Source organism: Rhodobacter flavimaris, from assembly GCF_021378075.1.
Lineage (GTDB): Bacteria > Pseudomonadota > Alphaproteobacteria > Rhodobacterales > Rhodobacteraceae > Rhodobacter > Rhodobacter flavimaris.
Genome location: NZ_JAJUOS010000018.1, coordinates 1 through 48,283 on the forward strand (window position 1 = coordinate 1; position 48,283 = coordinate 48,283).

General features: G+C 62.8%; 41 protein-coding genes, 1 tRNA gene and 3 pseudogenes. 27 read left to right on the plus strand and 18 right to left on the minus strand.

Annotated features, from left to right (window positions below; genetic code table 11):
- Nucleotides 1–89: 89 nt before the first annotated feature.
- Both LZA78_RS16650 and LZA78_RS16655 read right to left on the minus strand, forming a co-directional pair.
- A complete protein-coding gene (locus tag LZA78_RS16650; protein ID WP_233678027.1) occupies nt 90–710 on the minus strand; it encodes a DUF6538 domain-containing protein in 621 nt (206 codons plus the stop codon).
- 87 nt (nt 711–797) lie between these two features.
- Nucleotides 798–871 (minus strand) — tRNA-Gly (locus tag LZA78_RS16655).
- Nucleotides 872–1,053: 182 nt separating this feature from the next.
- Here LZA78_RS16655 and LZA78_RS16660 point away from each other — a divergent pair.
- Nucleotides 1,054–3,450, plus strand: a complete 2,397-nt coding sequence (locus LZA78_RS16660) for a sulfatase-like hydrolase/transferase (RefSeq protein ID WP_233678028.1) — start codon at nt 1,054–1,056, stop codon at nt 3,448–3,450.
- Here the strand turns inward: LZA78_RS16660 and ppsA are convergent.
- Nucleotides 3,447–5,837, minus strand: coding sequence for a phosphoenolpyruvate synthase (ppsA, locus tag LZA78_RS16665; RefSeq protein ID WP_233678029.1), 2,391 nt, complete (start codon nt 5,835–5,837; stop codon nt 3,447–3,449). The genes LZA78_RS16660 and ppsA overlap by 4 nt on opposite strands.
- Nucleotides 5,838–6,142: 305 nt before the next feature.
- Here ppsA and LZA78_RS16670 point away from each other — a divergent pair, with 305 nt between their 5' ends.
- The 11 genes from LZA78_RS16670 to LZA78_RS16720 all read left to right on the plus strand — a co-directional run bounded on the left by LZA78_RS16670 (nt 6,143) and on the right by LZA78_RS16720 (nt 17,516).
- A complete protein-coding gene (locus tag LZA78_RS16670; protein WP_233678030.1) occupies nt 6,143–7,465 on the plus strand; it encodes a serine/threonine-protein kinase in 1,323 nt (440 codons plus the stop codon).
- 24 nt (nt 7,466–7,489) lie between these two features.
- Nucleotides 7,490–8,689: an FHA domain-containing protein gene (locus LZA78_RS16675; RefSeq protein WP_233678031.1), complete on the plus strand. Its 1,200-nt coding sequence runs from the start codon at nt 7,490–7,492 to the stop codon at nt 8,687–8,689.
- Nucleotides 8,679–9,611 carry a PP2C family protein-serine/threonine phosphatase gene (locus tag LZA78_RS16680; RefSeq protein WP_233678032.1) on the plus strand — a complete coding sequence of 311 codons (933 nt, stop codon included), beginning with the start codon at nt 8,679–8,681 and terminating at the stop codon, nt 9,609–9,611. Before LZA78_RS16675 ends, LZA78_RS16680 begins: the two co-directional genes overlap by 11 nt.
- A gap of 5 nt (nt 9,612–9,616) precedes the next feature.
- Nucleotides 9,617–10,900 carry a P-loop NTPase family protein gene (locus LZA78_RS16685; protein WP_233678033.1) on the plus strand — a complete coding sequence of 428 codons (1,284 nt, stop codon included), beginning with the start codon at nt 9,617–9,619 and terminating at the stop codon, nt 10,898–10,900.
- A 148-nt stretch (nt 10,901–11,048) separates the two neighbouring features.
- The gene (locus LZA78_RS16690) at nt 11,049–13,139 is read left to right on the plus strand and encodes a dynamin family protein (RefSeq protein WP_233678034.1); all 2,091 of its coding nucleotides are present in this window, start codon (nt 11,049–11,051) and stop codon (nt 13,137–13,139) included.
- Nucleotides 13,136–14,014 (plus strand): dynamin family protein, encoded by an 879-nt coding sequence (locus LZA78_RS16695; RefSeq protein WP_233678035.1) that lies wholly within the window; start codon nt 13,136–13,138, stop codon nt 14,012–14,014. Before LZA78_RS16690 ends, LZA78_RS16695 begins: the two co-directional genes overlap by 4 nt.
- 25 nt (nt 14,015–14,039) lie before the next feature.
- Nucleotides 14,040–14,420 (plus strand): hypothetical protein, encoded by a 381-nt coding sequence (locus tag LZA78_RS16700; RefSeq protein WP_233678036.1) that lies wholly within the window; start codon nt 14,040–14,042, stop codon nt 14,418–14,420.
- The gene (locus LZA78_RS16705; RefSeq protein WP_233678037.1) at nt 14,417–15,190 is read left to right on the plus strand and encodes a hypothetical protein; all 774 of its coding nucleotides are present in this window, start codon (nt 14,417–14,419) and stop codon (nt 15,188–15,190) included. Before LZA78_RS16700 ends, LZA78_RS16705 begins: the two co-directional genes overlap by 4 nt.
- A 74-nt stretch (nt 15,191–15,264) precedes the next feature.
- Nucleotides 15,265–15,897 (plus strand): acrylate utilization transcriptional regulator AcuR, encoded by a 633-nt coding sequence (gene acuR, locus LZA78_RS16710; protein ID WP_233678038.1) that lies wholly within the window; start codon nt 15,265–15,267, stop codon nt 15,895–15,897.
- Between the two features lie 24 nt (nt 15,898–15,921).
- A complete protein-coding gene (acuI, locus tag LZA78_RS16715; protein ID WP_233678039.1) occupies nt 15,922–16,914 on the plus strand; it encodes an acrylyl-CoA reductase (NADPH) in 993 nt (330 codons plus the stop codon).
- Nucleotides 16,915–16,940: 26 nt separating this feature from the next.
- Complete coding sequence (locus LZA78_RS16720; RefSeq protein WP_233678040.1) at nt 16,941–17,516, plus strand: peroxidase-related enzyme; 576 nt, start codon at nt 16,941–16,943, stop codon at nt 17,514–17,516.
- 44 nt (nt 17,517–17,560) lie between these two features.
- Here LZA78_RS16720 and LZA78_RS16725 read toward each other — a convergent pair whose 3' ends face one another.
- Complete coding sequence (locus LZA78_RS16725) at nt 17,561–18,259, minus strand: GntR family transcriptional regulator (RefSeq protein ID WP_233678041.1); 699 nt, start codon at nt 18,257–18,259, stop codon at nt 17,561–17,563.
- A 98-nt stretch (nt 18,260–18,357) separates the two neighbouring features.
- Between LZA78_RS16725 and uxaC the strand changes: the two genes are divergently transcribed.
- The 11 genes from uxaC (at nt 18,358) to LZA78_RS16780 (ending at nt 29,541) form a co-directional block, all read left to right on the plus strand.
- On the plus strand, nt 18,358–19,764 hold the full coding sequence (gene uxaC, locus LZA78_RS16730) for a glucuronate isomerase (RefSeq protein ID WP_233678042.1): 1,407 nt from the start codon (nt 18,358–18,360) through the stop codon (nt 19,762–19,764).
- Nucleotides 19,765–19,788: 24 nt separating this feature from the next.
- Nucleotides 19,789–20,769 (plus strand): TRAP transporter substrate-binding protein, encoded by a 981-nt coding sequence (locus LZA78_RS16735; protein WP_233678043.1) that lies wholly within the window; start codon nt 19,789–19,791, stop codon nt 20,767–20,769.
- Nucleotides 20,770–20,846: 77 nt separating this feature from the next.
- Entirely contained in the window at nt 20,847–21,356 is a 510-nt protein-coding gene (locus tag LZA78_RS16740; protein WP_233678044.1) for a TRAP transporter small permease, read from the plus strand.
- Nucleotides 21,357–21,359: 3 nt separating this feature from the next.
- Nucleotides 21,360–22,640: a TRAP transporter large permease gene (locus LZA78_RS16745; protein ID WP_233678045.1), complete on the plus strand. Its 1,281-nt coding sequence runs from the start codon at nt 21,360–21,362 to the stop codon at nt 22,638–22,640.
- Between the two features lie 9 nt (nt 22,641–22,649).
- Nucleotides 22,650–22,964 carry a cupin domain-containing protein gene (locus LZA78_RS16750; protein ID WP_233678067.1) on the plus strand — a complete coding sequence of 105 codons (315 nt, stop codon included), beginning with the start codon at nt 22,650–22,652 and terminating at the stop codon, nt 22,962–22,964.
- Between the two features lie 12 nt (nt 22,965–22,976).
- On the plus strand, nt 22,977–23,801 hold the full coding sequence (gene kduI, locus LZA78_RS16755) for a 5-dehydro-4-deoxy-D-glucuronate isomerase (RefSeq protein ID WP_233678046.1): 825 nt from the start codon (nt 22,977–22,979) through the stop codon (nt 23,799–23,801).
- The gene (gene kduD / locus LZA78_RS16760) at nt 23,798–24,538 is read left to right on the plus strand and encodes a 2-dehydro-3-deoxy-D-gluconate 5-dehydrogenase KduD (RefSeq protein ID WP_233678047.1); all 741 of its coding nucleotides are present in this window, start codon (nt 23,798–23,800) and stop codon (nt 24,536–24,538) included. The genes kduI and kduD overlap by 4 nt, the downstream gene beginning before the upstream one ends.
- The gene (locus LZA78_RS16765) at nt 24,516–25,955 is read left to right on the plus strand and encodes a mannitol dehydrogenase family protein (protein WP_233678048.1); all 1,440 of its coding nucleotides are present in this window, start codon (nt 24,516–24,518) and stop codon (nt 25,953–25,955) included. The genes kduD and LZA78_RS16765 overlap by 23 nt, the downstream gene beginning before the upstream one ends.
- Nucleotides 25,952–27,139 (plus strand): mannonate dehydratase, encoded by a 1,188-nt coding sequence (gene uxuA, locus LZA78_RS16770; protein ID WP_233678049.1) that lies wholly within the window; start codon nt 25,952–25,954, stop codon nt 27,137–27,139. Before LZA78_RS16765 ends, uxuA begins: the two co-directional genes overlap by 4 nt.
- Nucleotides 27,132–28,649, plus strand: coding sequence for a UxaA family hydrolase (locus LZA78_RS16775; RefSeq protein ID WP_233678050.1), 1,518 nt, complete (start codon nt 27,132–27,134; stop codon nt 28,647–28,649). Before uxuA ends, LZA78_RS16775 begins: the two co-directional genes overlap by 8 nt.
- A 7-nt stretch (nt 28,650–28,656) precedes the next feature.
- The gene (locus LZA78_RS16780; protein ID WP_233678051.1) at nt 28,657–29,541 is read left to right on the plus strand and encodes a sugar kinase; all 885 of its coding nucleotides are present in this window, start codon (nt 28,657–28,659) and stop codon (nt 29,539–29,541) included.
- Nucleotides 29,542–29,865: 324 nt separating this feature from the next.
- Here LZA78_RS16780 and LZA78_RS16785 read toward each other — a convergent pair whose 3' ends face one another.
- The 10 genes from LZA78_RS16785 to rpoN form a co-directional block, all read right to left on the minus strand.
- Nucleotides 29,866–30,195, minus strand: coding sequence for a DUF4387 domain-containing protein (locus LZA78_RS16785; protein ID WP_233678052.1), 330 nt, complete (start codon nt 30,193–30,195; stop codon nt 29,866–29,868).
- An 11-nt stretch (nt 30,196–30,206) separates the two neighbouring features.
- Nucleotides 30,207–31,565, minus strand: a complete 1,359-nt coding sequence (locus tag LZA78_RS16790; protein WP_233678053.1) for an acyclic terpene utilization AtuA family protein — start codon at nt 31,563–31,565, stop codon at nt 30,207–30,209.
- Between the two features lie 160 nt (nt 31,566–31,725).
- Nucleotides 31,726–32,721 (minus strand): sigma-54 interaction domain-containing protein, encoded by a 996-nt coding sequence (locus tag LZA78_RS16795; RefSeq protein WP_233678054.1) that lies wholly within the window; start codon nt 32,719–32,721, stop codon nt 31,726–31,728.
- Between the two features lie 12 nt (nt 32,722–32,733).
- Nucleotides 32,734–33,798 carry a C45 family autoproteolytic acyltransferase/hydrolase gene (locus LZA78_RS16800; RefSeq protein WP_233678055.1) on the minus strand — a complete coding sequence of 355 codons (1,065 nt, stop codon included), beginning with the start codon at nt 33,796–33,798 and terminating at the stop codon, nt 32,734–32,736.
- Nucleotides 33,795–34,805: an ABC transporter ATP-binding protein gene (locus LZA78_RS16805; RefSeq protein WP_233678056.1), complete on the minus strand. Its 1,011-nt coding sequence runs from the start codon at nt 34,803–34,805 to the stop codon at nt 33,795–33,797. Before LZA78_RS16805 ends, LZA78_RS16800 begins: the two co-directional genes overlap by 4 nt.
- Nucleotides 34,802–35,797 (minus strand): ABC transporter ATP-binding protein, encoded by a 996-nt coding sequence (locus LZA78_RS16810; RefSeq protein ID WP_233678057.1) that lies wholly within the window; start codon nt 35,795–35,797, stop codon nt 34,802–34,804. Before LZA78_RS16810 ends, LZA78_RS16805 begins: the two co-directional genes overlap by 4 nt.
- On the minus strand, nt 35,794–36,678 hold the full coding sequence (locus LZA78_RS16815; RefSeq protein WP_233678058.1) for an ABC transporter permease: 885 nt from the start codon (nt 36,676–36,678) through the stop codon (nt 35,794–35,796). Before LZA78_RS16815 ends, LZA78_RS16810 begins: the two co-directional genes overlap by 4 nt.
- Before the next feature lie 2 nt (nt 36,679–36,680).
- A complete protein-coding gene (locus LZA78_RS16820) occupies nt 36,681–37,688 on the minus strand; it encodes an ABC transporter permease (protein WP_233678059.1) in 1,008 nt (335 codons plus the stop codon).
- A 21-nt stretch (nt 37,689–37,709) separates the two neighbouring features.
- On the minus strand, nt 37,710–39,245 hold the full coding sequence (locus LZA78_RS16825) for an ABC transporter substrate-binding protein (RefSeq protein WP_233678060.1): 1,536 nt from the start codon (nt 39,243–39,245) through the stop codon (nt 37,710–37,712).
- Between the two features lie 202 nt (nt 39,246–39,447).
- Nucleotides 39,448–40,755: an RNA polymerase factor sigma-54 gene (rpoN, locus tag LZA78_RS16830; RefSeq protein ID WP_255697587.1), complete on the minus strand. Its 1,308-nt coding sequence runs from the start codon at nt 40,753–40,755 to the stop codon at nt 39,448–39,450.
- 695 nt (nt 40,756–41,450) lie between these two features.
- On the opposite strand from rpoN, the gene LZA78_RS16835 reads away from it, so the two are divergent.
- Together LZA78_RS16835 and LZA78_RS16840 are read left to right on the plus strand one after the other, a co-directional pair.
- Nucleotides 41,451–42,383 carry a sulfurtransferase gene (locus tag LZA78_RS16835; RefSeq protein WP_233678062.1) on the plus strand — a complete coding sequence of 311 codons (933 nt, stop codon included), beginning with the start codon at nt 41,451–41,453 and terminating at the stop codon, nt 42,381–42,383.
- Entirely contained in the window at nt 42,383–43,513 is a 1,131-nt protein-coding gene (locus tag LZA78_RS16840) for a YeeE/YedE family protein (RefSeq protein ID WP_233678063.1), read from the plus strand. Before LZA78_RS16835 ends, LZA78_RS16840 begins: the two co-directional genes overlap by 1 nt.
- Before the next feature lie 164 nt (nt 43,514–43,677).
- Here the strand turns inward: LZA78_RS16840 and LZA78_RS16845 are convergent.
- The 4 genes and pseudogenes from LZA78_RS16845 to LZA78_RS16860 all read right to left on the minus strand — a co-directional run.
- Nucleotides 43,678–44,337 (minus strand): annotated as a pseudogene (locus tag LZA78_RS16845) (IS6 family transposase); the annotation flags it as partial.
- Nucleotides 44,338–44,388: 51 nt separating this feature from the next.
- Nucleotides 44,389–44,550 (minus strand): annotated as a pseudogene (locus tag LZA78_RS16850) (transposase); the annotation flags it as partial.
- A gap of 102 nt (nt 44,551–44,652) precedes the next feature.
- Nucleotides 44,653–45,573 carry a capsular polysaccharide synthesis protein gene (locus tag LZA78_RS16855; RefSeq protein WP_233678064.1) on the minus strand — a complete coding sequence of 307 codons (921 nt, stop codon included), beginning with the start codon at nt 45,571–45,573 and terminating at the stop codon, nt 44,653–44,655.
- 4 nt (nt 45,574–45,577) lie between these two features.
- Complete coding sequence (locus LZA78_RS16860; protein WP_233678065.1) at nt 45,578–46,693, minus strand: hypothetical protein; 1,116 nt, start codon at nt 46,691–46,693, stop codon at nt 45,578–45,580.
- Between the two features lie 142 nt (nt 46,694–46,835).
- On the opposite strand from LZA78_RS16860, the gene LZA78_RS16865 reads away from it, so the two are divergent.
- Both LZA78_RS16865 and LZA78_RS16870 read left to right on the plus strand, forming a co-directional pair.
- Entirely contained in the window at nt 46,836–47,663 is an 828-nt protein-coding gene (locus LZA78_RS16865) for a hypothetical protein (RefSeq protein ID WP_233678066.1), read from the plus strand.
- Nucleotides 47,664–47,812: 149 nt separating this feature from the next.
- Nucleotides 47,813–48,283, plus strand: a pseudogene (locus LZA78_RS16870) (IS5 family transposase); the annotation flags it as partial.

The following is a 48,283-nucleotide window of genomic DNA, read 5'->3' on the forward strand; positions in this document are numbered from 1 at the left end:
TTGGGAAAGAACGGCTTCAGGCGCTCCATTTGGGCGTCCGTTAGCCAGTAAAGATTGCTCATCGATCAGGTCTCCTTGCGGAGCCTGAATCACGCCAAATGACTGAAATCAATGGGTCTGGAGCCTAGGACAGGGTCGCGCCCCAGTGCTTCAATGGTGGCGGCGATTACCCTGTTCGTAAGCGCGACCGAACGGCTGTCAGTCGCGGGGTCATCTTCTCGCAAGTGCTCTTTGCGATAGAGCCTTAAGGCATCCCCCAAAGTGGGTTCCGGCGCTTTGTAGCGGTCAGGCCCTAGCCGCATGAGATTAATCGTGTGGCGATCCACGGCTGGAACACCCTGCGGCTCATATTCGTCCTGCGGGAAGCTATATGCGAGGCTGTCAGCGGCCAGAGCCAGCCCATCGTCGGTCACCCCGGCGGCAATCAAATCGGCCCTGCGACGCAGCGCCTCGGCATAGGCTTCGCGATCTGAGGCATTGGGCCGCGAAGCGCCCTGCGCCGAGGCCAGCCTACGTTTCGCGGTCGCAATCTCGCGCTCGACCTCAGCATGATACCGGGGATAGGCGGCGATGGCTTCCCGCTCAGACGCGCCCAACTTCCGCTTGAACTCGCGCTTGTGAATGATTCCCGAGACCTCTTTAGGAACTCTCCGGCGATACTGAAAGCTGCCTGACTTAGTGCGCTCAACGTGCTTCAAAACTAGACCCATGTGTGCCCCGAGTGTGCCTATATGTGCACCGGGATGAGACGCATGTCACGGAAGTTATTGAGAAAATTGACCACCAAAGGGGTCAAATGGAGCGGGCGGCGGGAATCGAACCCGCGTCATTAGCTTGGAAGGCTAAGGTCTTACCATTACACAACGCCCGCGACGCCCCTCTGATATCGCCCCACGCAGGGGGCTGCAAGTGGACTGCGCCCCGAGCGGCGCATTTTTCCTGCGCCATGCCTGCCGTTGGCACGGCAATTGACCACACCCGCTATCCGCGCCCAGCCATTGCGAGACCCGCGACGATCCCGATAGGTTAACGGAAAGGGGGACGGAGAGAGCGATGGCGTCTCAGATCAAACAGCCAGCACGCAGCCTCGGCCAAATGTCCAAGCCGTCGCTTGGACGCGCTTTTGTGTTGTGGTGCGGTGTCTTTCTGGGCTTGATCCTGATTGGCGCGCGCGCATTGATCCTGGCCGCGCCCATGATAAACGCGCGGCCCATCGAGGCGCTCGAGATGCTGGCGCGCGGTCTGTGGCAGGATCTGGGGCTGACGCTTCTACTGACACTTGCAGCCTTATCGGTGCTTCGATCCCTACCCCGATGGCGCCGACCGAACCTTGTGATCAGCCTGTATTCCCTGCTTGCCCTGACCCTGATGTGCTGGGGGCTGGGAAATATCGTCGCGCTCAGGATGCTCGGATCGCCCATCACGGCGGACTGGCTTGCCTTCTCGGATCTCGAGAAGGCCGGCACAATTACCGATGCGTTCCGCCGGATCCTGGGACTGCCCGAGATCTCGCTGGCCCTGCTTTCGCTGGCTGTCCTTATTGGCGGCGCGAAGGCAATGGCCCGGCGTCCGACCAAGCGCCCGTTCGCGGCCGCAATCCTTGGTCTCTACGGCGGTATCACGATCATCGGGCTCGCGCTAAGCGACGGCCCGCCCCCGACCTCCCGCGCCCGCCTCGTCAACCCCGTCATCGCCTTCCTAATGTCTCTCTCCGGCGACAGCGGGCTAAGCGGGCTTGAAAGCCTGAGCGAGGGCCCATCCCCCGCTCAGTTGCCATTCGGCCCGGCCACGCCCCTTCTTCGACCCGCGATCCCGCAAACGCCGCTGCGCAATGTCATCCTTTTCGCGATGGAGTCCGTGCCGGCACGGCAAACGCAGGGATGGGAGGGCGAGTTCCCGGTAACGCCAAACATTGCAGCACGGTTGGATTGGGCGCTGGCCTTCGACCGGGCCTACGCCCATGTGCCAGCATCGAACTACTATCTCGTTTCCGCCTTCGGGTCCGTGATCCCTGAACTCTCCACTGACCTGATGACCGCCAGCCATCCCGACCTCGATCTGTTCACACTGGCCGAGGTGCTCGATGCAGCCGGGTTGCGAACCGGTTACTTTGAATCCTCGGACAATCGCTTCCAGGACGCCGAGCTATTCCTTAAAAGCGAAGGGTTCGGCACGGTGCGCGACTATCGCGATTGGGAGTGTCCACTTGGCGTCTATGATGTCGAAAGCGTCACCGACCGCTTCCTGACAACCTCGAACGACCTGTGCACGGTCAACGAGGTCGTACGCTGGATCGCGCAGGAGCCCGACCAGCCCTTCTTTCTGGCGATGCGCACCGGGATGACGCATTACCCCTATTTCCCCGGCGCCGAGCCGCAGACTTATGTCGTGGACAAGACGCATAACGACTATCTCAATGCGCTGCGCGTGGGCGATCAGGCCTTCGGTGCGCTGATGGAATATCTCGACCGCTCGGGGCTGAGCGCGCAGACGCTGGTCGTCGTTCTGGGCGATCACGGCGAGGCCTTTGGCGAGCACGGCACCTATGTCCACGCCGCCGCGGTGCATGAGGAAAACATCCACGTCCCCCTCGCACTGATCAACCCGCAACTATTCTCGGGGCAGCGCAGCGATTTGTTGGTGGGCATGATGGATGTGGCACCGACGATCACCGATCTGCTTGGCGTGACGGCCCCGCCAAGCTGGCAGGGCCGCTCGGTATTCGCAGAGGACCGGCAGGACGGGGTGTTTTTCTACGCGCCGTGGAACGGGTTTCAGGTCGGCTACCGCGAGGGCGACCGCAAATACATCTACAACGGCAACACCGGGGAAGCGCAGCTATACGACCTGCGCGCCGACCCGGACGAGCAGCACAACCTCGCCCCGGATAACCCGGCTATCGCCGCCGCTGCGCGCGACAAGCTGGGCGATGCAATCGCGGCGCAGAATGCCTTCACCGACCGGCTTTTGTCGGCAGGCGCAGTGGCGCCCCTTGCGCCCTCCCGCGCCGATGAGATCATCCTTGAGGTCAGCGGCACCCGGTATCAAAGCGCCCCGCGCGCCTGGATCACGCTTGATGGAGAGCATGTCGCCGTGATCAAGGTGACCGACGCCCCAAGCAACGCGGAACGCGAAGCCCGGCAGGATGAGATCGACCGCGCCCTGATGACCTTCCGCCTGCCGGTGACCGCGCCGCCCTGCCCACACCAGATCGGGGTCTATTTCCTCAATGACGAATGGGCTGGCGACGGGAAGACCGGCGACACGGACCTGCTGGTCCGCTCGGTCCAGTTCGCCGGGCGCAGCTATTATTTCAACAGCTTCACCCTGCTGACCGAGGGCGCGGGCAAGAACGCGGGCGAGTATTTCCGCATGTCGCGCAGCGGAGAGTTGCGGGTCGAACTCGCACTCGACAAGGCTTGCCTCAGCGCGGGACTTGCGCAGCCCTAGCTGCCCTCCCCCTCGGCCGCCGCGACGTGCTGCTTGACCGCAAGGAAGCTGTCGGGCGTGACCGAGACCGCATGGATCCCCGCCTTCACCAGCAGCCGCGCGAAATCGGGATCGTTGCTGGGCGCCTGACCGCAGAGACCAATATGCCGCTTGTTAGCGCGGGCGCGTGCGATCACCGTCTCGATCATCCACAGCACCGCCGGGTCGCGCTCGCGGAACAGGCCCGCCAGCTGGGCAGAGTCGCGGTCCACCCCCAAGGTCAGCTGCGTCAGGTCGTTCGACCCGATCGAGAACCCGTCGAAACGCTTGGCGAATTCATCGGCCAGGATCACGTTCGAGGGGATCTCGCACATCACATAGACCTGCAATCTGGCCTCGCCGCGCGTCAACCCATTGTTGGCCATGACCTCCAGCACCCGGTCGGCCTCTTCGGGCGACCGGCAGAAGGGGATCATCACGACGACATTGTCAAAACCCATCTCCTCGCGCAGCCGCTTGATCGCGCGGCATTCCAGCGCGAACCCGTCTCGGTAGGCGTCCGAGTAGTAGCGCGAGGCGCCGCGAAAGCCGATCATCGGGTTTTCCTCGGCGGGTTCGAACTGGCTCCCGCCCAGAAGGTCGGCATATTCATTGGTCTTGAAGTCGCTCATCCGCACGATGGCCGGGTGCGGATACCAGGTCGCCGCAATGCGCGAGAGCCCCATCGCCAGCTTGTCCACGAAGTAATCCGCCTTGTCGGCATAGCCCCGCGTCATCCGGGCGATCTGATCGCGTGCCTCGGGGTCGGTCAGCTTATCGAAGCGCGTCAGCGCCAGCGGGTGCACCTTGACGACGTTCGAGATCACGAACTCCATCCGGGCCAAGCCCACACCATCGGCCGGCAACCGCCACCAGCGCGCCGCCGCCGCCGGGTTGGCAAGGTTCAGCATCACCTCGGTGCGGGTCTTTGGCACGGCATCCAGATGCAGCTCCTCGACCTCGTAATCCGCGATCCCGGCATAGACGAAGCCATGATCGCCCTCGGCGCAGGAGACGGTGACCTCTTGCCCGTCATGCAGCAGATGGGTGGCATTGCCGGTGCCGACAATGGCGGGCAGCCCAAGCTCGCGGCTGACGATGGCGGCGTGGCTGGTGCGCCCGCCGTGATCGGTGATGATGGCTCGAGCGCGTTTCATCACCGGCACCCAGTCGGGGTCGGTCGTCGAGGTCACCAGCACCGCGCCATCGACGAAGCAGTCGATGTCGGCGGCGCTCTCGATCATACAGACCTCGCCCGCAGCAATCGCATCGCCTACGCTCAGGCCAGTCAGCAACTTCGCGCCCTTGTCCTTGATCTTGTAGGAGCGCAGCGCCCCCACATCGGCGCGCGACTGCACGGTTTCGGGACGGGCCTGAACGATATAAAGTTCGCCGCTCTCGCCGTCGCGGGCCCATTCCATGTCCATCGGCTGGCCGTAATGGCGCTCGATCGCGCAGGCCTGCCGCGCGAGGCTCAGGATCTCGGCATCACTCAGCACGAAAGCCTCGCGCTCGGCCTTCGAAGTGGGCACGTTGCGGGTCGAGCCACCGGCCTCGGCGGCATAGATCAGCTTGCGCTCTTTCTCGCCCAGCGATTTTTCAAGGATCGGGCACAGGGCCGGGTTGTCGAGGAACGGTTTGTAGACCTGGTATTCATCGGGGTTGACCGTGCCCTGCACCACGTTTTCCCCCAACCCCCAGGCCGCGTTGATCAGCACGACCTTGTCGAAGCCCGACTCGGTGTCGATGCTGAACATGACGCCCGAGCCGCCGATATCCGAGCGCACCATCAGCTGGATGCCGATGGAAAGCGCGACCTTCTGATGTTCGAACCCCTTGAGCTGGCGGTAGGAAATCGCGCGGTCGGTAAACAGCGAGGCATAGCATTTGCGGCACGCGGCCAGCAGCGCGGCCTCTCCGCGCACGTTCAGGAAGGTTTCCTGCTGGCCTGCGAAACTGGCATCCGGCAGATCTTCGGCGGTCGCGCTGGAGCGCACGGCCACCGCCGGATCGGCGCGCCCGACGCGCGCGCCGAGCGCCCGATAGGCCGCCACGATCTCGTCTCGGATCGCCTCGGGCCATGTGCCGCCCACAATCGCCGCGCGAATACTGGCGCCGGTTTGCTGCAGGCTTGACCGCCCGTCGGCCAATTCCGCGAGCCGCGCGCCAAGCCCCTCGTCGAGCCCGTTTTCACTCAGGTAGCTGCGATAGGCATCCGCCGTTGTGGCAAAGCCGGGCGGCACCTTGATGCCCTGCGCGTCCATCGCGCGCACCATCTCCCCCAGCGAGGCATTCTTGCCGCCGACAACGCCGACATCGGCGCGCGTGATCTCTTCGAACCACGCCAGATAACGTGATTTTTCCACCATGGCTTCCTCCTCCCGATGCGGCGGATCAGCCCTTTGGGGCCGGTCTGCGCACCCTCCGGGGCAATCCTGCACCCACCCGCGCGCAAGACAAAGCCATTTTCGCCAATCTGCGGCGGGACATTAACGCGCACCGCATCACGGCGGCGATCAGCCGCTACGTGCGCAAGGGAAAATCGGCACACCGCCATCTGCTGGTCCCAGCCTTGCCATGATCTGATCACAATTCGGGAGGACGATGGAATCGTATCTATTTCGCTTGTTGTGTGTACCACCCACCCTCTCTCGAACCCTGACCGGTAAAAATGATGAACCAGATGGTTGCAGTCCCGAGCGAAACCCACGTTGAGTTGCCCGTCGGCACTCAGCTGTTGAACGGGCAGTATCAGCTGTTGAACCACCTCCAGCAGGGCGGGTTCGGGATCACCTATGTCGCGCGCGACAGTCTTGATCGGCAGGTCGTCATCAAGGAATGCTTCCCCGCGGGCTACTGCAAACGCGAAGGCAACGAGGTTCACGCCAATTCCGAGCAGGCCGACAAGCAGTTCCAGTCGCTCAAGCGTCAGTTCCTGCGCGAGGCGCGCCGGATGGCCAAGCTGCGCCATCCCCATATCGTCGCCATCCACCAGGTCTTCGAGGAGAACAACAGCGCCTATATGGCCCTTGATTACGTCGAGGGCACCGACCTGATCACCGTGCTTGAAGAAAACCCCGAGCGTCTGTCGCCCCGTTTCCTGGAATCGGCGCTGATGCAGACGCTGGAGGCAGTGCAGTACATCCACTCGCACGGGCTTTTGCACCGCGACATCGCCCCAGACAACATCCGCGTCAATGATCAGGACCAGATCACCCTGATCGACTTCGGCGCCGCACGTGAACACCAGCCGACCGGCGGCGCCCCGATGGTGACGACGCTGGTCGCGGTGAAGGACGGCTATTCGCCGCACGAGTTCTATCTCGCCAGCAACATGCACGACTTCTCGAGCGATCTTTATTCGCTCGGCGCCACCTTCTATCACCTGATCACCGGGATCGTTCCGCCCAACTGCCAGCAACGCCTTTCGGCTGTGTCCTCGGGCATGACCGACCCCTATGTGCCGCTTGCGGATGGCGACTGGGATATCGGCTACAACCTGCTGGCCACCATCGACCGCTCGCTTGAGGTGCTTCGCGAGAACCGCTTCCTCAACACCAAGCAATGGGTCAAAGCGCTGGAAGAAACGCCCAAGGTGCGCCCTGCGCGCCCCAAGCCGGTCGTGTTCGACACCAAGCTGGATGCCGCCGTGTCGATGCTGGTGCAAGAAACCAACATGACGCTGCCTTCGAAGGCGGCCAGGCAGATGGCCGCCCCCGCGCCGGAGGCACGCCAGGAGGTGGAGTACGAAGACGCGTCGGATCTGCCCAGCAAGCAGTGGGTCGATATTCTCGGGAACCCGATCGACGACCTCTCGGCCTGGCATGACGAACAAAACGACGACCTGCGGGCCGATGAGCACTGGGGCAACATGCACGACAGACACCACGACAGCGCCGCGCGCGGTAAAGGCCGGGCCGGCTATGAAGGAAAATCGGTCATCGTCGGCCTGCTTATGCGCTGTCTCGCCCGCAACCCCGCCTCGCGCGCGGCCTGATTCCGAAAACACGGAGCCCCTGTTATGAAATTTATTCGCGATCTGATTTCTGAAAAGCGTAGCGCCAAGCAGTCGGATGTTTCCATTCCGCCGACCGTCTGGGACGAGGAAACCTCGGTTGTGCCCGAGCCGGTCGAGATCCTTCCAGCCGAAGCCCCCGATGTGCTGGCGCTGACGCCGCAGGATGAGGTCGCACAGGATGTCGCCGCGCTTGACGAGGGCTTTGACAGCGAAGAGGCACTCGCCGACGATGCCGTGCTGGACGATGAGATCGATGAGGACTTCGAGCAGGATCTCGAAGATGCCGCCTTCGCCGAGGATGAAGACGGCTACGAACTGCCCTCCCCCGAGTTCGACGCTACTGAAGACGAGGCGATGAGCGACGAGGCCGAGTTCGAGGCCTTCTCCGAGGAGGAGCCCTTTGAGGAAGCACTGGATGAGGCCGAGGGAATGGTCGAGGCCGAGATGCCGGAGGAAGACGCCGTCGAGCCGTTCGAGCGCCGCAAGCTCTGGACCAGCCTGCGTGACGAGAATTACGCGGCCGAGGCCGAAGAACCCTTCATCGTCCCCGCAGAACCGGTGGACGAGACCGCGCAGGCAATCGCCGCGCTGGACCTGTCCAAACCCGCGCCCGTTGCTCAGGCCGATGACTCACTCGACCTCAGCGGCCTGCCCTTCATCAATGTCGCAAGCGCGGAGCCTGCAGCCGATGCTGGCCTTGAGGTTCCGACCCCTTCGGCGGGTCGCGGCTCTGGCCGTTCGGGCCGCGTCAAGACTCGCCTTCTCGGCTTCAACCCCGGCGGCCTTGCCCCCGCGAGCCCCTTCGAGAAAGCGGCCGCCCCGGTCGATACCAGCTTCCCCGTGGGCTGGATGGTCGTCGTGTCGGGCCCCGGCCGCGGCGCCTCCTTCCCGCTTTACGATGGCGTCGCCAAGATCGGCCGCGGCGAAGATCAGGCGATCGCGCTGAACTTCGGCGACAGTGCAATCTCGCGTGAGAACCACGCCGCAGTGGCATACGATTCCGAAGCGAACGCCTTCTTTATCGGCCAAAGCGGCAAGGCGAACCTTGTGCGCCTCAACAACAAGCCGCTGCTGAGCACCGAGCAGATCCGCTCGGGCGATCAGGTCCGGCTGGGCGAGACCACCCTGCGCTTTGTCGCACTGTGCGGAGAGGATTTCTCCTGGGATGCAGCCTCGCAAAAAGATGTGAAACATGCTGGATGAGTTCGAGTTTCATTATGACGCCGCCACTGCGCTGGCACTGGGACAGCGCGACCAGCAGGAAGATACGGTCGCGACGAACTTCCCCGATGGCTCGGGGCACGGGTTCATAGTCCTCGCCGACGGCATGGGCGGCTACGCGGCAGGCGAGCTTGCCAGCCAGATCGTCGTGGCCGAATTGTGCGACCATCTGCGCGCACATTCGACCGATCCGACGAACCTCGAAAGCAACATCGGCCCGATCCTGCGAAATGCGCTGGAACGCGCCAATGATCTGGTCGCCCGCTACACGACCATGCGCCCCGATCTCTATGGCATGGGGGCCACGGTGGTCGCGCCGATCATCTTCAAGAACCGCCTCTATTGGATCTCGGTGGGCGACTCGCCGCTCTATCTGCTGCGCGGCAACCGCATGTTCCGCCTAAACCAGGAACACTCGATGGCGCGCCAGATGGAAATGATGGTGGCCACGGGCGAGCTGACGCAGCTTGAGGCCGATCAGAACCCCGACCGGTTCTGCCTGACCTCGGTGCTGATCGGCGAGAGCATCCCCGAGGTCGACTGCCGCGACATCCCGGTCGAGCTACAGGACGGCGATATCGTCATTGCGGCAAGCGACGGGCTGCAGTTCCTTGATGAGGCGCATATCGCCAAGCTTGTGCATGAGCATCGCGACCTGCCCAGCGCCGAGATCAACGCGCGCCTGATGCAGGAGATCGGCGATCTGAACGATCCCGATCAGGACAATGTCTCGATCTGCGTGCTGAAGATCAGCAAGCAGGCAAAGGCGGCCATGCCGCCGCGCAACCCGCCGCCCGACCATCGCACCTCGCGCTGGTCGACCCTGCGCAAGACCGTCCTGCTTCGGGTGCATCGCCCCGAGAAGCGGGTCGCCTTCAGCGCAACGGCGGCTTACGAAGGCTGAACGCCATGGCACCGTTCGAACAAATCGCAACCCGCCTCCAGCAAGCGCTGGAGCGGGGCGCCCTTCCGCCCGAAGGGCAGTCGATCGGCCAGCGCCTGCTGACCCATCTGAGCAGCCCGACCCGGATCACCGTGATCGGCCATCCCGGATCGGGAAAGTCGAGCCTCGTGAACATGCTTCTGGGTGAGCAGTTAATGCCCGACCTTGGCCAGATCGCGGCGGTCGAGCTGTGGTATGGCCCATCCGCGCGCGCGCTGTTCGAGCTGCCCGATGGAAGCGTGCGCGCCAAGGATGGGCTGGTCGATCCCGCCCATATCCCCGCTGGCACCTTCCGCATCCGGCAGGAGCTGCCCGACGAGCGGCTGCGCAAACGCCGCTTTCTGGAATTGACGCTGCGCGATGGAGGGCCTGACCAGCCTGCCCTGCTGGAGTGGATGGCCAAGCGCACTGATATCGCGATCTGGTGCACGCAGCAGTTCAACGACCTTGAGCGCGCCGCCTGGGCCGGAGTGCCCGACCACCTCAAGGATCACAGCTTCCTTGCGCTGACCATGGCCGACCGCCTTCACATGCGCGGCGAGCTTGGCGGCCGGATTTCCGCGCTGCAACCCGTCGTCGCCGAGGAGTTCCTGCGTCTCTACCCCGTGGCCACGCGTCAGGCGATTGCCGCGCGGGAGGCCGCCGAGCAGACCAATGACAAGCTCTGGTCGGCCAGCGGCGGCAAGGCGCTGTTCGACGGCATCCAGCAACAGATCGACGCGGCGCGCACGGCAGACCTTGATCACGTCCACATTCTGCTCGACCGCTACAAGGTTTCGCTTGAGGAACCCGAACCGCAAGCGGCCCCGAAGGCCGAGGTTGCGCCCCCGCCCAAGGCGCAGCCCGCCCCCGAGCCGGTCGCCGCCCCGCCCAAGCCCCGCATCGACATCGCCGATGTGGTCCGCCGCGCCACGCAGCACGACCCGAAGCCCGAACCCGCCCGCGTCATCGACCGCGCACTGGAACTGCTGCAAGGCTGCGCCGAGGAACTGATCGAAACGCCAAATGGCCCGACTGCTGCGAGCGATGTGGTGCTTGAGCGGTGCTCTCGGGCGGCGGAAGAACTGGTCACGCTGCTGACGTCTTCCGACGACCGTTCGGAAGAGATCGAGGCCTTCCGCGAGGATGCCATCGAGGGGGAGCAGATGCTGATGCTGCTGCGCCTCGAACGCTCGGAAAACGCGGCGGCGGATGCGCTGACGGTGCTGGTGCAGATGAAAAAGGAGATGTCCGAACGCCGCGCGCGATGAAATGCGCCGATACCGCCGCCTGACACAGCCGCGTCAAGCTTTGACCACATTCCGATTCAAGAATGCGGAGAAGTCAGAAACGTATTTTCATGAATGCCATGCTCAAGTTCATTCCGAAGACCCAGCAAACCGCCAAGACAGGTGAGGCATGACGATAGTGCCGCAGATCACAACGGGTGACCGACTCACGTCGATTGCGCCACGCGAATGCCTGAATGCCGGGCTGGAGCCGCTGGCCGATTTCGCCGCGCGCGTGAAAGAGGTCGAGGCGACGCTGGAAACGCTTGAGCATGTCGCGGGCGATGCCGCGGCTCGGTCTGTCGCGCGCTTGCGCCACGAACTGGCCGAGTTCGAACCCGCAATCACCTTCCTCGGGCAGGTCAAGGCGGGCAAGACCACGCTGGTCAACGCGCTTGCCGGCTGGTCCGACCTGCTGCCCGCCGACGTGAACCCCTGGACCTCGGTCGTCACCTCGCTGCACCTGATGCCCGGCACGCACCGCAAGGAGGTGGGCGCCCGCTTCCAGCTGATGAAGGAAGACGAGTGGGATCGCCTGCTCAACAAGGGCGGCCGTCTGGGTGAGCTGGCGCAGCGCGCCGATGCCGAGGGCGAACTGGCCAAGATCCGCGAACAGATCGAGGCGCTGCGCGAGAAATCCCGCCGCCGCCTGGGCAAGAAGTTCGAACTGCTGCTGGGGCAGGAACACGAATACGGCTATTTCGACAAGAACCTGCTGGAACGCTACATCTGCTTGGGCGACGACTTCCTGGATGAAGACGCGCCCGAGGAAGAGGAACATCAGGGCCGCTTCGCCGATATCACGCGCGCGGCCGACCTCTATCTGCATTGCCAGACCATGCCGATGCAGATGTGTCTGCGCGACACGCCCGGCGTGAACGACACCTTCCTGATGCGCGAGCAGGTCACCATCAACGCCGTGCGCGAAAGCCGTATCTGCGTCGTGGTCCTTTCGGCCCATCAGGCGCTGACCTCGGTCGACATGGGCCTGATCCGGCTGATCTCGAACCTGCACTCGCGCGACGTGGTGATCTTCGTCAACCGCATCGACGAGCTGCGCGACCCAGCGCAGCAGGTGCCCGAGATCGAGCAGAGCATCCGCGACACGCTGGCGCGTCACAACGGCCCGCAGGACGCCGAGATCATCTTTGGCAGCGGCTACTGGGCCAACAAGGTGCTGTCCGAAAGCCTCGACGAGATGTCGAAGGCCAGCTCGGACGCGCTGGTGAACTGGGCGCAGCGCGAGCTGGTGGATTCCGAGCTGGACCTGTCGCCCGCCGAGATGGTCTGGCACCTGTCGGGCCTGCCCAAGCTCAACCGCGCAATTGCCGATCAGATCGTCACGACCCTCGGCAACCCGAAGCTGCGCAAGATCGCCAGCGCCGCCGTCACTATCGCCAGCGGTCTGCAAGCCGCAAATATCGTGCGGATCGAGGGCGCGAGCGCCGATACCTCGGTCAGCTTCAACCAGGTGACGGGCGAGTTCGACGCGCTGGTCGCCACCCACATGAAGGCCCTGCATGACCAGCTGGCCAACGTGACCGGCGCCTATCACGACCGCGCCGACCGGGCGCACGCGAACTTCGTCGAACGCGCGACCCATTCGCTGATCGAGCATCTGGAGCGCAACGGCGATCACGACGTTTGGGAATACGACCCGACCGGCCTGCGCGTGCTGCTCAAATCGGCCTACTCGGTCTATAGCTCGCGCGCGCAGACCGCCGCGAACACCTGCTACAAGGCCGCGGTGATCGACGTTGCCGAACTGCTTTACAAGTCCTTTGGCAATGCGATCGAGGGCATTCAGCTGTCGATCCCCGAAGCGCCCGATCCGCCCGCGCCGGTGATGCTGGCCCAGACCATCGTGCTGGATTTCAACGATGGCTGGTGGGTTTCGTGGTGGCGTCGGACGCGCGGCTACAAGGCCTTTGCCACGCGTTTCTACGGGATGATCTCTGCCGAGACCGCGGATTTCATGGCCCAATTCAAGACCATCCCACCACAGGATTTCAACGCCCAGATGGAGGCCGTGCTGAAGGGGCTGCTCGATCAGTGCCATGACCTACTGTTCGAGATCGGCAGCAGCCGTGGGAACAAGGAGCACCTGCAAAGCCTGCTTCTTAACGGCGAAGAGCGCGACCGCCGCGAAGTGATCGACAGCCTGCTCGAGACTCTTCAGGTCCATGTGGCGCGCAGCAGCGAAGAGGCGCTAGCGATATGACCGACACAAGCCAGACCGGCGCACGCCGAAAACCGCGCCTTGTGCTTATGGGCGAATTCAGCGCGGGCAAGAGCACGCTGTCGAACATCCTGCTGGAGGGCGAGGCCCTGCCCATGCGCGTGACCGCGACGCGCCTGCCGCCGGTGCATATCTCCTACGGCGCGCCCTCGGCCATCGCCGAGCATCGCGACGGCACCCGGACCGAGATCGACCCCGCCGATCTGGGCGCGGTCAATCTGGATGAGACGCGCTGGATCCACCTGACGATGGAGGCCGACACGCTTGAGCTGTGCGACCTGATCGACATGCCCGGCATCTCGGACCCGAACATGCCCTCGGACATCTGGGACGCGGTGATGGAAAAGGCCGATCACGTCATCTGGTGCACCCATGCGACGCAGGCCTGGCGGCAATCGGAGGCGGCTACCTGGGGCCGGATGCTGCCCTACACGCGCGGCAAGAACCTGCTGCTTATCACCCAGTTCGACAAGCTACGCAACCCGCGCGACAAGGGCCGCGTGCTGAACCGCGTGCGCAACGAGGTCGATGGGCTGTTCACCAAGATCTACCCGGTCTCGCTGCTTGAGGCGCTTGAGGCGGGCGACAATTATGACGCCTGGCAGGCGAGCGGCGCGGCTGAATTCCTCGAGCACCTCGTCGAGATCTTGATGGAGTCTGGCAGCGCGTTGCAGCAGCCAGTCCCGGCCAAGCCGGTGGCCGAGCGCCCCGCCCTGCCCCCGACGATGGAGGCCGCACCGCCCTGCGCCGAGGCTCCGGCCACCACGCCCATCGTGCCCCGCCGTGTTCACGTCAAGACGACCACAACTGCGCGCCCTCGACCTGAGGACGCCCCTGATCTAAAACTGGAAACATAAGGACCCTGCCCAAGGAAGGACGGAGATGCAGATTCAGGACCATCTCGACCAGCTGCTCAGCGACGCGCCCGGCTGCAGCCTCGCGACGTTTGGTGATTTGTCGTCTGGCCTGATCCTGAAATGGAGCGCCCCGTCGCCCTGCCCGCGTGAGGTTCTTGACCAGCTTTCCGAGCAATCGTCGGGCTGTTTTGCACTGCTCGACCCCGCGCTGCTGCCAGAAGGCGTCCCGGCGCCCGAGTACGGGCAGGCCGTGATGGCATTCACCGACCGCGCGACCCGCGTTTTCGCACGCAGCGCCGAGGCGCCTGACGACATTGTGGGCGCAATGTTCGCCCCGCAGACCGACGCGAATGCCCTGCTGGAACTGACCAGGGAGGCGGCTGAAAAGCTCGCGAGCCCGCAATGAGCGCCTCGAAACGCAAGACACAGGGCAGTGCCATGGCGACCGAGGATCGGTTGGGCCGCCTGCTCGACCGCCTGTCGAGCAACCCCGAGGCGTTGGCTATGGAACTTCAGTCGCTGCCGCAATCGCCCGAGGCGCGCCTGCAATTCCTGCTGCGCGAGATTGACGAGACCGTCCTGCCGCGCCACCTCGACCTGCTTGCGGGTGGGCAGCAGCTCGCGCGGCTGACCGTGTCCAACCGGCGCCTGATTGATATCGACACGCCCGGTCACACCGCACCCTCGGACGATCCGCAGGCTATGGCCGAGCTTCTCGCCGAGACCCTGACCAAGCTTGCGCGCATCGCCGGGGATCTCTCGCTTCAGGTGACGCGCCGCACCGCCCTGCCCTCGCATCCCGAAGCCGCCTGTTCGGTCCATACGCTCGAACAGCTTCTGGGGATCGAGCCGAGCCATATCCCGTTCGAACGGCTTTGCCGCCAGATCGAGGCGAAAGCCCTGTCGCAATTGGTCTGGGCCAATGGCTCGGATAGGCTCACCGGCGCGCCGGAATGGGTGCCTGCGTTGCGCGACATCGCCACGCGCTACCGCGCGATGCATTACAAACCGCGCAAGGCGCCCCGCATCCGCCCGATGCGCACCGAGGGCATTGCCGTCCCCCTCTCAGACAAGCTGATCATCGTGATCGTCTCGCTTGCCGAAAATGGCCTTGCCGCCGTCATGCCGCGCGCCGAGGGGCTGGCCCTGATCGCGGCCTGGCAACACCCCGCCTGACCCATCGCACCGAAGGCGCATTTAGCCCCTGAATAAGCGTTGCAATTTTTTAGACGATCAGTCTATAAATATTCATGAGCAGCGCAGCCCCCCTTTCCCGCCCGCGTGGCCGGCCCAGAAAATCGGTCGAAGAGATGGCGCATCTGCATGATGCGCTGATCCGGGCGGGGCTTGTGGTGCTGACCGAGAAGGGCTTTTCCGCGGTTGGCATTGACGAAATCCTGCGTCTTGCCGGCGTGCCAAAGGGCTCGTTCTACGCCTATTACGACAGCAAGGAAGCCTTCGGGCGCGCGCTGATTACGGCCTATGCCGGGTATTTCGCAGAGAAGCTCGACCGCTGGTTCCTTGACGAAACGCTGCCCCCCCTCGCGCGCCTGAGCGCCTTCATCGAGGACGCCAAGGCGGGCATGGCGCGGCACGGGTTTACGCGCGGCTGCCTTGTGGGGAACCTTGGACAAGAGATGGGCACCCTGCCCCCGTCGTTCCGCACCCAGCTTACGGAAGTCCTGCTCGACTGGCAGGCCCGCACCGCGATCTGCCTGCGCGCAGCGCAGGCGGCGGGCGAGATCGGCCCCAAGGCCGACTGCGATCAGCTGGCGGCAATCTTCTGGATCGGATGGGAGGGCGCGGTGTTGCGTGCCAAGCTCGAACTCTCGCCCACACCGCTTGACACTTTTGCAGCAGGCTTTCTGGCCATGCTGCGCTGACCGATCACCCAAGGGAGGACAACCATGTTTCGCGCAATCCTGCTCGAGAAGAACGAGAACGGCACCCAGGCCCGCGTGGCCGAGCTTGACGAAAGCCAGCTTCCCGAGGGGGATGTGACTGTCCGCGTCGCCTACTCGACGCTGAACTACAAGGACGCGCTGGCGATCACCGGCAAGGGGCCTGTGGTGCGTAGCTGGCCGATGGTGCCGGGAATCGACTTTGCCGGCGTGGTCGAGGCATCGGCCCACCCCGATTACAAGCCGGGCGACCGGGTGGTTCTGAATGGCTGGGGCGTGGGCGAAGGCCATTGGGGCGGTCTGGCCGAGAAAGCCCGCGTGAAGGGCGACTGGCTTGTGCCGCTGCAAGCGCCCTTCACCGCGCGCGACGCGATGGCGATCGGCACGGCGGGTTATACGGCGATGCTCTGCGTCATGGCGCTTGAGCGATATGGCATCACCCCCAATCAGGGCGATATTCTTGTCACCGGTGCCGCGGGCGGCGTGGGCAGCGTGGCGGTCGCGCTACTGGCCAAGCTTGGCTATCGCGTCGTGGCGATGACGGGCCGCCCAGAAGAGGCGGGCTATCTGCAAGAGCTTGGCGCGGCCGAGGTGATCCCGCGCGGCGATTATTCGGAGCCCGGCCGCCCGCTGGCCCGCGAGCGTTGGGCCGGTGCAGTCGATGTCGTGGGCGGACAGGTTCTGGCTAATGTCTGCGCATCGCTGAAATATCGTGGCGCGGTCGCGGCCTGCGGTCTGGCGGGTGGGATGTCCCTCCCCGCGACCGTCGCGCCCTTCATCCTGCGCGGCGTGGCGCTTTTGGGTGTGGACAGCGTGATGTGTCCGCGCGCCGAGCGGCTGGAGGCATGGCGCCGCCTCGCACAAGACCTCGACCCCGGCAAGCTCGCGGGCCTGACCGAGGAGGTCGCCTTTGACGACGTCATCCCCACCGCCGGAAAGCTGATCGCAGGCAGCCAGCGCGGCCGCGTCGTCGTGCCGATCGCCCCCGATCTGGCCTGACAAGCGTTTCAAGACAGGAGAATTTCATGACCGCAGCGCCGATCAGCCGCTTCGCCGTTCCCGAACTGGACGCCCTGCCCGAGGACATCCGCGTGCGCATCCTTGCCGTGCAGGAAAAAGCCGGGTTCATCCCCAATATCTTCCTTGCTCTCGCGCACCGCGCCGACGAGTTTCGCGCCTTCTTCTCCTATCACGACGCGCTGATGGAAAAGCCCGGCAACCTGAGCAAGGCCGAGCGTGAGATGATCGTCGTGGCGACCTCGAACGCCAACCAGTGCCAGTATTGCGTGGTGGCGCACGGGGCTATCCTGCGCATCCGCGCCAAGAACCCGCTGATCGCCGACCAGGTGGCGATCAACTACCGCAAGGCCGACCTGACGCCGCGCCAGAAAGCGATGCTCGACTTCGCGATGAAGGTCTCGGGGCCCGCCTATGAGGTCGGCGAGGCCGATTTCGAAACCCTCGCGCAGCACGGGTTCGACAAGGAAGACATCTGGGACATCGCCGGCATCGCCGCCTTCTTCGGCCTGTCGAACCGGATGGCGAATGTCAGCAACCTGCGGCCCAATGACGAGTTCTTCGCGATGGGACGCCAGATCTGAACCCAAAAGCCGGGGCGATCGGCGACTGACGCCGGTCGCCGTGCCTATTCTTCCTTTGCGAACCACGCGAAGTTTTCCGAACGGATCCGCTCGATCTGCGTCTTGATACGCGAGAGGTGCGCGCGCATGGCCTCGGCCGAAGCCTCTGGGTTGCGGCTTTTCAGGGCGTCGAGAATGCGCAGGTGATCCTCCCACGCGGCGCGCGATGCGAAGATCAGCGAGAGCATCCGCACCCGGTCCATGTGACCCTTGTTTTCAGCGATCAACTCCCAGGTAAAGCCAAGCCCCGAACGCATGCAGATCTCTCGGTGGAACTGGTCGTCGAGCCTGTGAAAGCCCGGCTTGTCCTCGGCCTTGATGGCCTTGTCCTGAGCGTCGATGATCCGCTCAAGCGCCTCGATATCGGCATTGCCCAAAGCCTCGGCGGCGACACGCACGGTTTCGACCTCAAGCGCGGTGCGGATGAACCGCGCCTGCATCACTGCTTCCGACGAGATAAGCGTGACGGTCGTCGCGCGCTGCGGCCGGATCAGCAGGAAACCCATCTTCGACAGCCGATAGAACGCATCGCGCACAGGTTGGCGCGACACGCCCATCTGCTTGGCGACATCCACCTCGGAAATCTTCGCGCCAGGCTGCAATTCCAGCGAAAGAACCTGACGCTGCAACTCGGCGAAAACCAGATCGGCCACCGAGGGGCGGTTGGTCAGATCGAGTTGCGGCAGTTGGACAGGATCGGTCATTCGGCTTCCTCATTGACGAGCGCGCTATACTAGCATATTAGTTTATTAGACCATCAGAAGTCTACTGGAATGATTAGCAGCGAAAAGGGATGGATGTCATGGCCTTGCTAGATGAGAATCGCCTTTTCCCGGTTGAGGGCAGTGCGCGCTCGCTGGCGCGCGACCTCTATGACACCGTGAAAAGCGCTCCGATCGTCTCGCCCCATGGCCATACCGATCCGCGCTGGTTCGCCCAGAACGAGGCCTTCCCCGACCCGGCGCAGCTATTCGTCACCCCCGATCACTATGTCTTCCGCATGCTGCATTCGCAGGGCGTGCCGCTTGAGGCGCTCGGCGTGCCGCGCGTCGATGGCGGCCCGACCGAGACCGACGGGCGCACGATCTGGCGGCTGTTCGCCAAGCACTATCACCTTCTACGGGCGACGCCCTCGCGCATCTGGCTCGACCACGCCTTCCAGGAGGTCTTCGGCCTGACCGAACGCTTGTCCGACGCCACCGCCGACGACTATTACGACCATATCGCGCAGTGCCTTGCGCAACCGGCGTTCCGCCCGCGGGCCCTGTTCGAGCGGTTCAATATCGAGGTCATCGCCACCACCGAAAGCCCGCTCGACGATCTGAAATGGCACCGGATGATCCGCGAAAGCGGCTGGGGCGGACGCGTAATTACCGCCTACCGCCCCGATCCGGTCGTCGATCCCGATTTCCAGGACTTTGCCCGAAACGTCGAAACCTTCTGCGCCCTTGGTGGCCAAAGCGGCACGGGCTGGCAGGCCTATCTGGACGCACACCGCGCGCGGCGTGCCTATTTCAAGGAATTCGGCGCCACCTCGACCGACCACGGCCATCCCACCGCCCGAACCGAGAACCTCTCGTCCGCCGAGGTCGAGGCCCTTTACAACAAGGTTCTGTCGGGCAAGGCCGACGCGGCGGAGCGCGAGGCCTTCCGCGGTCAGATGCTGACCGAGATGGCCCGGCTTTCACTGGAGGACGGGCTGGTAATGCAAATCCACCCCGGCGCAATGCGCAACCACTCGGACCCCGTTCTGGGGCGTTTCGGGCGCGACAAGGGCTACGACATCCCGACCCGGACCGATTACGTCCACGCGCTGAAACCGCTGCTGGATGCGGTGGGCGAGGAGCCCGATCTGCGTGTGATCCTCTTCACTCTCGACGAAACCTCTTATGCGCGCGAACTGGCGCCGCTTGCGGGGGTCTATCCCTGCCTGCGGCTTGGTCCGGCATGGTGGTTTCACGACAGCTACGAAGGCATGACCCGTTTCCGCCAGATGACGACTGAAACGGCAGGGTTCTACAACACCGTCGGCTTCAATGACGACACCCGCGCCTTCTGTTCGATCCCCGCACGCCATGACGTTGCGCGCCGGGTCGATGCGGCATTCCTCGCCAATCTGGTCGCCACCGGGCGGCTGCAAGAGGACGAGGCATATGAGGTCATCCAAGACCTTGCACACCGGCTTGCACGGCAAGCCTACCGGCTCTGACGAGCCACCAACGGGAGGAGAAACATGAAAAAGCAAACCCTGATCGCGGCGCTTCTTGCCACCGTCGCATCGACCGGCATGGCCTTCGCGGAATGCGAAGTCACGCTTAAGTCCTCGGACACCCACCCCGACGGCTATCCGACCGTCGAAGCCGTCAAGTTCATGGGGGATGAGCTGAAGGCGGGAACCGGCGGGCGCATGTGCGTCGAGGTCTTCCACTCGGCCCAGCTGGGCGAAGAGAAGGACACGATCGAACAGACCCAGTTCGGCGTGATCGACCTGAACCGCGTCTCGCTCGGGCCGTTCAACAACATCATCCCGGAAACGCAGATCCCCTCCCTGCCCTATATCTTCCGCTCGGTCGAGCACATGCACAACGTCATGGATGGCCCGATCGGCGAGGAAATCCTGGCGGCCTTCGAGGCGCATGACCTGGTGGGCCTTGCCTTCTACGACGGCGGTTCGCGCAGCTTCTACAATAGCCAAAAGCCGATCCGCTCGATGGAAGACCTCAAGGGCATGAAATTCCGCGTCATGCAGTCGGACCTCTTCGTCGACATGGTCTCGGCCGTGGGCGCCAACGCCACCCCGATGCCCTATGGCGAGGTCTATTCCTCGATCCAGACCGGCGTCATCGACGGGGCCGAGAACAACTGGCCGTCCTATGACAGCTCGGGCCATTTCGAGGTCGCGAAATATTACACGCTCGACCAGCACCTGATCGTGCCCGAAGTCCTCGTGATGTCGAAGAAAACCTGGGATGGCCTGTCGGCCGAGGATCAGGCCGCCGTGCGCAAGGCCGCTAAAGACTCTGTCCCCGTGATGCGCGACCTCTGGGCCGCCCGCGAGAAGGAATCCGAGGCCAAGGTCATCGCCGCCGGTGCCGAGGTGATCACCGACATCGACAAGACCCCCTTCATCGAGGCGATGGTGCCGGTCTACGAGAAATACGTCACCTCCGACAAGCTCAAGGACATGGTCGCCCGCATCCAGGCGACCGAGTAACGACCGGCTGCGGTGCGCGACAAGTTTCGCGCACCGCTTCATCCAGGCCAATTGGGGGGCTGGCAGTGAAGGACTTCATGGAACGGGTCGCGCGGGTGACCGGCGCCTTGGCGCAGCTTGGGCTGATGCTTGCGGGAACGGGCGTGGTGGTGATGACGGTGTTCATCGCTGCGCAGGTGTTCTGGCGTTACGTACTAAACGACTCGCTGCAATGGACCGAGCCGGCGGCCGTGATGATCATGGGCTGGTTCATCTTTCTGGGCGCAGCTGTCGGCATTCGCGAGGGCTACCACCTCAGCTTCGACGTGCTGCTTTACGTGCTGCCCGAGCGTGCGCGTCTTACGCTTCACACGGTTTCCGACGTGGTCGTCGCGGCCTTCGGCTGCGGCATGATCTGGTACGGCGCGCAACTTGCCGAGAATACCGCGGGGAACAAGGTTCCGGGCCTCGGCATCTCGGGTGCGTTCGATTTCCTGCCCATCGTCGTCGGTGGCGTCCTGCTTGTGCTGTTCAGCATCGAGCGGATCGCGCGCCGCGCCGCCGGGCTTCCGACCCTGCGCTTCGGCGACGATCACGAGGAGGCGTGAGCGATGGAACTCTGGATCCTGTTTGGAACATTCATCACCCTTCTGCTGATCGGCACACCGGTTGCCTTCTGCCTCGGGGCAGCCTCGCTGGCGACGGTGCTTTATCTGGACCTGCCGCCAGTGGTGGTGTTCCAGCGCTTGAACTCGGGCGTCTCGGTCTATGCGCTGATGGCGATCCCCTTCTTCATCTATGCCGGTGACCTGATGGTGCGCGGCGATATCGCGCGCAGGCTGGTGGCACTGGCGGGTGCCCTTGTCGGGCATATGCGCGGCGGGCTTGGCCAGGTGAACATCATGGCCTCGGTCATGTTCGGCGGCGTGTCAGGCTCGGCGGCGGCCGATGCCTCGGCGGTCGGCGGCCTGATGGTGCCGCAGATGAAAGAGCGCGGCTACGGCGTTGATTACGCTGTAAATATCACCGTCGTCGCCTCGATCATCGCGCTGATGATTCCGCCGTCGCACAACATGATCATCTATTCGATCTCGGCCGGCGGGAAGATCTCGATCGCCGACCTCTTCACCGCGGGCATCCTGCCGGGCTTGCTGCTGGCGCTGTCGCTGATGGTCGCCGCCTGGTTCGTGGCCCGCAAGCGCGGCTACCCGACCGAGCCCTTCCCCGGGCTGCGCGTCCTTGGCCAGCTGTTTGTCAGCGCCGTGCCGGGCATCATACTGATCCTGATCATCTTCGGCGGCGTGCGCTCGGGCATCTTCACGGCCTCGGAAAGCTCTAACATCGCGGTGGTCTATGCGCTGCTGGTGACACTGCTCGTCTATCGCTCGCTCAGCTGGGTCGATTTCCTGGCCGCGACCAAGGCGGCGGTGCGCACGACGGCCATGGTGCTGATGGTGATCGGCTGTGCGGCCTCGTTCGGCTGGCTTCTGGCCTTCCTGAAGGTTCCGGCCTCGCTGGTCATGGCGCTGCAGGGCTTCTCCGACAACCCGATCGTGATCTTGCTGCTGATCAACGTGGTCCTGCTGATCCTGGGCACCTTCATGGACATGTCGCCGCTGATCGTCATCACTACGCCGATCTTCCTGCCCGTGGCTCAGGCTTTCGGAGTGGACCCGGTGCATTTCGGCGTGATCCTTGTGCTCAACCTCGGCATCGGCCTGTGCACCCCGCCTGTCGGCGCCGTGCTCTTCGTCGGCTGCGCGGTCGGCAAGGTGCCGATCTGGACGGTGATGCGCTCGATCTGGCCGTTCTATGGCGCCGCCTTCGCAACCCTGATGGCAGTGACCTATGTCCCCGCGCTGTCGCTCTGGCTGCCGTCCGTCTTTCGCTGAGGTATGACCATGATCAAGACCTTCCCCATCGTCACCACCGACCCCCGCATCACCCGGCAGGTGCTTGCGGACGCCCCGGAACTGATGGTCGTGTCCTTCAACTTTGGCGAGGCGGGCGCCGAGGGGAAACTGCACAGCCACCCGCATGTGCAGTCGACCTACTGCGCCTCGGGCCGGTTTCGCTTCACCGTCGCCGGCGAGGCGTTCGAGGTCGGCCCCGGCGACAGCTTCGTCATCCCCTCCGGCGCGGTGCATGGCTGCCTGTGCCTTGAACCCGGGGAGCTGATCGACAGCTTCACCCCGCGCCGCGACGATTTTCTGTGAAAGGATAGTTCCATGCTGCATGTCGAAACCCGCCACGCCGTCCATCAGGACCACGCCCGCACCATGGATACCACCGCGCTGCGCAAGCACTTCCTTGGCGAGGGCATGTTTCAGGATGGCCAGATCCGGCTGATCTACACCCATTACGATCGCTTCGTGATCGGCGGGGCCGTGCCTGCGGGCAACAGCCTGACACTCGACAAAGTCGAAGAGACGCGCACCGCGACCTTCCTTGAACGGCGCGAGATGGGCATCGTCAATATCGGCGATACCGGGACCGTTACCACTGGCAGCGATAGCTGGACGCTCGAGCGCGGCGACGTGCTTTACCTTGGGATGGGCGCGGGCCCGGTTACCTTCGAGGGCGCGGGGCGGTTCTATATTACTTCGGCCCCTGCACACCGCGCCTTCCCCAGCCGCTTGATCCGAATTGGCGACAGCAAGGAAATGCGGCTTGGCGACAGTGCGACCTCGAACAAGCGGGTGATCAACCAGTTCATCCATCCGCTGGTGATGGAAAGCTGCCAGCTTGTTCTGGGCTACACCACGCTGCTTGACGGGTCGGTCTGGAACACCATGCCCGCGCATGTCCACGACCGCCGGATGGAGGCCTATCTTTACTGGGGCATGGACGAGGCCGCGCGCGTGCTGCACCTGATGGGCGAACCGCAAGAGACCCGCCATCTGGTCATCGCGAATGAAGAGGCGGCGATCTCTCCTCCCTGGTCGATCCATGCGGGCGCGGGCATCGGTGCCTATACGTTCATCTGGGCGATGGCGGGCGACAATATCGACTACACCGACATGGACTTCGTGCAACCGGGAGAGCTGAGATGAGCGTCTTCTCCCTTGCAGGCCGCAAGGCGCTGGTCACGGGTGCAAATACCGGCATCGGGCAGGCGATTGCCATGGCGCTGGCGGCACAGGGCGCCGCCGTCACCTGTGCGGGCCGCTCCCCCGCCCGCGAAACCGTTGACGCGATCAAGGCGGAGGTAGGTATCGCCGACGACCTGGCGCTCGACCTGTCCGACCCGCTCGCCGCGCGCGACATCTTCGCCGGTCAGGGATATTCGATCCTGGTGAACAACGCCGGGATCATCCGCCGCGAGGACAGCATCGCCTTTTCCGAAAGCGACTGGGACGATGTCATGGACATCAACCTCAAGGCGGTCTTCTTCACCTCGCAGGCCTTCGCCAAGGCCTGCCTCAAGGCGGGCGAAACCGGTGCCATCGTCAACATTGCCTCTCTGCTATCGTTTCAGGGGGGCATTCGTGTGCCCTCCTACACCGCTTCGAAGCACGGCGTGGCGGGGCTGACCAAGATCCTGGCCAACGAATGGGCGGCCAAGGGCCTCAACGTCAACGCCATCGCACCGGGCTATATCGCCACGAACAACACCGAGGCCCTGCGCGCCGACCCGACCCGCAACAGCGCAATCCTCGAACGCATCCCCGCAGGCCGCTGGGGCGTTCCAGCTGATATCGGTGGGACGGCGGCTTTCCTGTGTTCTCCCGCCGCGCGCTACATCAATGGCGCGGTGCTCAACGTCGATGGAGGTTGGCTTGCCCGCTGAACGCCTTTCCCGCACCCGATCCGCCCCTGTGGCGGGGATCGTCCATCTGGGGCTTGGAGCCTTCTTTCGGGCGCATGGCGCGATCTACACCGAAGAGGCCGTGACGGCCTCCGGCGGGAACTGGGGCATTGTCGGGGTGTCGCTGCAATCGGGAACCATGCGCGATGCCCTCAAACCGCAAGGCGGCACCTATATCGCGCTCGAACTGGCGCCCGAGGGCCGCAAGCCGCGCCATGTGCAGATCGTTTCGGATGTGCTGGTTGCGCCCGAAGACCCGCAGGCGGTGCTGGAACTGATGGCCGACCCCGCGATCCGTATCGTCACCCTGACGGTCACGGAAAAGGGCTATTGCCATCAGCCCTCGACCGGTGCGCTGAACCTGTCGCATCCCGATATCGCGCATGATTTGTCCAGCGACCTGCCCGTTTCCGCCCCCGGCTTTCTGGTACGCGCACTTGGGCTGCGCCGCGCGCGGGGTCTGCGCCCGTTCACCGTTCTGACCTGCGACAACCTCCCCGAAAACGGGCGTGTCGTCCGTGGCGTTGTTCTTGAACTTGCCCGCCGGATCGACCCCGCACTGGCCGACTGGATCGCGGCCGAGGCCCGCTTCCCCGCCACGATGGTTGACCGCATCGTTCCCGCGACCAAGCCCGAGGATATCGCCGAAGTCGCGGCGCTGGTTGGCGCACAGGACATGGCGCCGGTGATGCACGAACCCTTCCGCCAATGGGTGATCGAGGACGATTTCGTCGATCATGCCCGCCCGGACTGGGGCGCTGTGGGCGCGCAGCTTGTCAAGGATGTCACGCCATTCGAGCATATGAAGCTGCGGATGCTGAACGGTACGCATTCCTCGCTCGCCTATCTGGGTTACCTGGGCGGCCACGAGACGATCAGCGACACCGTTGCTGACCCGGCCTATGCGCGCTTCGTCAAGGCGCTCTGGCAAGACGAGATCATCCCGAACCTTGCCGCGCCCGAAGGCGTCTCGCTGAGCGATTACGCCGAGGCGCTGTTCGCGCGCTATGCCAACCCGGCCATCCGGCACCGCACATGGCAGATCGCAATGGACGGCAGCCAGAAACTGCCGCAGCGCATTCTTGGCACGCTGGCCGAAGCCATCGCCGCCGGGCGCCCCTGCCCGGGCCTGATCCTCGCCGTGGCCGCCTGGATGCGCTATGTCGGCGGCGTCGACGAGGCGGGCCAACCGATCGACGTCAAAGACCCGCTGGCCGAACGGCTGCGCGCCCTGTCGGACAGTGCTGAGGGCGGGGCCGACAAGGTGCGCGCGCTCCTGACCCTGCGCGAGGTCTTCCCACCAGAACTGGCCGCGCAGATCGAGGCCCCGCTTGTCGCCGCCTATGAGACGCTTGTGGCCAAGGGCGCCCGCGCCGCAGTCGAGGAGTTCGGGCAATGATCGAAACCTGGCGCTGGTATGGACCCGAGCTGGACCGCATTCCCCTGTCCGAGATCGCGCAGACTGGCGCCTCGGGCATCGTGAACGCGCTGCATGAAATCCCCTATGGCGAGGTCTGGCCCCGCCCCGCCATCGCCGCCCGCAAGCGCATGATCGAGGACGCGGGCTTCGTGTGGTCTGTTGTCGAAAGCCTGCCGATCCATGAGCGCATCAAGCGCGCCGATGGCGATCTGAGCACGCTTTTCGCCAATTACCGCCAGTCGATGGCCAATCTGGCGGCAGAGGGCGTGACGACCATCTGCTACAACTTCATGCCGGTGCTGGACTGGACCCGCACGGATCTGGCTGCGCCCGTCGCGCGGGGCGGCACCTGCCTGCGCTTCGAGGCCTATCGCATGGCCGCCTTCGAGGTGCATATGCTCGGGCGCGAGGCCGCGCGCGAGGACTACCCGCAAGAGGTGCTCGAGCGCGCCGCGATCTGGTTTCAAGCCGCAAGCGAGGCGGACCGCGACAGCCTCCTGCACGCCATCATGTCGGGCCTGCCCGGCGCCTTCGACCGATACGACATCGCAGGCCTGCGCGCGCAGCTAAGCCTTTACGACGGGATCGGGCGCGAGGAGCTGCGCGCGAATTACCGCCGCTTCCTGCAAGAGGTCATCCCGGCGGCCGAAGACCTTGGCATCCGCATGTGCGTTCATCCGGACGATCCGCCGCGCAACATCCTCGGTCTGCCGCGTATCGTGTCGAGCGAGGAGGACATCGCCTGGATCCTAGGCGCGGTGGACAGCCCCGCGAACGGGTTGACGCTCTGCACCGGCTCGCTTGGGGCAAACCCCGCGAACGACCTGCCGCGGATAGCAGATCGCTTCGCCGAACGCATCCACTTCGCCCATCTGCGCAATGTGCGCAAAGACCCGGACGGGTCATTTGACGAAGCCGCGCATCTCGATGGCGATACCGACATGGTCGCGGTGATCCGCGCCTTGTTGGACGAAGAGGCCCGCCGTCGCGCCACTGGCCGCGCCGATCACGCCATCCCGTTCCGTCCCGACCATGGGCATGAACTCGGCCCCGACATCGGGCGCGGCACTTTCCCCGGCTATCCGTTGGTGGGGCGGTTGCGCGGGCTGGCGGAATTGCGCGGTGTCATGCGCGCGCTAGCGCATCCGGTGCACCATGGCTGATCCGATCATCCTAAACCCGGCGGATTCGGTTGCGGTGCTGGCCACCAGCGCCCGAAAAGGCGACGACCCGCTTGGCCTTGGCGCAGCTCTGCCAGCCCCCCTGCCCGCGGGTCACAAGCTTGCCCGGATCGCGATGGCCAAGGGCGCGCCCGTGATCAAGTTCGGGCAGTTCATCGGCTCGGCCACCGAGGATATCCCGGTGGGCGCCCATGTTCATTCGCACAACTGCACCTTTGCCCCGCATGACGAAAGCCACGCTATCGGCGCCGACCTCGCGCAGGCAGAGGCCGCCGTTTCGGCCCTTTCGCGCAGCTTCATGGGCTACCGGCGCGACGACGGGCGCGTCGGAACCCGCAACTACATCGCGCTTTGCGCCACCGTGAATTGCTCGGCCACTGTCATACGCAAGGCCGCGCAAGAGCTGGAGGCCGAGGGCGCCCTTGCCCCCTACGCCCGGATCGACGGGGTAATCGCACTTGCCCATGGCACTGGCTGCGGCATGGCGGCCACCGGACGCGGGGCGGATTACCTTGACCGTGTGCTTTGGGGGCACGCGACCCATCCCAATGTGGGCGCAGCGGTGTTCGTGGGCCTTGGCTGCGAGGTCATGCAGATCGAGCGGATGCGCGCGCATTACGGCTCCGGGCAACCCGCGCGGTTTCATGCCCTGACCATTCAGGCCACCGGCGGCACCCGCGCAACAATCGAGGCGATCAAGGCGCATGTGCGCGGCCTTCTGCCCCTAATCAACCAGGCCGAACGCGAGCCCTGCCCGGTTTCGGAACTGCGTATCGGGCTGCAATGCGGGGGCTCCGATGGGTTCTCGGGTATTACTGCCAACCCCGCGCTTGGCGTGGCATCGGACATGATCGTGGGCTGCGGCGGCACCGTCATCCTGTCGGAAACCCCAGAGATCCACGGTGCCGAGGGCCTTTTGCTGCGCCGCACCACCCCAGACGTGGCCGAGCGCCTGATCGCCTGCCTGAACTGGTGGGAAGATTACGCGGCCCAGGGCGGCGGATCGCTCGACAACAACCCATCGCCGGGGAACAAGGCAGGCGGGATCACGACGATCCTTGAAAAATCCCTTGGTGCGGTGGCCAAGGCCGGGGCGACCCCGCTGCGTGCCTATTATGACTATGCCGAACAGGTCACCCAGCCCGGCCTCGTGTTCATGGACAGCCCCGGCTACGATCCGGTCTCGGCCACCGGGCAGATCGCGGGGGGCGCGCAACTGATCGTCTTCACAACCGGGCGCGGCTCTGCCTTCGGCTCGAAACCCGCGCCCACGTTAAAACTGTCCACATCGGACCGGCTGTTCGACGCAATGCAAGATGACATGGATCTCAACTGCGGAGATATCCTGTCGCAAGGGGTAAGCCTGACCGACAAGGGCGCCGAGATCTTTGAGGCCATACTGCGGGTGGCCTCGGGCGAGCCTTCCAAATCCGAGACCCTCGGGCTGGGAGATTTCGAATTCGTGCCCTGGCAGGTCGGGGCGGTGATGTGAGGACACCATGAGCAAGCACCGGGTCGCCTGCGTCGGCGAAGCGATGATCGAGTTGAATATCGACAATCCGGGCCGACAGATCGGCTTTGCCGGCGATACGCTGAACACGGCAATCTATCTCGCCCGCTCAGCGGGCGATGCGGCCGAGGTCGAGTTCGTCTCGCGCATCGGGCGGGATGCGATGTCGGATCGCATTGCCCAGTTCATCCGCTCGGAAGGCGTCGGCACCTCGCAGCTGGTACGCCACCCTGACCGGCTGCCAGGGGTCTATGCCATCGCGGTGGATGCGCAGGGCGAGCGGAGCTTTTCTTACTGGCGCAACCAATCCGCTGCGCGCACGCTGTTCGAGGACGGCTTCGCGCAACTGGACGGCTTCGATACGATCTATCTCAGCGGGATCACCCTCGCGATCTTGCCGCCCGAGGTGCGCCGGAGCCTGCTTGCGCACCTCGCGGCACATCCGGCACAGATCGTGTTCGACTCCAACTACCGGCCCCGCTTGTGGGAAAGCCCCGAGGTCGCTCGTGCGACGACCGAGGCAGCCTGGCGTGTGGCTGACATTGGCCTGCCTTCGATCGATGACGAGATGGCGCTGTTTGGCGATACGGACGAGGCAGCGGCTCTGACACGCCTGCGTAGCTATGGGCTGGCGCGTGGCGCCTTGAAGCGCGGCGCCAAAGGCCCTCGACCTCTCAATCCCACCGTCAGCACCACGCACCCCTATCCCGGCGCCCCGGCCGTCGTGGATACCACTGCCGCCGGAGACAGCTTCAACGGCGCCTATCTGGCAGCTCTGATCACGGGGAAAACCGAGGAAGCCGCCCTGCGCGCGGGCCATGACATGGCCATTCGCGTCATCGGCCAGCCCGGTGCGATCATACCGCTTGGTTGAACGATAAAGCGAAGGGGCTGATCCGGCGCGTTGGGCTGGCACAAAGGGTTATGCCTTTCGGCCAGACAGGCGAGCGATTGGGCCGGGATTGCCTGCCAAAGGTTGGGCGCGGCTCAGAAAATCATTTAAAGACAGAAGGATAAAGTTTCTCCTCAGCGAGGAAATCAGATCCTGCACGCGCGCAAACCCAGCAAATTACGGCAACCGGCGACGGTCCCATCCGGCGACAAGAAGCTACCGAAACACCGGACACGTCACGCTCAAAACGATGTCGACAGAAGGCCTCCCCGCGCCAATCAGACCTGCCCGGGGAGACGCAACATCCTAGTGGCTGATGTCCACCATGACATCCAAGAACGGTGCGTATTGCTGGGCTCCGAAGATGTCCCCGTCCCCCGCACTGCCAGAGGGCCGGTCCCGCAGAATGGTGAACTTGATCGCATATGCCGGGTCGTACTCGACGAAATCGGTCAACCGTGCCGGGTCCACATTGAGGATCCGGCACACGCTGTCGGGCGTGAGCGCCTTCGAGCGCTTGACCAACTCGTAGGTTTCCTTCTCGCGGAAAATGATGTCGAAGGTGATCTTGTCCGTTCCGGCGTTCTTGGATCGAATTGTCTTGGCCAGATCAGCGAGTTTCTTATGCGTGTTCATGAAGGCTCTCCTCAGCCGATCACGGCGGTATGGGTGGGGAACAGCTCGAGCGGATCGTCCACCGCCATTGTGTGGTTGAGCGTCCAGCGATAGGCGGGGCTTGCCTGCATCACCTCATCGAGCACGAAAGAGACGCCACCCGCGGTGCCCTTCACATCCGGCAGTCGCGCGTAGAACAACTGGCGCGTGCCGGTCATGGTGACTTCCTCGGCCATCTCGCGGGTGGGCGCGATGCCTTGGACGACGATGCACAGTTCATGCCCCGGCTGATCCTTGAGCGGCTCAAGGTCGCCCATCACGCCATTGCGCCCGAAGACCGAGTAATGCAGCTCCCATCCTTCGGTACCGAAGCGTTCCTCGGCCTGGCGCCGCGCCCAGGCGATCACCTCATCGACATGAGCGATCGTGTAGGGGTCGCGGATGCCAGCCATGCCCACGAAACGCTCTCCGACCTTGCCCGAACCCTCAAGCTTGACGCGGAATTCGGTGACTGGTTCGAATTCCATCCCGGTCACACGGGTCGTCTTGTCCGCGACCTGGTCATAGTGGCAATCGGTCATGTCGAGCATCCCGCCCGCCACGAATTCATGGAACGGATTAGAGCGCTCGTACATCGCGTGACCGGCGACCGAGGCAACGGTGCAGCGTTGTTCGGGTGACATCGCTGTCACCTCGACATGCTCTGGCGTGATCTCGCCCATGACGGTTTCCTTGGCACCGTAGGGCTCGGCACAGAACGAGGCACATTCAAGTACCTTGCCGAGATAATAGCTTTGCGCCTCGGGATAACCGCGCGACAGGGCTGCGGCGGCGAAGATGGCGCTGTCAGAACTGCGGCCGCCGATGATGACGTCGCACCCTGCTTCGAGCAGCTTCATGAACGGATGCACACCCGCCATCGCGACGATGCGCTGCGTCGCGTCCAGCTCGTCCTCGGTCAGTTCCGGACGTGCATCCAGTCCCTTGATCGGAGAACCGCCACGGATCTTGGCGCGGACATACTCGCGGTCGACCTCCGAGTAGAACCAGCCAAGTTTGAAGGGCGCGAGCTTGTGGCGCGCGGCGATGTCGCGAATGATCTCGACATACATGTCTACGCGGCTGTTGGTGCCGGTATCGCCCGCCGAGCCAATGATCATTGGCACGCCCAGACTGCGCGCGGCCAGCAGCATTTCCTCAAGGTCATGCTCTTGCCAGGCGCGCGGGCTGGCGCAGCTGTCGTTGCCAAGCGGAACCGGGCCGATATCGTCACTACCGGAGTCGGCCGCGATGAAGTCGGGCTTCGCGGCCACGCCAAGATGAAAGCTCCCCGTCTTGAGGGGGGCGAAGCCGAGATGCCCGTTCGGGCAGATGATCTTGAGCGATGCCATGGATGCCTCGTATTGCTATCGTTCCGCAACTTTATATGCAGGTTTCGTGCCAGCCTTTTTCGCGCTCAGATCCCCTCCATCATCGAGATCACGGGCAAAATGCGTGCATCCCGCGCGCGAATTACACGCAAGCGCGGCAGGGTCGGCGAAATAGGGATATTCAGTCCTGCTTCAGACCAAGCTTGATCAGCTGGTGACGCAGCGCATGACGGCTGAGTTCGAGCAAATCAGCAGCCGCCTGAACATTTCCACCCGCCTGCTCAAGCGCCTGCAAGACGATCTGCCGCTGGAAGGCCGATGTCAGTTCGTGGAAACTGCCGCCGATGATGGGTGCGGCCTCAGTTTGCGGGGCTGCTTCGCGCAGGCTGCGCGGAATCCGCTCAGGCAGATGCTTGGGCAGGATTTCATCCTCTTCCTCGAGGATGAAGATTCGTTCGAGCAGGTTTTCGAGTTCGCGAACATTCCCCGGCCAGCGATAGGCGCGAAAGATCTCGGCCGTCTCGGGGTGTAGCCCGCGCACCTTGCGCCCATATTGGCGATTGTAGCGGTCGATGAAATGCTCTGACAGGCTGATGACATCCTCGCCCCGCTCGCGCAGCGCCGGAATGTTCAGCGCCACGACCTGCAGGCGATAATAGAGATCCTCGCGAAATTTGCCTGATTTCACCTCGGACAGCAGGACCTTGTTCGTCGCAGCGATAAAGCGCACATCGACCGAGGTCGCTTTGACCGCGCCGACCCGGCGGAACTGCTGTGTATCGAGCAGGCTGAGCAACTTTGCCTGCAGGGTCAGGTCCATCTCACGGATTTCGTCGAGGAAGATCGAGCCCTGATTTGCCGCCTCGACCAGCCCGAGCTTGCGCTCGACCGCGCCGGTGAATGCGCCGCGCTCATGGCCAAAAAGCTCCGACTCCATCAGGCTTGCCGGGATAGCCGCGCAATTGAGATCGACGAATTCCTTGGCCGCGCGGCCCGAGGCCCTGTGGATCATCCGCGCAACCAGCCCCTTGCCGGTGCCGGTCTCGCCGTAGATCAGGACGGTGCGCACAGGGCTTTTCGCGACACGCTCAACCAGCCTGCGCAGCGCAAGAATATCCGGATGCGATCCGATCATCTCGTTCTTGTAATCCGCCATGCCCCGCTCTGCGCCAGCCACCGAACCGCCCTCCTAGCCGGTCAACTCGTGCGCGTTCCACGCGGTTCGGCAAGGGGAGCCTGCGCAGAGTAGCAGGCCCGGCGCCACGCAGGAATAGATCGCCGAGGCAATCGTCAGCGTGCCGTCTTCGGCTCCGTGCTGGCAGATTGGCGCCCCGCCCTCGGGGTGGGTGGCCATCAGTTCGCGTGCCGTTGCCCGATCCCAGGCCTTTTGGGGCAGCTTTTCCGCCAGAAACTCGAAGCGTCGCCTCGAATTCGAGGCGATGCAGTCCCCCTCGGGCAAGAGCGTATCGTCAGCCAATTCTGCGGTGACGTAGTGATTTGTGCGCATGACACAGCCTCTGCGGATGATCTGCGGACCGGCAGCCCCCAGTTCGACCGCTGCGGTTGCGCCGCTCGCGTCCGCCATGATGAGGGTCCCGCCCCCGGCATGGGGATGGGCCTGAACCATGCGCACTGCCTCGTCGACGCTCGCACATCGCGCCAGAAGCCGGGTCATAAGAAAATAGCGCAACCAGCCCACACGGTGATGGCGCACCGCCACCTGCGTATCGGCCAGCGCAAAGCCGCGTGCATTGATGCCCGACGAATAGGCGCCGGGGCTGCCCAAGCTACCGAGACAAAGTAGAGCACCCGTTTTCACATCAGGGCCCTCGTGCCGGGCAACCGTCTGAATGCCCAGATGCATGCCCGAGAAATCCCGGTTCTTCACGACGAGCGGGCCATCCGGCCCCCCTGCAACCGCCCAGGCGGAACAGCCATCGTCCAACCGCGCACCCCCCTTGAGATCACGCAGAGTTCCCAGGTGGAGATGGGCGAACATCTCGGCGGGGTCAAAACCGAACCCAGCCGCGATCCCCTCGAGTTCCGCCAGCCCCTCGGGATCCACATGGGCATGGAAAGCATGTTGCCTGCGCAAGTATTCTTCAGCCGCGGCGTCGATCAATCCCTCTGCCCGCGCCTGCGCTACCCGCCCGATGGTTGCGGCGCGCACCTGTTCAATTCGCCCCGCCTGCGCCTGCCCGCGCCCGCGCTCTTCGGCGGTTCCAGCCAGCACAAGCGAAAGCGCATCGCTCATGCTGGCACCTCCTCCAGCAGCGACAGGTTTTCGGCCAACCTTAGGCAAGCGGCGGTGTGACCCGGCCCGACAGTCTCGGTCTTGGGCACGATCTTGCCGCAGGCGTCAGTCGCCAATGGGCAACGCGTGTGGAACTTGCACCCCGAAGGCGGACGCAAAGGCGATGGCAAATCGCCCGTTAACCGCACACGCTTGCGCCGCCCTGCGTGGTCAACCTCGGGAACCGCCGACATCAGGCTTTGCGTGTAGGGATGACGCGGATTGGCCAGAACCTCTTCCACCGGCCCCATTTCGACAATCTCGCCCAGATACATCACCGCCACACGGTCTGCGAGATAGCCGATGACCGAGATGTCGTGACTGATGAACAGGTAGGTCAGCCCCATCTCGCGCTTCAGCTCCAGCAGGAGCGCGATGATCTGCGCCTGGATAGAGACGTCCAGCGCCGAGACCGGCTCGTCGCAGACGATGAACTCCGGATGCGAGACCAGCGCGCGGGCAATGCCGATCCGTTGCCGCTGACCGCCCGAGAACTGATGCGGATAGCGATCAAGTTGCCCGGGTTTCAGCCCCACCCGGGCGCAGATCGCGGCGACTTTCTCACGCGCCTCTGCATCTGTCTTGGCAAGCCCATGCAGCCGGAGCGGCAGGCCCACGATCTCGGCCACCGTGCGGCGCGGATTGAGGCTGGCATAGGGATCTTGAAAGATAATCTGCATCCGGCGACGCATCGCCTTCATCTGCGCGGGATCGAGCGCGGTCACTTCGGCGCCATCAAAGGTCACCCGCCCCTTCGTCGGCTCATGCAAGCGCAGGATCGCGCGCCCAAGCGTGGATTTCCCGCAGCCGGACTCACCGATCAGGCCCAGGATTTCACCCTTCTCGACTGTCAGGTCGATGTCGTTCACCGCACGAACAACCGTCTTTTCACGTCCGGTGATCCGATCGAAGATACCATCACGGCCTTCGTAATGCTTCGAAAGACCCTCGACTTTCAGAAGGCTCATGCTTCATCCTCCCCGATCAGAATACAGCGCGCGCGCCGTTGCGGCCCGGCTTGGCGCATTTCAACGGGCGTAAGGCAGGCGTCTCGTCTGTGCGCGCAGCGCGAATAGAAACGGCATTGTGGTGGCAGGCCGATCAGATCGGGCACCTGCCCTTCGATCGGATGGATGGGCTGACCGCGCAACCCGGGCCGCGGGATCGAGGCCAGAAGCCCCTGAGTGTAGGGATGTTTCGGCGCCCCGATCACCTCGGCTGTCGGCCCCTCTTCGACGACCTGCCCGGCATACATAACCATGACGCGGTCGCAATGTTCAGCCACCACGCCAAGATCGTGGGTAATCAGCGCCACGCTCATGCCCAGCCGCGCCCGGATGTCCGAAATCAGCTCCAGCACCTGCGCCTGGATTGTAACGTCAAGCGCCGTCGTCGGCTCATCCGCGATCAGCAGCTTGGGCCGGCAGGCCAGCGCGATGGCGATCATGATGCGCTGACGCATACCGCCCGAGAATTCGTGCGGATATTGTTTCAGCCGCGTCTCGGCGGAAGGGATACCCACAAGGCCCAGCATCTCGACCGAGGTATTGCGGATCGCCGTACGCCGGGCGGCACCGCGCGCGGGCAGCGTTTCGTCATGGGCCTCCAGAACCTCGGCAATCTGCTCGCCCACGGTCAACGCGGGATTCAGCGCCGTCAGCGCGTCCTGCATCGTCATGGCGATATCGCGCCCCCGAACTGCGCGCATCTCGCGTGGGGTCAAACCGCGCAGGTCGCGCCCGTCAAAGACCACGGTGCCGCTCTCGATATGTCCGGGGGACTTCACCAGCCCCATGACCGAGGAGAATGTCACGCTCTTGCCCGAGCCGCTCTCGCCCACGATGCCAAGGCATTCGCCGCGCCGCACCTCGACATCGACCCCGTCCACAGCGCAAACCCGACCAGCCCGCGTTTCGAATACGGTGCGCAGTCCGCGCACTTCCAGCAAAGCGTCTTTCATTCGGAGAACCTCGGATCAAAGGCATCGCGCAGGCCCTGGCTGGTCACGTTGATGGCAAGGACCAGGAGCAGGATCGCAAGACCGGGGAAAGTCGAGACCCACCAGGCCTCGAGGATGAAGGCGCGCCCGTCCGACACCATCGACCCCCAGGACGCGGTCGGCGGCTGAACGCCAAGACCGAGAAAGGATAGCGACGCCTCGAGGATGATGACATGCGCCATGCGGATCGTCGCGACCACGATGACGGGCGAAAGCACGTTCGGCAGGATCTCGCGCAGCATGATATGCCAACGGGATGCACCCAGCGCGCGCGCAGCCTCGACATACTCCAGTTCACGCGTCACCAGCGTCTCGCCACGCACGACGCGGGCCGGGATCACCCATTCCTTGTAGGCGAGCGCGAGAATGATGTTCCACAACCCCGGCCCCATCATCGCCATCAGGCCGATCGCAAAGATCAGGTAGGGGAACCCCAGGAGGATATCGACAAGGCGCGAGATGAGAATATCAACCCAGCCGCGCAGGTAACCGGCGGCGAGACCGGCAAGGATGCCGACCGTGGTCGCCACGAAGATGACGGCAAGACCGATGAAGATCGAGATCCGCGCGCCGTAGATGATCCGCGAAAGGATATCGCGGCCAAGCGCATCGCAGCCCAGAAGGAACGACCACTCGCCCCCGGCGATCCATGCCGGCGGTTGCAGGCGTCGGAAAAGATCGGTCTCGTTGGGGTCATGCGGTGCAATCCAGGGCGCGAACACGGCCATCACCGCGAACAGCACGACAATAAGCGCGCAGGCCATCGCCAGCCGGTTTGCAGCAAAGTTCGACAGGTTGCGCCGAAAGATGGATTCCGAGGCGACGGGGGTATCGGCTGTCATGGTCACAGTTTCACCCTCGGGTTCAGAACGGTGTAGAGCAGGTCGGCGATGAAGTTCAGCAGCACATAGGTGACGGCGTAGAACAGCACGGCGGCCTGAACGAGCGGGTAGTTGCGCAGGAAGATACTCTCGACCACCAAACGCCCAAGGCCTGGCCAGCCAAAGACCGTCTCAACGATCATGTTGCCACCCAGAAGGCTGCCGGTTTCGATCGCAGCGACCGAAACAGTCGGGATAAGCGCGTTCTTGAGCGCATGACGGAACAGGACGCGACGGCGCGAGAGGCCCTTGGCATCGGCAAAGGTCACGTAATCCTGCCGTAGCACCTCAAGCATCGAGGTTCGTGTCACCCGCATCAGGATCGCCGTCATCGGCAGTCCCAGAGTGATCGCCGGAAGGATCAGGTGCGCCAGCGCATCACCAAAAGCGCGAAGGTTCCCGGCCAGCAGCGTGTCGATGAGTAGAAAGCCCGTGACCATCCTTACCTCTGCATCAAAACCGATGCGGCCGGACACAGGAAGGATGTGCAGATGCACAGCAAAGAGCATCAAAAGCAGGATACCGAACCAGAAGCCTGGCAGCGATACGCCCAACAGCGAACCAACAGTCGCAATCCGGTCGAAGATCGAATTCTTGCGGATCGCTGCCAGAACCCCCAGCGGGATGGCCGTGACCAGCGCTACGATCAGCGCGACGAGGCTCAGTTCGATCGTGGCTGGAAGGCGCTCGGCGATCACGTCCCCGACCGGTCGGCGGTGGTAGAAGCTCTCGCCGAAATCGAACTGGACTGCATTGCCGAGGAAGATGAAGAACCGCTCGATCATCGGGCGATCAAGGCCAAGGCCGCGGCGCAGTTCGGCCTCTTGTTCTGGGGTAATCGACTGATCGCCGATCATGATCTGCACCGGGTCGCCCGGCGTCAGGGCCATCATCACGAAGACGATGACGCTGACGCCCAGCAGGACGGGCAGGAGTTGTGCGATACGCTCCAGGAGCTTGCTCAGGCTCATGCCCGTTCCTCCGTCTGCCTGTTATTCGATGCAGGCATCGTGCAGGTTGATGCGGCTATCGGCACTGGGTTTCCAGCCCTTGAGACGCTTGGACACACCGTAGATGTCCTGCGGAACCCAGAGGTAGAGATAAGGGATGTCCGCGTTGATCATCATCTCGGCGTCATGATACATTGCCGCGCGCTTTTCCGTGTCCATTTCCACCGCGGCCGTATCCAGCAGCGCGTCAAGCTCGGGGTTGGAATACCCGGCCGAATTGCCACGATCATTGGTGCGGTGCGTCGGCGTGAAGATGTCGAACGGATCGAGCGAGCCGTTGCCCCAACTGGTGAAGTACATGTCGCCCGTTTTCGGAGCGCCCTTGGTGCGCCACTTGTCGACAAGCTGGGCACCCTCGCCCACCTCGACCTTGGTGCGGATCCCCGCCTTGGTCAGCAGCGACGCTACGGCCTCGGCCGTATCCTTGAAGGCGCCTTCCACGTCCATGGTGACATCGAGCCCGTCGGGATAGCCCGCCTCGGCCAGCAGTGCCTTTGCCTTTTCCAGGTCATAGTCGTAACGCGGCAGCTCGCTCGAGCCAAAGGCGTCGGGCGAAAGGATACCGTCGATCCGCGCGGCATTGCCTCCCAGAATACGGTCGATGATCAGATCCTTGTCGATGGCATGGGCGGCAGCCTCGCGCACCTTGGGATCGTCAAAGAACTCGCCCTGCATGTTCATCGCGATGAAGAAACTGCGGGTGCCGTTGACCGTCAGGACGTCGGTGTTCTCGTTGTTCTTGACCTGCGCGACCGAGAACGGCGGCAGTTCGTTGATGATGTCGACATCCCCGGCAAGAAGCGCCGCGACGCGGCTGGCGCTTTCGGGGATCACCTTGAAGATGACGCGGTCGACACAGGCCTTGCCCACCGGCGCGATATCCGCCGCACCGCCGTAGTAATCGTCAAAGCGCTCCATGATGATCGCATCACCCTTGCGCCATTCGACCAGCTTGAAGGGGCCGGTGCCATTCTCAGAGGTGGCCACGCCATCGTTGCCGACCTTCTCGACCCAGGCCTTTGATACGATCTGTTGGTTCGGCAGCATCGCCGGCAGGATCGGCCAGGGCTCTGACAGGGTAATGCGCACGGTGTCGTCGGACACGATATCCACCGAGGCGACTGGCCCCATCAGGCCCTGCCGCGGGCTGGTGACGCCGTCACCCATGCCGCCGTCCTTGGTGATCCGGTCGAGCGTGAACTTCACGTCCTCGGCGGTCATATCGCTGCCATCGTGGAACTTAACGCCCGTGCGCAGCTTGAAATCATACTCGGTTGGCGAAACCTGCGTGATGGATTCCGCGATCTCGGGGACGACCTTCATGCTGCTGTCGCGGGTCAGAAGTCCGTCATACATGTTGCGGATGATGGTTTCAGTCTCACGCTTGCGGTGGTTGGCCGGGTCGAGCGTGTCGGCATCGAGCGTGAACCCCACTGTCAGGTCGGCAGCCAAAGCCGCGGGCGTCGCCGCACAGAGCGCCAAGGCAGAGGCCGTCAGCAGTTTTTGCAGTCTGGTCATTTGTTTACTCCCTGTTCGTCTGCGCTCAGGCGCAGCGGTCATCTTGAATGGACAATGATTTTTATGCAGGAAATGTGCCAGCAAGCACAGGCACGGCTACTTGCGCTAACCAACTGAAAAAAAAGCGATTAAATTCGCACACCTTCATCCGCGTATAAGAGCGCACACAGTCTGCGCGCATTTCGCGCAAGGCGCGTGTTACTCACACACACCCGACGCCGCTGTTCGCGCCACGCTCGGCTGCACTCGCGATCCCCAATTGGGCGCGATACTTGGCAACGGTGCGGCGGGCCAGCAAGATCCCGTCGGCCTCAAGGCGGGCCGCTATTTGGGCATCACTCAGCGGCCTGCGACCCTCTTGCGCAATCATCCCGCTGATACGATGCCGCAACGCCACGGCTGAAACCTGATCACCATTCTGCGTCGCGATAGCGGCACTGCAGAGCGCTCGCAGGGTCACGGCTCCCCTTGGCGTCGCCATCATGCGCCCGGCAGCCAGACGGCCTACGGTCGTCTCATGCAACTCCAGCTCCGCCGCAAGGGTCGCGAAATTCATCGGGGCCAGATGCGAGGGCCCCTGCTCAAGCCAGTCTTTCTGTCGTCGCACGATTTCGGCAGCCAGCCTCAAGAGCGTTTCATTCCGGCGGCTCACCGCACGCACCAAGACCTCGGCCTTTTTGCGCTGCTCAGAGGTATGCGCATCGTCCTGATCGACCGAGACTTCGGGCAGCGTCGAGCGATTGAGATCGACCACCCAGCCACCAGCCTTTCGCCGCACGAGGATATCAGGCTCGCTTTCCGGCGGTGGCGCCGGATCGAAACGCAACCCCGGCTTCGGGTCAAAGCTGCGGATCAGCGCCAAAGTGGCGCGAACCTTATCAGTGCTTGTCGCCGCAAGATCAGCCAGTTCCTCAAGCTTGCCCGCCCCCAGCAGGCCCAGATTATCAAGGATAGTCTCCATAACGGGGGACAGGACATCGCGATCTGCGGCCTGAAGCCATAGGCATTCGCGCAAATCCCGCGCCAACAACCCGGCAGGCTCGATCTGCTGCGCTTTTCTTAGAACGGCCTCGACCTGTGCAACCGGTCGGCCGAGTTCGTCGGCGATTTCCCCAAGATCGCGATCAAGCCACCCCCAAGGTGAAACAGACAGAGCCAGAACCTCGCCAATCTCGATTTCATCCGCCGAGCGGAGTGATAGCCGCAACTCCGAGAGGATATGATCATGCAATCCTGGGCTACCCGCGACCCCCAGAGCTTCCGCCATGCCACCTCCTCCACCCGGAACCGCGAGTGGAGGTTGTCGATGCGGCTCTCGGCGAAAGATGCTCAACGCAAGGTCCTGTGCAGGCTCGCGCAGAACCAGCGCAGCGTTCGAACGTGCTTCGAGCGCAATTTCATGCGCCAACTCCTGATTGGAGAGCTTCAACAAGCCGATCGCACGCCGCAAATCCGGCGTCATCGCGATGTCCGACGCCTGCCTAGCGATTATTTGAGGAGCTGAGAGCATACTCAATACTATTAGTCACCCCATGCACAGGCAAGTCCGGCGAAGGAACGAGTCCCTGTCGACCCGCGCGCACATGTATCAAAGACCTTCCCCATGCAGGCGCGCTGTAGACAGATTCGTGCATCATCAATGACTGCCGCTCGCCCCCAAATGCACCCAGAACCCGCGCCAATCAGCGACACCGCGATGCGCGGGTCATCTTTCTGAGGGCTAGACCTAATTGGGCTCGCGGCGAGTTGGTGCGGTTCGACATGAATGGATACATTGACACGAACACTTGAAAACCTTGCACTCGCCGGCTGAATGCAAGGCGCAAGTTCTCGATCGGTTGATTAAGCCTCCGGCTTGCGCTGAGCCTTGTGACCCAAGTGGCTTCAAGCCATTCTGTTTATTGACCTGGGCCCCCATAAGGCCGCCCGCAGCAACTGCGAACTGCTCGACGCGACATACCGCCGACGCCCCCTTCATCCGGAAACAATCCGCAAGAAATAAGAACCGGCTTCTTTAGTAAAGGCAGTTGCCGGTGCAAGCATTCCCTTGCAAACCCTTGCTGAAGCCAAGTTAGAAATGCACCAACCCCGCCACGCGGAACGTTATTCCAGCGGGCCCAAGGCAAGAACGCTCGAGATTCATTGTGCGTCCACTAAAATTGGTAAAATGAGAACAAAAGACCTGCTCGCGGAAAGGATCCCCACATGAAATACGCTCCCATTCTTCTCGCTTCCGGACTGGCTTCACTGATTTCCGGCACTGCTCTCGCCGGTGGACTTGGCGCGCTCGTCACGCCCGCAGAGCTTGCTGCAGCAAGCGCTGAAGCGCCTGTCATCCTCGACATTCGAGCCAAGGGTTTCACGGACGGCCATATCGCAGGCGCAGTTTCGGCGCCTTACGGGCTCTTCCGCGGGCCTGCAGATAACCCCGGCGCGGTTCCGCCGGTCGACAAGCTCGAGGCGACCTATGAATCCCTCGGCCTCGATCCGGCACGCCCTGTGGTAATTGTTTCGCAAGGGGATACCGATACCGATTTCGGAGCAGCCGCCCGCGTCTACTGGACGCTCAAGAGTTCCGGCTTCACCGAGCTTTCGGTCTTGAATGGCGGCCAGATCGCATGGGTCAACGCAGGCCTGCCGATCTCGACCATCGCGGGAACGCCGACTCCGACCGAGTTGTCGATTGCCTGGAATCCGAGCTGGACGGCTGATACCTCCGCCGTGGCGGACATCGTTGAAGGCAAGAGCGAGGCGGTTCTGGTAGATGCGCGTCCGGCTGCTTTCTTCGAAGGCAAGAAGGCTCACGAAGCGGCCGCGCGGCCGGGCACCCTGCCGGGCGCGGAAAACCTGCCCTATACCGAGTTCTTCCGTGCTGGTGCGACCGCGATCGACGTGCAAAGCGACGTCTCTGCACTGAAAACGCGCCTAGGAATTTCCGCGAATGAGGAGGTCGTCTCCTTCTGCAACACCGGCCATTGGGCGGCGACCGACTGGTTCGCACTCTCTGAGTTGGCCGGGATCGAGAACGTCAAACTCTATCCGGGTTCGATGGTCGAATACTCGAAAACCGAAGGTGAGATGGCCAACCAACCGGGCATTCTCGACAACCTGCTCAACCAGATCACGGGCACGAACTGATGTCCGTGAGCGGGGTTGTTCAGGCCAAGCCCGCCAGACAAGGGCTTCAGCGTTCGGGCCTGCTTCTTGGCGCCTTGGTCGCAGTCGCGCTCGTGGCCCTATTCGTGGGTCTGCGCTACGGCCTGATGCTTGCAATCGGCATAAGCTTTGGCGTTGCGCTTGAGGGGTTGCGCTTTGGTTTTGCCGGGCCTTGGCGCGCGATGATCCTTCGACGTGAACCGGCAGGCGTGCTCGCACAGCTCTTGGCGATTGGCCTCGTTTCGATCGCCGCTATCCCACTGCTCAGTGCCAGCCCGGGTGAGCTAAGCGGCGCCCAAGCCCCGATCGGTTGGGCGATGATTGGTGGCGCCTTCGTCTTTGGTGCGGCGATGCAAGTCGTTCTGGGGTGCGGATCGGGAACCCTCGTCAACGCGGGCTCGGGCAATCCTGTCGGCCTGCTTGCCCTACCGTTCTTTGCACTGGGCAGCTTTGCCGGCGCTTATGGGCTGGTCTGGTGGACCGATCTCGGAGCGCTCCCGATCCTGACCTTGCGTGGCGGCTTTGGTCTGACCGTAACACTCGTGGCTCTCGCGCTCGTCGCAGGACTGTTCTGGGCACTAGGCAAACCCGGCACACGTCGCCTGCCTGCGCGATATGTTGTTGCGGCCCTGATATTGGCCGCCCTTGGCATTGCGAACCTGCTGGTTGCAGGTCAACCCTGGGGCGTCGTTTATGGCCTGGGCCTCTGGGCCGCCAAGGGAGCCGTTGCGATTGGGGCGGATCTGTCTGGCTCAGCCTTCTGGAGCGCGCCAGGTTCGATTGAACGGTTGAACGCCTCGCTGCTGACTGACTACACCTCGTTGACCGATCTTGGGCTTATTGCCGGAGCCTTCGGCGTTGCCGCTTGGCGAAACGGAGGATTGGCGCAACCCCTGCCGAGATATCCGGCGCGCGCCTGGGTTGCGACGATCATAGCGGGCTTCCTGCTTGGATATTCGTCACGCCTCGCGTTCGGCTGCAACGTCGGCGCCTTCTTCTCGGGCATTTCAACAGGCAGCCTGCATGGCTGGGTCTGGTTTGCCGCAGCTTTTGCCGGGGCTTTCGTCGGCATCCGTATTCGTCCTCTGGTCGGACTGGAGACAACGACATGACCCGCCGCTTCACAGCCACGCTGATGGCCGTCGGGGTCGTTGCATTGCTGGCCCTCGACCTGAGCAGGACACCTCCCAACCCCTATCAGGCACCGCCGGCCTTCGCGTTCGGGTCTGGACTTGCGGCCGAGGGCGGGTTCTGCGGGGCATTGCCTAACTAGGTTCAGCTTGAAATTTGCCGTCGAGTAGAAACTGCGCTCCGAGTTGAGATGGTTGAAGACCGAGGTGTGGACGGCAACAAATTTCTGTAGCATTCGCATCCGTCGGAATCGGAGCATCGCCCGCTCCCGTCTTCGGAATGGCAGATGCGATTGCTCCGCTCGGTTATTCATCCACTAGCCGGTTTGCTGGCGCTCGCGGATACCAAGATCACCCAGAGCGGCCCCATAGGAGTGCAAACAGTCGGTGACGAATTCATTGACTGAACCGTATCTCCTCAGAGATTTCTTCAAGAATTTCAATTCTGCCCTCTTGTCCCCGGCCTTCGCCACGAAGCTCTCAAGCACCTCGCCTTCGTGATCGACCGCCCGCCAGAGGTAGTGGCGCTCGCCGTTGATCTTCACGAATACCTCGTCCATATGCCAGCGCCACTGCGGCCCGGAGCGCAGCGGCTAGGCACGTTTCTTGCGGATCTCGGCGGCAAACATCGGGCCAAACCTGTTCCACCGGAACCGTACAGATTCATGGCTAATCTCGATGCCGCGTTCGTGCAGTAGATCCTCGACATTTCGGAGCGACAGCGGAAAACGAACGTAGAGCATCACCGCCAGGCGGATGATCTCCCGGCTGGTCTTGAAGTATTTGAACAGGTCGCGTTTGGTCATCCCAAAACGCTACCTAGCCCCCTGCCCGGCCGCAAGCCAAGCTGCTCTGACATAACCCTCTGGCTCATCTCGCCACCGCAAACCATTGCTATCGATGAAGATTATCCCACTCAGCACCCGCCGACCATCGATGCGCGGCTTACCATGGCTCTTAGGAAATAAGGGCTCGAGCCGCGCCATCTGCGCGACCGTCAGCAAAAAAAGATTGCTCATCAATCAGCCTCCTTGCGGAGGCTGAATCACGCCGCAGGCCCAAGATCTATGGGGCCTGAGCCTAGGGTCCTACAATCGGACTTAAGTGCATTTTCGAGCAACCTACGATCTCGACGATTTTGCCCGTTCCTGAAGCCAGTCAAATCGGGTCTCTGTTCCCTGATGTAGCGCTTTGGTTCGGCGCCAGTGAAACTTGTAGACTGGAGAGTCGCCCTCTCCGTGGATCGCCGCTTTGAAAGCTGCATCGACGGGACGACCCAACAGCTTGGAAAAGACCAAGGCGGCAGGCGCGGATCGCGGCTCAACCTTTTCCCATGCCACCCGAAATTGATCATCCTGTCGGAGCAGGTTTGCAAAGTGGTAATGGAAGACAAAATAGGGATACCGCCCGACCCTCGTGACAAATGCCTCACTTCCCATCATCGATGCCAGGAAAGCATTCCGTTTCATCAGGCTGATCACACTGTTGCGCAGGAAGCCAAGCGATTTCTTCCTTGCCGACAATGCCAATTTGAGAAACGCCAGATGGCGCGGCGCATACTCACCCGCGATAAAGTTGTTCGGATGCCCTGCAAGGAACCAGTTTGCCATAACCCGATCATCGGTGCGGGCAAGACACCGGTTAATGAGTGGCACGTTCTTATCCCTCAGCCACGCATCCGCTTCCTCGAACCGGAAGGCAAAAAAGCCAGAGGCCGCTGCCTGATCAACCCATTCATCCAGCGGTTTCACGCAGTACACATCGGCATCAGCCCAGACCCCACCATGGCGGTTGATCAATGCCAGCCGCGCGATGTTTGCGATCTTTGAATTCGGAAGCTGTGCCGAAAACAGGTCTTCAACAAAGTCTGCGTCAAGATAATCGGGGAGGGTCTCTTGGGTCAGAAGGTGCAGGTTCCAGTCGCTGTTAAGTTCGCGCCAAGTCGTGACGCATGTTTGCACCAAGGGTGGCGCCTGTTCGAAGCCTTGCAGCCAAAGTATCCAGATATTGCGCGGAATTGGGGAAGTTGCCGACTTATCCATTGATCTAGCCAAATCGCCACAGTGGCAGCGGGCGGTTTTCGGCGCATCCCACTCGCTTTGCAGTGTCGCGCAACCACCCTGCACTTGAACGCCTTGGAGACCAGAAAGACTGTTCCAACGAGGCAATCATTCGTTGCAGCCTTTCGGCATCCACTCGGACCATGTCTGCGACGTCGGAGCCCATTTCAGGGCGGGTCGCGAAATCCCCCTGTTCCAGCCGCTGATAGTCGAAATCAGAGAAAGAGATCCCGTACCTGTCGCGCAGTTCCAACGCACCGTTGTGGCCGTAGTCAAGATAGGCCTTCCATTCTGGGAGTAGCGCGGGCCGCGGGTTGCCGTCGCTTGCATCCAGTTTCTGCAGGCGGCGCATCAACTTGCGTGTCCGCTCGTTGAAGACGTCCTCTTGATCCGGAAAGAAGGCGCGCCTGAAATCCTGAAGGATGACCATCGTTTCCGGCGAAAAACTTTCGTTTGACTGACGGGATGTCTGAGGCACCGTCATGAGATCGGCCGCCTCGGGAAAATAGAGCGCCGCAACGTCGCTCATGATACTTCCGCCGGTCATTGCCTTACGGTCAAACGGTCTGACAATAACCCTGTGTTTGGACGCAAGTGCTTGAAAACCGGCAATCAGTTTGTCCAGATTCCATGGATAGATGGGCTCGAAAATGCTAGCAGCTCGCAGGCGCTGCTGCGACGCTGACAGGAAGAAATCTGATGGCCGGCGTGCATAGAGGATGAAATCGATCGAGTCTGCACCAAGGCTTTCGACAAAGGACATGAACTTGGTCGGATCATTCGCCTGATAAAGACGGGCAAACCATTCGGACGACAAAATGAGCAGCTTTGGCGCACGCTGCTTGACCTGCTTTCGGACCTCGTTGCTCAGGGCTTCTCCCTGCCTAAGGTAGTTTGCCTCTCCGAGTTTCTTCATCCCCCGCGGGGCCTCTGCGTACGGTCTAAAAAGCGAGCAGAGTAGACCATGATTATAGGCTTTACGCACCTTTGGGTCGGGGTAGAGAATTCCCTTCTCGATCAGCTGAGCACGCGCACCGAACAAGGCACGCTGCAGCGCAGTCGTTCCCGTCTTCGGGGGACCTACGTGAATGACTAGTTTCATCTGCGCGTCTCGCTTTTTGGGATGCATCGACTATGCGGAGTTCTATCCGTTTTGAAAATTGAAGTCTATCACGCCCCCCGGACCTTTGTTGCGCCAGAGTTCCGTGCTAATCCGCAGGTCAAAACTTTGTTGTGAGAAATAGATGTCCGGTGGAAGCATCCAATCAATTGGTCGTACCTTTCTTCTTGGGCTTGGGGCACAGAAATGCGGCACCACATGGTTGCATCACTATTTGGCGGATGCCGAGAATTTTCGAACTGGCGTCGCAAAGGAGTATCACGTCTGGGATGCAATCGACATCTCTGACATGTCCCACAAGAGGGCGCGGTGGTTCAATCGCATCCAAAGCGCAAAGAAAGCCGTGCGCCTGAAGATGCAACGCGATCCGGAACACTACTTCGACTATTTTGCTGGCTTGCTGCAGGAAGACGACGTCCTGACCGCCGACATCACGCCATCCTACAGCGGATTGGATGCCACACGTCTTGCGTTCATACGTGATGGCTTTGCCCGGAAAGGGATTGCAACCAAAGCCATTTTTCTGATCCGGGATCCGCTCAGCAGGATCAAAAGCGCTGTGCGCTACAACCTGAAGAAAGGCAACTACAACGAAGGCATACCCGCAGGAGAGACGAACTTTCACAGGGCCCTGACTGCCTACTTCACGAGCGAAGCCTGTCGGGTGCGGACCTGCTACCAGCATACAATTCGTGCGGCGTCATCGGTTTTTGCACCTGCCGATTTCCATGTGGGCATCTACGAAACCATGTTCGAGTCCGCGCAAATTGCGCGTCTTTCAGAATTTTGTGGTGTGACGTATCGCCCGAACCTTGGAGAAGTTTTCGTCAAAAAAACAGACGGCCACTTGTCAGACGATCCCGCGCTGGACACCGAAATTCGCGACGCATATATCGAGACGTACAAGTTCTGTCACCAGGCCTACCCTGACACCAAGGCCCTTTGGTCGTAATTCAGAACTTCGCCAAGACAGGGCGAAAGAGTGATACATCGGCTACGTCTGATCCTCTCCCACTGAATTGGTCCGCCCGTATAGTTAAGGGCAGGCCCCATTGATCTTGGGCCTTCTGCGTGATTCAGCCTCCGCAAGGAGGCTGATCTATGAGCAGTCTTTTCTGGCTGACGGACGCGCAAATGGCGCGGCTCGAGTCCTTCTTGCCCAAGAGCCATGGTAAGCCGCGCGTCGATGACCGGCATGTGTTGAGCGGAATAATCTTCGTCAATCGCAATGGTTCGCGGTGGTGCGACGCGCCGGCCGTGTATGGCCCACCGAAGACGCTCTACAACTGTTGGAAGCGCTCGAGCGAGATGGGCGTGTTCGCCAGGATCTTCGAGGGACTGGCTGTGAAGGCTGCAGATCGGAAGGCAATCATAATTGACGCGACCTATCTGAAAGCGCATCGCACGGCCCCGAGCCTGCGATCGAAAAAGCGGGGCGTGGACGCCTGATAGGTCGAACCAAGGGCGGAATGAACACCAAGCTGCACGCGGTGACCGACACACTTGGTCGTCCGATCAGGTTCTTCATGTCTGCGGGCCAGGTCAGTGACTACACCGGCGCGGCGGCCCTTC

Excerpts from the sequence above, each read along its gene's own strand:
- LZA78_RS16800 (WP_233678055.1), bottom strand. The coding sequence starts at position 33,798 with ATGAGCGATGCGCTTTCGCTTGTGCTGGCTGGAACCGCCGAAGAGCGC.
- acuI (WP_233678039.1), top strand. The coding sequence starts at position 15,922 with ATGTTTCGCGCAATCCTGCTCGAGAAGAACGAGAACGGCACCCAGGCC.
- LZA78_RS16680 (WP_233678032.1), top strand. The coding sequence starts at position 8,679 with ATGCTGGATGAGTTCGAGTTTCATTATGACGCCGCCACTGCGCTGGCA.
- kduI (WP_233678046.1), top strand. The coding sequence starts at position 22,977 with ATGCTGCATGTCGAAACCCGCCACGCCGTCCATCAGGACCACGCCCGC.
- ppsA (WP_233678029.1), bottom strand. The coding sequence starts at position 5,837 with ATGGTGGAAAAATCACGTTATCTGGCGTGGTTCGAAGAGATCACGCGC.
- kduD (WP_233678047.1), top strand. The coding sequence starts at position 23,798 with ATGAGCGTCTTCTCCCTTGCAGGCCGCAAGGCGCTGGTCACGGGTGCA.
- LZA78_RS16700 (WP_233678036.1), top strand. The coding sequence starts at position 14,040 with ATGCAGATTCAGGACCATCTCGACCAGCTGCTCAGCGACGCGCCCGGC.
- LZA78_RS16705 (WP_233678037.1), top strand. The coding sequence starts at position 14,417 with ATGAGCGCCTCGAAACGCAAGACACAGGGCAGTGCCATGGCGACCGAG.
- LZA78_RS16650 (WP_233678027.1), bottom strand. The coding sequence starts at position 710 with ATGGGTCTAGTTTTGAAGCACGTTGAGCGCACTAAGTCAGGCAGCTTT.
- LZA78_RS16775 (WP_233678050.1), top strand. The coding sequence starts at position 27,132 with ATGGCTGATCCGATCATCCTAAACCCGGCGGATTCGGTTGCGGTGCTG.
- LZA78_RS16780 (WP_233678051.1), top strand. The coding sequence starts at position 28,657 with ATGAGCAAGCACCGGGTCGCCTGCGTCGGCGAAGCGATGATCGAGTTG.
- LZA78_RS16825 (WP_233678060.1), bottom strand. The coding sequence starts at position 39,245 with ATGACCAGACTGCAAAAACTGCTGACGGCCTCTGCCTTGGCGCTCTGT.
- uxaC (WP_233678042.1), top strand. The coding sequence starts at position 18,358 with ATGGCCTTGCTAGATGAGAATCGCCTTTTCCCGGTTGAGGGCAGTGCG.
- LZA78_RS16725 (WP_233678041.1), bottom strand. The coding sequence starts at position 18,259 with ATGACCGATCCTGTCCAACTGCCGCAACTCGATCTGACCAACCGCCCC.
- LZA78_RS16805 (WP_233678056.1), bottom strand. The coding sequence starts at position 34,805 with ATGAGCCTTCTGAAAGTCGAGGGTCTTTCGAAGCATTACGAAGGCCGT.
- LZA78_RS16750 (WP_233678067.1), top strand. The coding sequence starts at position 22,650 with ATGATCAAGACCTTCCCCATCGTCACCACCGACCCCCGCATCACCCGG.
- LZA78_RS16735 (WP_233678043.1), top strand. The coding sequence starts at position 19,789 with ATGAAAAAGCAAACCCTGATCGCGGCGCTTCTTGCCACCGTCGCATCG.
- LZA78_RS16820 (WP_233678059.1), bottom strand. The coding sequence starts at position 37,688 with ATGAGCCTGAGCAAGCTCCTGGAGCGTATCGCACAACTCCTGCCCGTC.
- LZA78_RS16785 (WP_233678052.1), bottom strand. The coding sequence starts at position 30,195 with ATGAACACGCATAAGAAACTCGCTGATCTGGCCAAGACAATTCGATCC.
- LZA78_RS16745 (WP_233678045.1), top strand. The coding sequence starts at position 21,360 with ATGGAACTCTGGATCCTGTTTGGAACATTCATCACCCTTCTGCTGATC.
- LZA78_RS16765 (WP_233678048.1), top strand. The coding sequence starts at position 24,516 with ATGGAGGTTGGCTTGCCCGCTGAACGCCTTTCCCGCACCCGATCCGCC.
- LZA78_RS16740 (WP_233678044.1), top strand. The coding sequence starts at position 20,847 with ATGGAACGGGTCGCGCGGGTGACCGGCGCCTTGGCGCAGCTTGGGCTG.
- uxuA (WP_233678049.1), top strand. The coding sequence starts at position 25,952 with ATGATCGAAACCTGGCGCTGGTATGGACCCGAGCTGGACCGCATTCCC.
- LZA78_RS16690 (WP_233678034.1), top strand. The coding sequence starts at position 11,049 with ATGACGATAGTGCCGCAGATCACAACGGGTGACCGACTCACGTCGATT.
- LZA78_RS16840 (WP_233678063.1), top strand. The coding sequence starts at position 42,383 with ATGTCCGTGAGCGGGGTTGTTCAGGCCAAGCCCGCCAGACAAGGGCTT.
- LZA78_RS16695 (WP_233678035.1), top strand. The coding sequence starts at position 13,136 with ATGACCGACACAAGCCAGACCGGCGCACGCCGAAAACCGCGCCTTGTG.
- LZA78_RS16810 (WP_233678057.1), bottom strand. The coding sequence starts at position 35,797 with ATGAAAGACGCTTTGCTGGAAGTGCGCGGACTGCGCACCGTATTCGAA.
- LZA78_RS16660 (WP_233678028.1), top strand. The coding sequence starts at position 1,054 with ATGGCGTCTCAGATCAAACAGCCAGCACGCAGCCTCGGCCAAATGTCC.
- LZA78_RS16675 (WP_233678031.1), top strand. The coding sequence starts at position 7,490 with ATGAAATTTATTCGCGATCTGATTTCTGAAAAGCGTAGCGCCAAGCAG.
- LZA78_RS16670 (WP_233678030.1), top strand. The coding sequence starts at position 6,143 with ATGAACCAGATGGTTGCAGTCCCGAGCGAAACCCACGTTGAGTTGCCC.
- acuR (WP_233678038.1), top strand. The coding sequence starts at position 15,265 with ATGAGCAGCGCAGCCCCCCTTTCCCGCCCGCGTGGCCGGCCCAGAAAA.
- LZA78_RS16835 (WP_233678062.1), top strand. The coding sequence starts at position 41,451 with ATGAAATACGCTCCCATTCTTCTCGCTTCCGGACTGGCTTCACTGATT.
- LZA78_RS16790 (WP_233678053.1), bottom strand. The coding sequence starts at position 31,565 with ATGGCATCGCTCAAGATCATCTGCCCGAACGGGCATCTCGGCTTCGCC.
- LZA78_RS16685 (WP_233678033.1), top strand. The coding sequence starts at position 9,617 with ATGGCACCGTTCGAACAAATCGCAACCCGCCTCCAGCAAGCGCTGGAG.
- LZA78_RS16720 (WP_233678040.1), top strand. The coding sequence starts at position 16,941 with ATGACCGCAGCGCCGATCAGCCGCTTCGCCGTTCCCGAACTGGACGCC.
- LZA78_RS16860 (WP_233678065.1), bottom strand. The coding sequence starts at position 46,693 with ATGAAACTAGTCATTCACGTAGGTCCCCCGAAGACGGGAACGACTGCG.
- rpoN (WP_255697587.1), bottom strand. The coding sequence starts at position 40,755 with ATGCTCTCAGCTCCTCAAATAATCGCTAGGCAGGCGTCGGACATCGCG.
- LZA78_RS16855 (WP_233678064.1), bottom strand. The coding sequence starts at position 45,573 with ATGGATAAGTCGGCAACTTCCCCAATTCCGCGCAATATCTGGATACTT.
- LZA78_RS16865 (WP_233678066.1), top strand. The coding sequence starts at position 46,836 with ATGTCCGGTGGAAGCATCCAATCAATTGGTCGTACCTTTCTTCTTGGG.
- LZA78_RS16815 (WP_233678058.1), bottom strand. The coding sequence starts at position 36,678 with ATGACAGCCGATACCCCCGTCGCCTCGGAATCCATCTTTCGGCGCAAC.